The organism is Pseudoalteromonas amylolytica, from assembly GCF_001854605.1.
Classification (GTDB): domain Bacteria; phylum Pseudomonadota; class Gammaproteobacteria; order Enterobacterales; family Alteromonadaceae; genus Pseudoalteromonas; species Pseudoalteromonas amylolytica.
This window is the reverse complement of record NZ_MKJU01000025.1, coordinates 57,672-115,342: the sequence shown is the minus strand read 5'-3', so window position 1 is coordinate 115,342 and position 57,671 is coordinate 57,672. Positions and strand designations below refer to the sequence as shown.

The following is a 57,671-nucleotide window of genomic DNA, read 5'->3' as shown; positions in this document are numbered from 1 at the left end:
AATACCCAACTATGTCTCTCGTTAGAAGGTTAACTCAACTTAACATGTCTGTAATGGCCGCGAGTATGATATTGGTCTTCACCTTAACAACAATATTGCTGTGGTTTGTTGTAAGAGACCGTCACGCCGAAACGGCACAACTGAACCTCGCACAGCTCTCCCACAATATTGTACCTATGCTAGTATTTGACGATGTGGACACCGCTGAACGTGAGTTGGCTCTTGTTGGCGCACAAAAAGACGTGCTTTTTATTGCATTGCGTAAGAACAACAAAAGTGTTTTTAGCGAATACAGTGCTCCCAGCTTCATTCCGCCCGCGGAAATTTATCAACAGAACATAGAACAGCCGAATATCGTGTATTCGGGTGTAAAAATGATGCTATATCACCCTGTTACCTTCAAAGGTCAGGTAGAAGGTGACCTCATCATGGTCATTGATCTGACCAATATGCTGTATTGGTTCGTCAGGCTGATTTTAATGTTGGCAATACTCATTGGTGTTTTGTTCACAGTCTCCGCCCTACTGCTATCTCAGGTACAACGAACTGCGCTTAGACCATTATTATCTTTATCTGAGCTAGCTCAGAAAGTATCAAAAGAACATGATTTCCAATTACGTGCAAAGGTGGTTCGCAACGATGAAATTGGCATTCTCACTCGTAGCTTCAATGAGCTGTTAAAACGTGTTGATATTTCTCAAGCCGAATTGCGTCAACAACTGGAACAGGAACAACTGCAAGGGCTACAGCTCAAACAAATGGTCAAAACTGACCCACTTACAAACCTGCCGAACCGCTTAGCGCTTAACGCTATGCTCAAAGAGATCACTAAAGAGTCTAGTGAATCCACACCACTGAGCTGTTTGATGTTTATTGATTTAGATAACTTTAAATTTGTTAATGATAATTTTGGCCATGACGCAGGAGATGAAACGCTTATTGAGGTGGGCAACCGCATTGGTGCTATCATACGTAGTGATGACTTATTATGTCGCTTGGGTGGCGACGAGTTTGCGCTGTTACTACCAAATATTGAGTCCACTGATAACGCAGAACGACTTGCCGAACGTATTGTCACTAGTATCAACCGACCTATTGTAATAAAAGACACCATCATGCCCATCGGTATTAGTATCGGATTAGCCTATACGCCCCTCGATACCTGCTCCCCCATGGAGCTACTCAATTGCGCCGATGATGCGATGTATGAGGCCAAGCGTGCCGGAAAAAATAATTTTCAGGTGTACAACAAAAAGGCGTCAGCATGAATAATGCTCTGTTTGTTTTATTATTTATCTGGTGCTCTACTTGCACAGCACAAAACACAGATGCGCCCCCTGATGCACCTGACACGCCTAAGAGTGAGGCAAGCAGTGAAGCACTGCCTGAATTAGAAGATTTACTACATCAGCAATTGCGCCACTTACCTACCAATACTGAAATATCAGCAGCCTCTCGCGTTACGCGTTCCAGCAGCGATAGTATGGCAGTCACACATGTCATTAACGATAAAGATATTAAACAGTTTAACTTACGCTCCGTTGCCGACATTTTAGCCCAATTTGTAGGAATAACGACCCGAGAAGATAGTTCTTTTACTTACATAGGTGCAAGAGGTATTGGTCGTCCAGGGGACTTTAACTCGCGATTTTTATTTTTGTTGGACGGCACGCGTATTAATGAAAGCTTGTTGGATGCAGGGCTAGTTGGACATGAGTTTTTCGTTGATGTCGAGCTTATCGAACGGGTTGAGTACACACCTGGCGCTTCTGCTGCACTGTATGGTAACAATGCTTTGCTCGGTGTTATTAATATCGTAACCAAAACGTCCTCAAAATTGCGTGGCATAAACACTTCAGTGTCGATTGCCAACAACAACGCCAAACACGCAAGAATCACAGGAGGAATGCGCGCTGATTCAGGTTCTGATAGCTGGCTGTCTTTGAGTCAAACCAAGTTAGACAACATCCAATATCCGCTTGTTAATATTCCTCCCCATTTGGCAAGGTGGCAACACTTAAATGAGGAGAAAAGCACTCGGCTGATGTTTAATCATCAACACGGGGCTTTGAAAATTCAGGCTGCAGGTTCTAAGCGTAAACGGCACTATCCTGATCTGTTTGCGTTTGACCCCAATATCCCACCTCTTAATGCTGAAGTAGACAATGAAGCATATTTGGTGAGTGTCGCCTATGATGATCGAATATCTGATGACATTGAGCTGTATCTACATGCATCAACTCACGGTAACGATTTTACTCGTCGACTTCCCGTTGTGTTACAAAATGGTGAGCTGTCACATGAGCAACGACTTAATTCTGGTCGCTGGAGTAACTTCGACAGTCGCCTCATTTTTCTCGGCTTATCAGATCACGAATTTATGCTTGGCTTTGATTATCAGCGGGACCATAGGCAAAAATTCATGGCTCAGTACCTCATTCCTGAGCCCATTAAGCGAAAATTTCTCGGTGATGAATCACGTTACGGTCTGTATATTCAAGATCTCTGGCGATTGAGCGACAAGCTGCAACTACAATGGGCACTACGTTATGATGACTCAGATTCCAGTACAGCACGTTGGTCACCAAGCTATACGGTGAAGTACAACTGGTCACCTCAACATAAACTCTTGCTGCGTCATAGCCGAGCATTCAAAGTTGCCAACTTTCTAGAGCATTTTACAAATACATCGTTTGGTTTCCCAACGCCTGAGAATGAATCTACCCATTACAACGAAATCAGTCTTTTGCAAAATTGGTCGCCTTCATTATCTACATTTGTCATTGCATATCAGGCCACTGTAGAGAATTTGATTAGTCAGGCGCTCATTGCGCCTATATACGCCAATACTATTCCACTGAAAAGTAAAGGGCTGGAAATTGGTGTTGATAAACGTTGGCAAAACGGAATTTCTCTAGTAGCAAGCACAGCCTTTCAAAAGTCTGAGTTCAGTGGCGGCATTAAAGTGGCAAACTCTCCACAGTTTATTGGTCAACTTCGCTTTAGCGCGCCTATTGGCTCTTCTGGCGTGCTATTTAGCATGAATTCACATGTGGTTAGTGAACGCAGGGTGCTTTTTAAAACCCTACCTAGTTTCGCAAGTCATGATGTAAATATTAGCTGGCAACCTTGGGACAACGCCTCAATTGCTCTAGGAGTACGCAACATCACAGATAAAGAAATTGTTGAGATCGTTGATGATAGCCTAATTCCCTATGTACAGCAGCGGCGACAAGTTCATCTGTCCATCAACTGGAGTTGGGGACAATGATCAAAATCTGTTTATGTTTATTGTTGTTTTTATCTATGTTTCAAACCCACGGGCAAAGCCTTAGTGAGAACGAACTCAAAGCTGCCTTTTTATACCGTTTTAGCCAGTTTAGTAAATGGCCACCGCCTCCTCCTAATGCGCTACGCTTTTGCGTAGTGGGCAACCATGAGCTATTCAAAGCAGTCTCTGCACTATTACATACGCAAAACCTGCAACAAACTAGTACCGCCATAGAGATTCCAAATCATGACCAAGTAACACAATGTGATGTGTTGTTTTTAAGCCAACAAAACCGTCAGCAAACAAAGTTTTGGCTAAGCCAAATAGAACAATCACCAGTGCTGATTGTCGCCGACACCAGTGAAGGGTTTCGTCAAGGGGCTATGATTGGAATAATTGCCGATGCCAATAACTTGAGCTTTAGAGTTAATTTAACTGACGCCAAACGACGAGGATTGAGCTTTAGTGCTCACTTGTTAAAACTGGCTTCAGAAGTAAGGTAAAGATTGCTATATATGAAAATAAAAAAGGCGCCAATCAGCGCCTTTTTTATTTTCACAATTGAAGGTTAATTTTCTTCTGTGACGTTGATTTTAGGACGTTTCACTTCAGCTTGTGCCTCTAGTGCACTAACAAATGCATTGTAGTTTTGATTGATTTGCGCCATCGAAATACTTTGCTTTTGCTGTGCGTCAATATCATCACTAACTTCAGGTGTTGTCACTGAGTTAAGCTTAAGCAATGCCGCATCACCATTGTTTAACTCAACCATAGCGAACTGAGGCTGACCTTCAACTGGATGTGGTAGCTGGAATGCTTTGCTAACAATGGCAGGAGAAAGGCTATACGACTGACGGTTTAAAGCCTTATCTGATTGTACTTCCAACTCTTCACCCGCAGCGATTTCCTCAAGTGACTTACCATCTTGTAACTGAGCGAATAAAGCTTGTGTGTGCTCTTTTATAAGTGAAGACGCTTTATCATTTACAAGCTTGGTTTTGATCTGGGCACTCACTTCTTCTAACGGCTTCGGCGCGGCGGCTTGATAATCTTGCACTCTAACAACCACAATATGCTCATTACCTACCTCAAGCACTCCCGAGTTTACACGGTCTTCTAGCACTTCAGGTGTAAAAATGGCACTGCTAACAGCTGGTGTGTTTAAAGGTGCTGGTAACGCATTGCGCGCTAGTAACTCAGTAGACTTCAATTCAACACCCGCCGCAATCGCCGCATCTTCTAAACTATCTGCAATTTCAAAAGCAAGCTCTGTTACTTCAGTCTGCTTCTGATAGAAAGCATCAACTTTTTCAGCTCTTTCAAGCTCAGCGCGAAGCTCATCTTTAACATCGTCATATTCTTTAACTTGCTGACGTTGAATATCTGTTAATTTGATAACATGAAGGCCGAATTCTGATGCAACTACATCAGTAATATCACCCACGTTTTCAAGTGCAAATGCTGCAGCCTCAAATTCTGGGTCCATCATGTCACGCTCAATCCAGTCTAGATCACCACCGATTTCAGCACTTACTACATCATCAGACTTTTCTTGCGCTAGCTCAGCAAAGTCAGCACCGCCTTTTAGTTCTTCTAAAATAGCTTGTGCCTTTTGCTGTACTTCAGCATCTTCGGCGCTGCCTTCCACTAAAATGTGCGCTACTCGACGTTTCTCAGGCTCGGTGTACTGATTTTTACTTTCTTCGTAATAAGCCAGTACATCGTCCTCAGAAATCTCTTTTGTAGGCGTAACATCGCTTGCTTTTAATTCTAGGTACTGAACAGCTACACGCTCAGGAGATTGGAACTGGCTTTGGTTAAGCTGGTAATAATCTTTTATTTCCTGCTCTGAAACCTCAACTTGGTCAGCAAGCTTGCCTTTATTTAGTACTAAGTAGTCTAGGTCACGTGTTTGCTGTTGTAGAGCAATCGCACTTTTCAGTTCAGATGGCAGCATGAAATCTGACCCAGCCACTGCGGTCACTAATTGATTTCTCGTCATCTCTTCACGTAAGTACTCACGGAAAGTATCTGGTTGGAAGTTCATTTGGCGAATCAGCTGTAAATAACGATCGTTGCTAAACTGACCACCAAGTTGAAAATACGGCATTTCTAAAATCGCATTTTTAACTTGCTCATCACTTACACGAAGCCCTAACTCTAGAGCCAACTGATTTTGTAATTCTTGCTGTACCAGCCTGTCCACCACACCTTCGCGAATGCGCGCCATGTATGCAGGATCTGCTGAAATTTGTGCGAAGTACTCACCAAATTGTTGCTCTAATCTTGCTCTTTCATTTTGGTATGCACGCGCAAACTCAGTTTGGCTAATTTTTGCTCCATTGACCTCTGCTACAGGTTGCTCTGTGGTTTGACCTAGGTAACCACCAATCCCTGCTAACGCAAAAGACAAGATGACTACGCCAAGTATAATTTTGGCTGCTGGGCCTTGAGACCCTTCTCTGATCTTTTCAAGCATTTGTTCTTCTCTTATCTAAGCCAAAGCACATGCTGCGCTTTGAAATTAATCGCTAATGTAAAAAAAGCGTATCTTATCAGATACGCTTTTTTTCTTGAAGCTGTTCACGGCTTTTACAATTTAAAAGTTGTGAAGCAACGTAAAGCCGCGTTTGCAATAGCGAGGCGGAATTAGTTAACAGCGTCTTTTAATGCTTTACCCGCTTTAAAAGATGGGATATTAGCTGCAGCAATCTGAATTGTCTCGCCAGTTTGTGGGTTACGGCCTGAACGAGCAGCACGCTCACGTACTGAAAATGTACCAAAGCCAACAAGTGCCACTGAATCGCCGTCTTTTAGTGCGCCAGTTACTGACTCGATGAATGAATCTAGAGCACGACCAGCAGCCGCTTTAGAAATATCAGCATCAGCTGCGATTTGATCGATTAATTGAGATTTATTCACAATATCATCCTCTTACATTGTTATTATCAAAAATGGTCTGACTATATAAAAGAATACCACTTTTGCTGTTAATTTAGAGACATCACAGCGACTCTCTAATTCGGAAATCTTTATCAAGCCTAGGCTACATAAGGGCTAGGCTTGAAACTAGTGCTTAAGTTAACATACCTTTTCGATTTGAAAAGCCCTTTCATGCACTTTTTTAGACTTTTTCTTCATTTTTGCTACTTTGAACAGCAAAACTCTCGATCGGATTCGCCAAAGCCAGTGATAATACTTCGTCAATCCAAGTAACAGGGTGAATTTCCAAACCTTCCAATACGTTCTGTGGTATCTCTTTTAAGTCCCTTTCATTAATTTTTGGGATCACGACCGTTTTAATGCCACCACGGTGCGCAGCAAGAAGCTTCTCTTTAAGTCCACCAATGGGTAGTACTTCACCTCTTAACGTGATTTCGCCCGTCATCGCTACATCTGAACGAACAGGGTTGCCCGTCAGGCTCGATACTAAGCCCGTCACCATCGCGATACCTGCGCTTGGTCCATCTTTTGGTGTAGCACCTTCTGGTACGTGAACGTGTATATCACGTTTCTCGTAGAAGTCACTATTAATTCGCAACTTATCGGCACGATTTCGTACGACGGTCATCGCAGCTTGAATTGACTCTTGCATTACATCGCCAAGTGAACCTGTATGCGTCAGCTTGCCCTTTCCTGGCACTGCTGCGCATTCAATTGTTAGCAAATCACCACCGACTTCAGTCCATGCAAGGCCTGTCACCTGGCCGATTCGATCACCATCTTCTGCTTTACCATAGTCAAAGCGCTGCACACCTAAGAATGATTCAAGGTTGTCCTGGTTGATCACAACCTGTTTGATGCCTTTATCTAACAAAATATTCTTGACAGCTTTACGGCACAGTTTAGAAATTTCACGCTCTAGATTACGTACCCCGGCCTCGCGTGTGTAGTAGCGAATAATGCCAATAATAGCACTATCTTCAATCACTACTTCTTCTTCTTTCAACCCATTGCGCTTAATTTGTTTAGGGATCAAATGCTGTTTAGAGATATTCAGCTTTTCATCTTCCGTGTATCCAGAAAGACGTATTACTTCCATACGATCAAGTAAAGGACCTGGGATATTGAAACTGTTAGAAGTCGCTACGAACATCACATCCGACAAATCATAGTCCACTTCTAGGTAATGGTCCGCAAACGTACTATTTTGCTCTGGATCAAGTACCTCTAATAGGGCTGACGCTGGATCTCCACGCATATCCGATGACATCTTATCAATCTCATCTAACAAGAATAATGGGTTTTTCACTCCCACCTTGCTCATGCTTTGAATTAACTTACCTGGCATTGAACCGATATAAGTACGTCTGTGACCACGGATTTCTGCTTCATCACGCACACCACCTAAGGCCATGCGAACATACTTTCGGCCCGTAGAGCGCGCAATTGATTGACCCAAGCTTGTTTTACCTACCCCTGGCGGTCCAACTAGGCAAAGAATCGGCCCTTTAAGTTTATTTGTACGCTGTTGAACGGCTAGATATTCGATAATCCTATCTTTAACCTTTTCTAGGCCATAGTGATCAGCATCCAATATCTTTTGTGCGCCGGCTAAATCTTTTTTCACTTTAGAGCGTTTCTTCCATGGCACACCTATCATCGTATCTATATACGAACGAACCACGGTAGCTTCTGCCGACATAGGCGACATCATTTTTAACTTGTTAAGTTCTGACAGCGCTTTTTCTTCAGCTTCTTTTGGCATGTGTGCTTCACTAATGCGCTTTTTCAAAGCTTCAAATTCATCTGGCACGTCATCCAGCTCACCGAGTTCTTTTTGAATGGCTTTCATCTGCTCATTCAAGTAGTACTCACGCTGAGATTTTTCCATTTGCTTCTTTACACGCGAACGGATTTTCTTTTCAACTTGTAGCAGGTCAATCTCACCTTCCATAAGCGCCATTAAATACTCTAAACGCTCAGTTACACTACTTAGTTCAAGTACTTTTTGTTTTTCAGGTACTTTGATAGGCATGTGTGCAGCCATCGTATCAGCAAGACGAGATGCCTCATCAATGCCAGATACTGAGGTTAACACCTCTGGTGGGATTTTTTTATTCAGCTTTACGTAGCCTTCAAACTGACTCACCGCGCTGCGAATAAATATATCTTGCTCTTGTTCTTCAATATCTTGAGATTCAAGGAACTGTGCTTGTGCTAAGAAATAATCATCTGTGACCAAGAACTCCTCAATTTTCGCACGCTGGGTTCCCTCAACGAGTACTTTAACTGTGCCATCAGGCAGCTTGAGCAACTGTAATACCGTTGCAATTGTGCCTACATCGTATATTTCATCAGTTTTAGGGTCATCAATCGTTGCGTCTTTTTGCGCAACTAAAAAGATTTGCTTGTCATTTTCCATCGCCGCTTCTAGGCATTTTATCGATTTTTCTCGACCTACAAAAAGCGGGATCACCATGTGTGGGTACACAACTACATCGCGCAGTGCCAACACAGGAATTTCAACTCGATCCGTTCTCTCAAGCGCCATTATATTCTCTTCACACTTCGTTAATTTTTATTTATATCGGACTATATGGGGATAGTGATTTAAAAGTTCAACTCATTTATAAAAAAAGGAGCCCTTGGCTCCTTTTTACACTATTCACATGCTCACTCAGATACCGCTTTGTCCTGAGGGCTATTTTCGTAAATTAGAATAGGATCAGACTCGCCTTTGATAACAGTTTCATCCACAACTACTTTACTAACGTTATCAATAGAAGGTAACTCGTACATTGTATCAAGTAACACTCCCTCTACAATTGAACGAAGACCACGCGCACCCGTTTTTCTTTCCATCGCTTTACGGGCGATTGCTTTTAATGCATCTTCGCGGAACTCTAGTTCAACATCTTCCATCTTAAACAATGCAGCAAATTGTTTAGTTAGCGCATTCTTTGGCTCATTTAAGATTTGGATCAATGCATCTTCATCAAGCTCAGTTAACGTCGCCACCACTGGTAAGCGGCCGATAAACTCAGGAATCAAGCCGTATTTTACTAAATCTTCTGGCTCAACATCTTTAAAAGTTTCACTCAAAGAACGCGAAGCATCTGATGACTTAACATTTGCTCCAAACCCGATACCTGTATTTTTATGGCTGCGTTGCTCAATTACTTTATCTAAACCTGCAAATGCACCACCACAGATAAACAAGATTTTTGATGTATCAACTTGCAAAAACTCTTGCTGAGGGTGCTTGCGACCACCTTGTGGTGGGACTGAAGCGACTGTACCTTCAATCAATTTAAGTAACGCTTGCTGTACCCCTTCACCAGATACATCACGGGTAATAGATGGGTTATCTGATTTACGAGAAATCTTATCGATTTCATCAATGTATACAATACCACGCTGGGCTTTTTCTACATCGTAATCACATTTTTGCAGCAGCTTTTGAATGATATTTTCAACATCTTCGCCAACGTAGCCTGCCTCGGTCAACGTTGTTGCATCAGCCATAGTAAATGGCACATCCAGTAATCTTGCTAAGGTTTCTGCAAGTAATGTTTTACCACTACCTGTAGGACCTATTAGCAAAATGTTACTCTTGCTTAGCTCAACATCGTTCTTTGAACCTTGGCTACGTAGCCTTTTGTAATGATTGTATACCGCTACAGACAACACCTTCTTAGCATGTTCCTGACCGATAACATAATCGTCCAAGTGATTTCTAATCTCTTTTGGAACAGGAAGTTTGTCACCCGTATCATGTTTGGGTGCAATGTCCTTTATCTCTTCCCTAATGATGTCGTTACACAGTTCGACGCATTCATCGCAAATATATACCGAAGGGCCGGCAATCAACTTGCGTACTTCGTGCTGACTCTTACCACAGAAAGAGCAGTACAAGAGCTTGTTACTTTTGTCGCCGTCTGTTGGAGTATCTGACATTCAGCTACCTCTTATTTTCGTTGTTACCTAAGAATATGGTAACCATATACATGATTTTAACTATACCAAATAAAGTTCACTTTAGCATAGTTGCAGGATGAGGTTTCTTACCTCACCTGTAAGATTTACTTGATTTCTCTGCGTGTATGAACAGCATCAACAAGTCCATATTCAACCGCTTCGTGAGCACTCATGAAGTTATCTCTATCGGTGTCACGAGATACAACATCAAATGGCTGACCGGTATGCTCCGCCATTAAGCGGTTAAGCTTCTCCTTGATCGACAAGATTTCTTTCGCATGGATCTCGAAATCTGATGCTTGACCTTGAAACCCGCCCAGAGGCTGATGGATCATCACTCTTGAGTTCGGTAAACAATAACGCTTACCTTTGGCACCACCAGATAATAAAAATGCGCCCATACTTGCAGCTTGACCCACACACACGGTACTCACGTCTGGTTTGATAAAGTTCATTGTGTCATAGATAGACATACCAGCTGTTACCGAGCCACCCGGAGAATTAATATAAAGGAAAATATCTTTCTCAGGGCTTTCTGATTCTAAAAACAGCATTTGTGCTACGATCAAATTTGCCATTTGGTCTTCAACTTGACCGGTAAGAAAAATAATACGCTCTTTTAAAAGACGCGAATAGATATCGTAAGAGCGCTCACCTTTAGCTGTTTGTTCAACAACCATAGGTACTAATGCATTTAGAGGATCGATCATACCGTCATTCATATTTTTTATTCCTTAATCCGCAGCTTTCTAAACGGCTGCGTCTAGTTGGTATTTTGTGCCTACAAACAAAAATGGCTCGGATAGACTACAAACCATTGTAGAACATCTCGAGCCATTAAATCGTTAGCTTAGCTTTAAGTCAATGACTTATTAAGCACCTTGCTGCGGATTCATGATTTCATCAAATGCTTTAGCAACGTCTGAAACGCTTGCTGCTGCTAGAATTGCTTCAACTGCTTGCTCTTCCATCGCAACATTGCGCATTTGCTGCATCATTTGTTCGTTGCTCTTATAGTAAGCAACAACTTCTGTTGGATCTTCGTAAGCAGATGCTACAGTTTCGATTAGCTCGTCAACTTTCGCTTCATCAACTTTGATGTCGTTTGCTTTGATCACTTCACCAAGTAGTAGGCCCGTCTTAACGCGTGTTACTGCTTGCTCGTGGAATAACTCAGCTGGAAGCTCAGGCATGTTTTGCGCATTGCCACCAAAACGTTGTGCCGCCTGTTGACGTAATGCATCGATTTCTTGATCGATTAACGCTTTAGGAACTTCAGTTTCGTTGTGCTCTAGAAGACCTTTGATAGCTTGATCTTTAACGTTTGCTTTAACTGCTTGAGTAAGCTCACGTGTCATGTTCTTTTTAACTTCTTCTTTAAGGCCTTCAACACCGCCTTCAGCAACACCGAATTTAGTTGCGAATTCGTCGCTTAGCTCTGGAAGCTCTTGAACTTCAACTTTCTTCACTGTGATTGTGAATTGTGCAGGTTTACCTTTTAGGTTCTCTGCGTGGTATTCTTCAGGGAAAGTTACATCAGCAACAACTTCTTCACCTGCTTTTTTGCCTACGATACCCTCTTCAAAACCTGGGATCATGCGGCCTTGGCCTAGCTCAAGAGGGAAGTCTTCTGCTTTGCCGCCTTCAAACTCTTCACCGTCAACAGTACCTACGAAATCGATAGTAACTCTATCTTTCTCGCCTGCTGCTGCGTCACTTTCTACCCAAGTAGCGTGCTGCTTGCGAAGCGTTTCTAGCATGTTTGCTAAATCTTCATCAGTTACTTCTACAACTGGCTTTTCAACAGTGATTTTATCAAGGTCTTTTAATTCAACTTCTGGATATACTTCAAAAGTTGCATCGAATTCTAAATCTTTACCTGCTTCTAAAGATTTTGGTGCAAAAGAAGGCGCACCTGCAGGGTTGATTTTCTCAGCTACGATCGCCTCGATGTAGTTACGTTGCATTAATTCGCCCGCCACTTCTTGACGAACAGCTGCACCGAAACGCTTTGCGATAACAGACACTGGCACTTTACCAACACGGAAACCATCTATACGCTGAGTTTTAGACAGTTGTTGTAAGCGTTTTTTAACTTCAGTCTCAACGTTCTCTGCAGGAACGGTGATAGTCAGACGGCGCTCAAGGCCTTGAGTCGTCTCAACAGAAACTTGCATGATTTACCTCAATCTTCAATTTTGGCGACAACGCGCCTTCCTTACAAACAAGTTGCACATCATGCCGTAATCAGCCTAACAACGGAAGCCCGTTTTGAGCACTAATTGCATGTGTTGTTCTTGTTGCCTGCCCTTCATGGGCGCTATGTTAAACAATAGACGCGGCATTATAACCTATAAAACCGTTTAGTCGAGCTATCAGGATAAATTTATGAAGATTTAAGGCTTGAATGGTTAAAAGTTGGTTAATTAAATTAAGAAAAGGAGTACTAATGATTTCAAGAAAGTGGTCGGCGATGCAGGATTTGAACCTGCGACCCCTTGGACCCAAACCAAGTGCGCTACCAAACTGCGCTAATCGCCGATGCAGATAAAATGTATTCTTTTTGAAGAAGTGGTCGGCGATGCAGGATTTGAACCTGCGACCCCTTGGACCCAAACCAAGTGCGCTACCAAACTGCGCTAATCGCCGATGCAGATAAAATGTATTCTTTTTGAAGAAGTGGTCGGCGATGCAGGATTTGAACCTGCGACCCCTTGGACCCAAACCAAGTGCGCTACCAAACTGCGCTAATCGCCGACGGAGTATGTAGATGGGGCGACTGATGGGACTTGAACCCACGACAACCGGAATCACAATCCAGGGCTCTACCAACTGAGCTACAGCCGCCACTACATAGGGACTAAAATAAGAATGGCGCACCCTGAAGGATTCGAACCTTCGACCGACGCCTTAGAAGGGCGTTGCTCTATCCAGCTGAGCTAAGGGCGCATACGAACATCTTCATGTTGCTATTCTTATTTTAAAGTGGTCGGCGATGCAGGATTTGAACCTGCGACCCCTTGGACCCAAACCAAGTGCGCTACCAAACTGCGCTAATCGCCGATACCATTGTGTTGTTTTCGAGTGACCTCGTTGACAACGGGGTGCATAATAGTGATTTGGCCGAACTAGGTCAAACACTTTTTCAAAAAATCGTTTCAACTGACTACTTTTACTACAAAATGCTCAAGAAGTAGATCACTTTGCTGAAAATTAAACAATTTTGCTGTTCAAAGTGTCGCTGACAAGCATATATTATTAGCTAAAACGGCATATCAGCTTGGCGCTTGCACTGTTTTCTGAGAAAATAGCAAAATGATGCTACCTAACATTGTGAAGTAGCAATTTGAGCATAACCCCTATACGCTCACTATCGTTCAAGTTTTTAATCCCAAGAAAGGTCACCCATGACGGCAAACATCATAGATGGTAAGGCAATCGCCAAACAAGTACGCACAACAGTAACTAAACGTGTTGCCGAGCGCGTTGAGCAAGGTCTTCGCGCCCCAGGACTCGCAGTAGTATTAGTAGGACAAGATCCCGCTAGTCAAGTTTATGTCGGTTCAAAACGTAAAGCATGTGAAGAAGTCGGGTTTGTTTCAAAATCTTTTGACCTCCCAGGGGACACTAGCGAGCAGCAATTACTGGAGTTAGTTGATACTTTAAATAACGACTCTGAAGTAGACGGCATTTTGGTTCAATTACCCCTACCTAAAGGGTTAGATGCTGAAAAAATACTTGAGCGCATTCATCCGCATAAAGATGTCGATGGTTTTCACCCATATAATATAGGTCGCCTTGCTCAGAGAATGCCAGCGCTTAGACCCTGTACACCTAAAGGTATTATGACGTTACTTGATTCAACCGGTGTGCGTTATAAAGGAATGCACGCTGTTGTTGTGGGCGCTTCTAATATTGTGGGTCGTCCTATGTCGTTAGAACTTTTATTGGCAGGTTGTACAACGACCGTATGCCATAAGTTTACTCAAGATTTAGAAGCACATGTTAGACGAGCAGATTTATTAGTTGTTGCGGTTGGTAAGCCTGAATTCATTCCAGGTGATTGGGTTAAAGAGGGTGCTATCGTAATTGATGTTGGTATTAACCGCTTGGACTCAGGCAAGCTAGTCGGTGATGTGCAATACAGCGTTGCCGAACAAAACGCTAGCTTTATCACTCCCGTACCTGGCGGAGTTGGCCCGATGACAGTCGCGAGCTTAATTGAAAATACATTAGAGGCTTGTGAGAAATACCATAGCTAAACGCCCTTTCTCACTTGTACAAAACAAAAAGCCACACATTGTGTGGCTTTTTGTTTTCAATAGTAGCCCATCAGACTTGTGGAAATGGATACATATTGATGTAGTGCACAATTCTTGGCAGTTCAGCTAGATTGGGGCGACTACCATGCGGTAAAAACTGATGCCAAATAACCATGTCTCCTGCATTGGCACCGATAGCCTTAGAACCAAATTGATGGAAGTCTATCTCGTTCTGTTTGCCTTTATATTCTTCAACTTGCTTGGCTAACTGATGGTGAAAACCTGGCACAACTGTTAACGCTCCCTGCTCTGGTGCAGTATCGGTTAAATACACTATACCTTGTGTGCCAAACTTAAGCGGTTTGGAGAAGTTTAAATCCCAATGCAGGTCTGGGCCTGAAAATGGGTGGACTGGGGTTTGTGGCGGATTGAAGCCACATCTATCCGAAGACACAATCAGGTCTTCGGTATTCCATAATTGGCTATAGGCTTTATGAATTCGTTTTATGTTACGCGCTTGTGTTAGCGCAGGATGTTGAATCAAATCAACCATGATACCCGCACTCACCTTTAACTCGTACCACTGAGACGCCTGACTAAGATCTGCATTTAAGAAACCAGCAATCGCTTTGATAACGGCATCGCACTGCTTTAGATCCAATGCCTGCTTTACTACTACGTAGCCCTCTTCCTGCCATTGTTGTAGATCTTGTTCAGTTAATACATCAGGCATCGCAGCTATTTCGTCAAACAACTGCCGTATTGCTGCAGGCTGAGGCTCTCCCGTCAGATAAGCATTCACACGCTCCAAATTCAATTCTGTTGTGCAGTTGAACTGGGCTATGTGAGCTAGGAAACCTTCGAATGATGTTGTATTTGCATATACTGCGGATATGCCCTGATGTTGGCTAACACCCAGTAAATCAAATACGGCACGGTCAACTTCACTATCTAACGTACGCTCTGGGGCTGTTGCATTGAGCAACTGGGTATGCTGCCACCAAGTATTTTCTAGAGCCGATGTCAGGCCAAGCCGCTGCAAGGTGTTTTCCAATGATGTCATTAATATTCCTTCATGTTCGCGGTAATGCACAAAAGCCACTTAGAAGAGCGCTAGTCGCTTGAAATTTTGCTTATTATCAATCGCTGCTGGGTGATGAAGTCAAACTATGATAGAACAGTTTAGTCACCCTTTGTTGAGGCAACCAATCTGAATAGCTCAGCTCTAACTCAGCTAATGGCTCTGCCGCTATCACAGCATCTAAGCTTTGGTGCTTGTCTATCGCAACAAGCATAATGCCTTTAGCCCGTTCAAGAAGCGCTTTATATTCCAACAAACCGCTTTTATTCGTTACTGGACCGTGGCCTGGAATGACGGTGGTATTGTCATCAATATGCTCAAGTATATCCGCAACCGCTGCGATAACGCCGTCCAATGAACCACCGCTGTTCACATCCACATACGGCAAACTGTTCAGATTGAAGAAAATATCGCCCGTGTGTACCACATTTGCACGCTCATAAAAAATCACCGCGTCACCATCTGTATGGGCATTTTCATAATGCCAAATTTTGGCATTCTCACCATTAAAATGCAGCGTCATATCTTGACCAAAACTGATCACGGGCAAAAATTTCGAGCCCTCACCATGTTTATCTTTTAATCGGCGGTATACATTATTGTGTGCAATCACATGGCTACCCGCCTTGGCAAAATTCTCATTCCCGCCGGTGTGGTCACCATGGTAGTGCGTATTGATCACAAACTCTGGCACGCCCGGCTTCAGCTTACTCACTTGTGCCCTGATTTCTTCACTCAATTTTGCAAATTGATCATCCACAAGATAGATCCCGTCTTCACCAACGCTAATGGCTATATTTCCTCCTTGACCATAGAGTACGTGAAGATCCGGTGATAGCTGTCGCAATTTAAACTCTACAGTCGCATTTGCCGGGTGTGTGACACTCAATATCAACGGTAAAAAAAGTGTTTGCAAGATACGCTTCATAATCAAATCCATAACAAATATATTGGAAGGCGATTTATTTCAACCTGTTGATTAATAAGGTAGCTTATTTTTATATTGGAGGAAAGACTTCCCCTAATTCAGGGACTCTTAGAGTGGCTATGTTAACGATAGTAACTGGTTTTCATCGTTCGATAGAGCATGAAAACCAGTTACTAGGCGGGTTATTCTCTACTGGCTTTGATAGGGCCATGCGTTAGCTGCACATCAGGGTTTTGGCCTCGCTGGCGCAGCAAGTGATCCATCAAAGTAATCGCCATCATCGCCTCTGCGATAGGTATAGCGCGAATTCCCACACATGGGTCGTGACGTCCTTTGGTGATCATCTCTACCGCTTCATTTGCAGTGTTAATACTTTGTCCGGGGATGGTAATACTAGATGTCGGCTTGAGCGCAATTGAGGCAATAATGTCTTGCCCTGTTGAAATGCCCGCCAAAACTCCGCCTGCATGATTGCTGGTAAAGCCCTCAGGTGTTAACTCATCACGATGCTCTGAGCCTTTTTGCTCAACAACCGCAAATCCGTCCCCTATCTCAACCCCTTTTACCGCATTAATACTCATTAATGAATGGGCTATTTCTGCGTCTAAACGATCGAAAACTGGCTCACCTAAACCGACGGGTACGTTTTTAGCCACTACCATGACTTTTGCACCGACCGAATCGCCTGACTTTTTAAGCGCTCTCATATACTCATCAAGTTCATCTAACTTACGCTCATCAGGGAAGAAAAATGGATTTTGTTCAACAAGCTGCCAGTTAAACTGCTCAGCCTTGATTGGCCCTAATTGCGACAAACAAGCAGTGATCTCAATACCGTGTACTTGGCGGAGATACTTCTTTGCGATACCACCTGCCGCTACCCTAATTGCGGTTTCTCTAGCAGAAGAACGACCGCCGCCACGATAATCACGATGGCCGTATTTATGCCAATAAGTGTAATCACCATGGCCTGGGCGAAACACATCCGCTATCTTGCTGTAATCCTGAGAGCGCTGATCTGTATTTTCAATCAGTAAGCCAATGCTAGTGCCTGTTGTCTTACCTTCAAATACGCCAGAAAGAATCTTTATCTCATCCCCTTCTCTGCGCTGCGTAGTGTAGCGGCTTTGTCCGGGCTTTCGTCTGTCTAAATCAATTTGTAAATCAGCTTCACAAAGCTCAAGCCCTGCCGGTACACCGTCAACCACACCGCCTAAGGCAGGGCCGTGACTTTCTCCGAAGGTACTCACTTTAAAAAGTTGACCTATGCTATTACCTGCCATTATTTATCCTCATTCCAAATGACACCCTAAACTACTGAGTTGACTTATAAAGCATCCAACTCAGTCATTAAAATATTCGATTAATTGCTGTTTTGAAACCACGAACACTCCAAGACCACCATGCTCAAATTCAACCCATTCAAACGGTGCCCCCGGATACAGTGCTTCCATATGTACCATAGAGTTGCCTACTTCTACAAATAACCACCCATCGTCAGTTAAGTGTTCAGCTGCCTGCTGTAAAATTGCACGTGTTACATCTAAACCATCGTCACCTGAGGCCAAACCAAGTTCAGGCTCATGATGAAACTCATGAGGTAAGTCCGCCATATCTTCAGCATCAACATAAGGTGGGTTAGCCACGATTAAGTCATACTTTTGACCTTCAATACCGCTAAATACATCTGACTGAATCGCAAACACCTGATCTTGAAGCATGTAATCATCAATATTGATGTTTGCCACCTCTAACGCATCATATGAGATGTCAACTGCATCTACCTGTGCATCAGCAAAGGCTTGCGCGAGTGCTATCGCAATACAACCTGAGCCAGTACACATATCTAAGATGCGCGTAATAGGCTGTTCTTCTTTCAACCAAGGTGCAAACTTTTTATTGATGAGTTCCGCAAAGGGTGAGCGAGGCACCAATACTCTTTCATCTACATAAAAAGGCATCCCAGCAAACCATGCTTGATTCGTTAAATAAGCAACAGGAGTACGCTCTACAATGCGAGTTTCGATATAACTCAACAAACGTAATTTTTCGGTGTGAGTCAGCCGTGAGTTCATCAACTCTGCGGGTGTATCCAAAGGCAGGTTTAAAATAGGTAACACAAGGCTTACCGCTTCATCCCACGCATTATCAGTGCCATGGCCAAAAAATAGCCCTTCACTTGCAAACTGGCTGGTAGTCCAACGTAGCCAATCTCTGATTGTTAGTAAATCACTTACTGTTTCTTGCGTTAACGCTTCTGTTACCTGAAATTCGCTCATGTATTTATCTCAGTCATCATAATGTAATTGTTGCTATTGTAGCGGTTTTTAAGCTGGGTTTTTATGCTTTTTTTATTTAGAATGGCCCAATGAAAAAAGAACGCCCTAAATCCCACATGATAGATGATGCTGATCTAGATTTATTCCGCCAGTCCATCGCTGGTGCAACTAAGTATAAACAAGATACAGTGCGCTTTGAGAAGGCCCCTAGCAAGCCCAAACTAAATGAGCTTGCCAGTCAAAAAAAGCAGCATCAATCTGAGTTTTATTTTTCCGACGAATATATCCCTGACATTGATACCCATGGCACTGTCAATTATGTCAGACCCGGCGCTGACAGATACCTTGCGAAACAATTGCGCAGAGGGGATATTGCACCAGAGTTGATCCTCGACTTACATGGTCTAAACAAAGATCGTGTGAAGGAAGAATTGGCTGCGTTAATCCATGCCTGCAAAAAGCAACACTACTACTGTGCCTGTGTGGTACACGGAATTGGTGAGCACATATTAAAGCACAAAGTGCCGCAATATCTTGTTCAACACCCAGATATACTCGCGATGCATCAGGCTCCTTTAGAGTATGGTGGTAAGGGCGCGGTGCTTATTTTAGTTGACCTTCCTCAATCAAATGAATTTAGACGCTAAATTTAATTAACCTATGTTGTGGATAAGGGTTTTGATAAAACAAGAAGTTAATCCCTTACAGTTTTCGCATCCAGTGATGATATTTCGCTCAACATCAAAGCATTTTTGCGAAGTAATAGCGCGCTACTACAAGTAAAAATAACGACCAGAGTGTACAAAATAGCTTTATTTGGCCAATTCACTTATGCGCAGCTGAGGTTAATTAACTGGCTCATAGGCGCGCCATTGGTTAATATGCTTGATATCAAATATCGATAACGCATACATTAACAGGGTTCTTATGAACGAATTACTAAGTGCTGATCTTGCTATCATGCTTATTGAGCCATCTCCAACGCAACGAAAAATAATTACCAAAGAGCTGCAAGGCGAAGGAATCTTACACATTGATTTTGCCGACTCTATCGCTGATGCCAAAGCTCAACTACAAAGCAATATTCCTGATCTGATAATTTCCTGCCTTCACCTGCCCGATGGCAACGCGGTAGATATCCAGCATTACATCAATCACGACCTTAGCGAATATTCCATTCCATTTATGCTAATTTCCAGCGAAACACGAAAAGAGCAACTTGAGATATTCAAACAATCTGGCGTAATTGCCATTTTGCCCAAACCTTTTAACAAGCTGCATTTAGGCAAAGCTATCAACGCAACACTAGACATTTTATCTCCACAGGAGTTAGAACTGGACTTGTACGATATTCAAGATTTACGTGTGCTTGTTGTGGATGACTCTAAGCTGGCACGACAGTACATACTTAGGGTATTGACGAACTTAGGGGCAACCCGATTCACCGAGGCTGAAGATGGCGCTCAAGCGCTGGAAATACTACAAACACAGATGTTTGATTTAATCGTGACCGATTACAATATGCCACAAGTCAACGGCCAAGAGCTCACAGAGTCAATCCGTAACAGTGACAAGCATGCTCACATTCCCGTGCTTATGGTAACCTCAGAGGCTAATGATGCACATTTATCCAACATTATGCAGTCTGGCGTGAATGCATTATGTGACAAACCATTTGAGCCCGATACAGTGAAAAAGTTGATTTATCAGCTGCTTGAACAAGAAAGCTAAAATATCGTCTTTTTAACCACTTCGAGTGGTCAATTTAGCACTAGGTGATTTTGTTGACCACGACCAAAAACTTAAAATTCATTTAAAAACAATAATTTAAAATATTTTTATAATATGGCACAACCCTTGTAATAGTTATCACGACTAACAATGCAAAGGAGCAATATTATGAAAACTTTAACTAAACTAACTGCTGTCGTATTAATTGGTTGTGCAAGTGCAACGAGCTATGCGAACCCACTACAATCTGACACTACCGCCGAATTATCTAATGTGATCAGCAATGCCATCACTACAAGCATCAACCACAGCATTGAAGAACTAAAAGCTTCAACGCTTAAAGCGGTCGCGCATTCTCTAGATAATGCGTCCGAACAAGAAGCCACCGTTGCTAAATCAGAATCGACTCAAGTCAAAGAGGAAAGCTCACTATGAATTCTGAACTAATGTTATTGAGCTTACTTTCTCTACCAGTAATAAGCACATTTGTAGCATACGTGGGAGTTGAGCTGCTCCGCTTTGTAGGACAAAGACTGAGCATGGGGTAACACTATGGTAGTATCTAGATTAAACGAGGCGTGCAGGCAAATAAAAACCCGCCAAGCGGCGGGTTTTATAAAACGAAAGATGCCTTATTATAGCGCGCCTTCGTTTTCAGATAAGAACTTAGCAACACCTTCAGGACTTGCGTCCATACCAGATTTACCTTCAGTCCAACCTGCTGGACATACTTCACCGTGCTCGCTGTGGAACGCCAGTGCATCAACCATACGTAGCATTTCGTCGATGTTACGACCTAAAGGAAGATCGTTAACCACTTGGTGACGTACATTACCTTCTTCGTCGATTAGGAATGAACCACGGAATGCAACACCTGCTTCTGGATGCTCAACGTCATATGCTTTACAGATTTCATGTTTTACGTCTGCAACAAGTGCGTACTTAACTGGACCAATACCACCTTCGTTTACTGGTGTATTACGCCATGCGTTGTGTGAGAATTGTGAGTCAATTGAAACACCGATAACTTCAACGCCACGCTTCTGGAACTCTTCAAAACGCTTGTCAAATGCAATCAACTCAGAAGGACAAACAAAAGTGAAGTCTAGTGGGTAAAAGAACACTACTGCTTTTTTACCTTTGATGTTTTCATGTAGATTGTAGCTATCTACGATTTCGCCATTACCTAGTACCGCTGCTGCTGTAAAGTCTGGTGCCTGACGGCCAACTAATACACCCATTGTTTTCTCCAAATAGTTAGGTTTTTGTCCAATTATATCTAGCACATATCCATGCGCTAAAACTGTACTGACTATATTGAGGCTGTTTTAAAAAAAACAACCTCAAAAAAAATTTGGCCTCAGTTTATTCCTCATCACTGTAAAATAACAATCGAATAAAGCGATAACCACCATCTGTTTTTTTGATTAGTACTGAGTCTCCTATACAAAAAACGCCTCATTTTAGAGGCGTTGTTTGTTAGGCTGTTAGTCCATAATATTGTCTGGCATCTCACCACGGAGTTGTTGCCAAATCTCACCTGTTTTATGACCATACTTACGCATAAGTGAAATGGCACCATCGTGATTTTGCTCTTGGGCAAGCGATGTAAGATCTTTATAAAACTGTCTTGCAAGCTCCCGTGTACGTGCATCTGAAAAATAATGGCCACCGATTTTCGAGTATAAGCCCTTAAAGCCGTTGAGTACTAACACGTAAATGCGATTATTGCCTGCAATCGCTAACTGGTGGTGAACACGATAGTCATATTCAGCAAAAGCTTCTGCGGTATCTTCCAGCTCATCACTTTTAGATAAAATTTCAATCACTGACTGGGGATTAAACTTGATTGCGGCACGAGTATAAATTGCACTAATGTTCGTGCGCGCAGACAATAGCTGATCCGTGAGTTCAGGCATTTTGTCTTCATCCAAACGCGCTAAGGTCTCAAGGATGTTTAGACCCGACGTTTCCCAAAAGTTATTGACTCGCGTTGGTTTGCCATGTTGGATTGTTAGCCAGCCATCTCTAGCTAAGCGCTGCAATACCTCACGTAGAGTGGTTCTAGTAACGCCAATTAATTCAGACAGCTCTCGCTCGGCAGGTAAGATAGAACCTGGTGGAAACTCTCCGTTCCAAATAGATTCAACAATATACTCCTCAGCAAACCCTGCTGGACTCTTGGCTTTGAAAATTCTCATTTAGCACCACTTCTTTTAAAAATGACCGCACATTATGCAATCCACTGATTGTACCAGATGATTTTCAAGTAACAAGCAAAGAAAGCGATTAGCGCTCAGCATGCACTATAGCGAGATTAGTTGCAGCAAAAAGCGTTTATGACTCATAATAGCGACAAAAATAATACTCAGGAGTAGGTATGAACTGGTTAAGTGCACTGTCCTCATCTAAAAAGGCTTGGGCGTTGCTAGCGATAAGTGCAGGATTATTCGAAGTCACCGCATTGTATTTTCAATATGTAATGGGGCTAGAGCCTTGCATCATGTGTATTTATCAACGTACCGCTATGCTGGGTTTATTCGCAGCAGGCGTTGTGGGTTATTTATCTCCAACCAACTGGCAAGTAAAAGGAACTGGGTTCGCCATTTGGGGCATTAGTAGTATTTGGGGTTGGATGATTGCCCGAGAGCACATCAATATGCAAACGACCACAGACCCATTCGCTTTTACTTGTGACATTGTCCCTAACTTCCCAAGTTTTATGCCTTTGCATGAATGGTTCCCTGCATTTTTTGCTGCAACAGGTGACTGCGGAAACATCGACTGGTCTTTCCTATCACTCAGTATGCCAGGGTGGATGGAAATTATATTCGCGTTTTATAGTTTAAGCTTCATTGCTGTGTTGGCAGCAAGTATTTTGGTTCGTTCAAAATGATTATTCGCCTTAGCCAGATAAAATCTCTCGAGCGCTACAAGCTACGTGACAAACAACGTATCTTGGCAATCGCATTAGACGAAATGCCAGCCATGCGTAAAGTAGCACTACGCATTGCTAAGCTCACGGTATTAATACCTTTTTTTATCGCTTTGGCGTACGTGGAAGGATGGAGCTTGTTGCCTATTTTGCTGCTCGCCGGACTGAGCTACCCTCTACTCACCAGCCCTATTGAAATACAGTTTGCCAAACCATGGCTTAGCAACGCAGTTGACAAGTTTGAATCACAACAAGACTAAAAAGGGCCCTACGGCCCTTTAATCAATAATTAAAAACGAATCTTACCTTCTAATTTGGCAGCAATACGACTACCAATACCTTTGACTTGCTGTAACCCATCAAGGTCGACAAAGCGACCGTTTGTTTGACGGTAATCAATAATAGCTTGCGCTTTCTTTTGGCCAACCCCCGGCAGTTTTGCCAGCTCTTCAAGTGAGGCAGAGTTAACATCGACTAAGTGACCGCTGGAGTCAACAACTTTAACGCTAGTAGATTTGTTGAGCTGCTGAGCTGCTACATTATAGTTAAGCCCAAAGCCAATAATTAACGTTACGACGAGTATAATAGATTGCATCATAGTAGTTCCTTACTAGTTATGTTCCTTAATTAAGTCCTTTGTGTAAGTACTCATACAGCTAAGCTACTTACTATCAAGGAATATTAAATAAAGGAAATGTACCCTAATTTGTCAAGATGTATACCCATGAAAAATTCGTAGATCGTTTTCGTGTAATAAAGTAACGTTAAGCTGGCTAAGATAGATGGCAACGGTGAATAAAGCCTTGCATAATCCACCAGAAAGATTTACTGTATAAAAAAACAGTGTTTAGCAGGAGTGATCATGGCTGTTATTGTTAAGTATGTGGTTGAAAGAAACGGAGTCGAGCGCATGACCTTTACCAGTAAAAAAGAGGCTGATGCATACGACAAAATGTTAGACGTTGCAGAGTCGTTGGAGCAGATGCTGAGCAAAGTTGACGTCCCTCTTAGCGAACAACAAGTTGAATCGCTAGCACTTGAGATAGCAAAGCAAAAAGACGATTTTTTAGCTGTGCTTAAGGGCGGTAAGCCCGTTGCGACAAAAAAAGCTAAGCCCTCAGCCAAAACAAATACTGAGAATGTAACGCCGTTAAAAGAAGCGTAGCTCAAATTGATAATAAAAAAGCCGCTATTGCGGCTTATTTATTTGCGAGTCGCTTGTTACTTCAATACGTCAGCAACAGCATCCGCAAAGTAATTGATGTTTGCTTGGCTGATACCAGCTACGTTTACTCGGCTTGAGCCAACGATATAGATACCATACCCTTTTTGTAAACGGTCAATTTGTTCTTTGTTGATACCTAAGAACGAGAACATACCATTTTGCTTATCAATGAACGAGAAGTCTTGAGCAACGCCCTTAGCCGCTAAGCTATCTTTGATTAGCGTACGTAGCCCATTAATACGTGTTCGCATTTCGTCTAGCTCTTCATGCCACATTTGAGTAAGTTCTGAGCTGCTTAGAATGATGTTTACAATATCAGCACCATGCGCTGGCGGCATTGAATAGATACTACGTACAACACTTAACAACACCGAGTTTGAAATATCGGCCACAGCAGCATCTTTTGAGATAAGGGTACATGCACCTACACGCTCACGATATAAACCAAAGTTCTTAGAACATGAAGAGCAAATGATCAGTTCTTCAACCGTATCAGCAAGTAAACGCAAACCGTAAGCGTCTTGATCTAAGCTTGCACCAAAGCCTTGGTACGCAATATCAATCAATGGCGTGAAGCCGACTTCTTTTGCAAGGTCTGCAACAACCTGCCATTGCTCTGCATTCAGATCCATACCGCTTGGGTTGTGACAACATGCATGAAGTAGCACGATATCGCCTTTTGGCACTTGCTTAAGCGCAGCGATCATTTCATCAAACAGTAGACCTTTATTCTCGTAGTCGTAGTACGGGTATTCTTTAACCTGTAGACCAGCAGCCTCGAATAAACTGATGTGGTTTGCCCATGTTGGCGTGGTAACCCACACTGTCGCATTAGTATTACAACGTTTGATAAATTCTGCCGCTACACGTAACGCTCCCGTACCACCTGGAGTTTGAGCTGTGCGAACTCGATTAGCCAATAATGCGCTGTGCTCACCAAGAAGCAACGACTCCATTTTATGGCAAAAATCTAAGTTCCCAGCTAACCCAATGTAAGACTTTGTTTTTTCATTTTCTAGTCGAAATGCTTCCGCCTTTTTAACGGCACGTAGCACAGGTGTATCGCCCTGTTCGTCTTTATAAACCCCAACGCCTAAATCAATTTTGTTTGGGTTTGTATCTTGCTTGTAAGCTGCCATCAATCCTAGGATTGGATCTGTTGGTAGTGGTTTTAATTCACTGAACATGGGTCATCTCTTATTTTACGTTATATCAGCGAGCAATATCTGCACTGCACGGGCGCTAAGCATCGCTGAACACTAGGGTTTAAACTGGGCTCATATTAACATAAATATTGGTCAAAACGAGTCATATCACTCAGGTAGATACTGAGGAATTTTAATACACACAGCAATTAGTAAAGCTAGTACACTCGGTGTAAAAAAATCTTTGCTAAACGCTTCAGCATCAATAATACCAATACAGTTGTTTGCATTATCAAACAATGGTAAACACGCTTCCGCCTGTACTTTTGGGTCACACGTATAATACTCGCCGCCGTTATCAACATATGCCGCAACATCGTTGATAACTCGAGCATGGCCGCTGATCACCACCTGCACATTATTACTGGTGGCAGCAAATTGCTCATTAACAGGAAACAATGGCCTGCTCGGTGCGCCGTGGTATGCAAGTTTCAATAACTGCGCACCTTGTGATGTCTCACGAGTTTGATATATACCAAACCAGTCCACATTCGTTTGTCTTTGTACAAAAGCCACAATGGACTGTAACTTAGCTAACGCTTGTGAGGTTTGCTCGTCTTGTGGCAGTAATGAATTGAGTTCAAAAGGCTCATCCTGAAGGTAGCCAAATAAACTACATGCACCGCCTTCGCCAAGCTCAGGAATACGATAGGCCCACACCGCATCCTGCCAGTTACTTTGGTCCTGCAAAAATTCATCTAATTGAGATAGAGCCAATTCAACATCGGCGGGCTCTACATTAAGAGCCGATTGAGTTAGGTAAGAAGAAACCATCTAGCCATCCAAACATCTAAAAACAACGATAGACTAGCACGCTAATAAAGCTTTGCAAATAGAAATTATTGCAAAGAATAAACTATTTTTACTTCATTTCCTTGCACATTAAATTGAATGTCACATGACATTTCCTGAAGTAAGCGCAACCCTCGGCCGTACTCCAATTGCAGGTTGTCGTCTTTGCTGTCCTTAATCCTAAACCCGCTACCTGAGTCAGAGATTATAAATTCCAACAAGCTATCTTTGGGCACGTACTTAACGTGAATACTGATCAAAGCGTTTTCTAGTTGAGTAAGCGCTTTTTCTCTTAATTGATAGTATTCTATAAAGCCATCTTCTCTATTTTTAATGTCTGAATCTAAACCAAGCACGCCATGGTCAACAGCATTGTTATATGCCTCTGAAAGCAGTAGAAAGATGTTTGACCTGTGTTCACTCACACCTTCGATTTTACTCAGTACGTCAACCAACTCTAATATTGGATCTGTACTCACAATACATTGCGCATCAATTTGCACACCGAATTCAAAAGGGATTTTCGAGTATACAATAGGAGCTTGTTGGGCTTTTTCGCTTGCTAAACAATTGATAATCGCAATGCTCAGATCATCTTGCTGCGCGCTATGTTCTGAAAAGCTATGGACGAGTTGTATAACTTGCTCAGTCGAAATATTGTGACGGCTTCGTAATGCCTCTTTTAATCGACTTTCACCAAACATTTCACCTTGCTTATTTTCTGTTTCGATTATGCCATCGGTCGCCATTACCAATCGCTGGTTTGCTTTGACTTCTAGATGAATCGTCGTACGTTCAAATTCATCATCGCTCAAGATCCCCAAAGCCATATGCTGCGATTCTAATGTTTGAACGACATCGCCCTGCTCATCAATCAAATACAAATCTGGCATACCGCCTAACCAAGCAGATACACTTTTCCCCGACTCACTCAGCTCCACGATTGCTGCGGCGCAAAACATGTTGCTTGGTAGCAATGTGTTCAGCACACCATTTAACTCAAATGCAATGTCATTTACCGCCATTCCCTTGCTAACCATTGCATAAAAAATACGTGACGCAGGCAATGCACCGACCGCCGCGGCTAAGCCGTGCCCTGTAAAATCACCGAGCAGGCAATAAAATCCACCCATAGGACTCTTTGCCATCAAGAACATATCACCATTGAACATAGAAGCAGGTGAAAGGTGATAGTCACAATACTTATGAAATTTTGATGATTGGTCGAGTGCATTACTGAAAATGTGCTCAACTATTTCATGTTCTCGCTCAATTTGATTGTAGTGATACTCTAGCTGCTTTTTCTGTTGGTTTGCCTCTTGGCTTAACCTTCGAGTTCGGGCATGAGCACGGATCTTGGCCGATAAGATCACTCTGTCGAAAGGTTTATGAATAAAATCATCGCCACCTACAGCCAAACACTTTTCAAAACTTTCATGATCTTCAAGGGTGGTGATAAAAATGACGGGTAAATATACATCCCCTGCCAACTCTTTAATTTTCGGTGCAGCTTCAAAACCGTTCATTACTGGCATAAGAACATCAAGCAGCACCACATCAACTTTACACTGCTTCATCAACTCAATTGCCTGAGCCCCATCATTGGCTACAACAACGTCATACTCTTGTTGCTCTAACATGGTTTTTAGCAAGATACAGTTTAACGGCTGATCATCAACGACCAATACACGCACAGTTACGGCTCCTGATTAAAGGTGTGTCAGTCAATATCAAACTTTTTATCAAACCTTGATATTTGCAATATTTTCTTTAGCTGCGGACGACAATTGGTAATTTGAATGGTATCGATGGAATCTGCGAGCGTTTTTTTCATGTTTAGCAGCATACCCAACGCAGAACTATCCATGTAATCGGTTTCTCTCAAGTCAACCACTACTTTCTCAGTTTGTTCACCAACATCGGCATACGCCTGACGAAATGACTGTACTAGGTTGAAGTCAAACTTCCCTCTAATTTGTATTGTTAATATCTTACCGTCTGCCGAAGAATTCTTGCTCAAACTCATGTTAAGCTCCTAATATATTGAGAATTTACTATCCAATGCACTGACTTAAATATAAACGCTTTATTCAGTTTAGCCACAAATAAGTCACTATGAGCAAATTAACGCACTTTTTTCGCTTCTTGATTCCACCAGCCTAAAAACTACAGCTATGAAATAGATTAGTGTTATGATCTGAGCATTATTCTTTTTAAGCTGTGAGAGAAAAATGTCTGATAGTCGTTTAGTTTATTCAACAGAAACGGGCCGTATTGATACCAAGGAACCAAAAAAGGAAGTGGAGTCAAAAGTATTCAAAGATGGATTCGTAAGAATTGAGAGACAAACAAAAGGGAGAAAAGGCAAAGGCGTTATGTTGGTTGTGGGTATTGATGCGCAGCAACACGACCTAAAAAAGCTGGCCAAAACACTCAAGAGTAAAATGGGCCAAGGTGGCGCTTTGAAAGATGGTGTGATTGAAATTCAAGGTGACGACAGAGAAAAGCTCAAACAAATATTAGAAACGCTTAAGTTCAAAGTAAAAATTGCTGGCGGTTAAATCGGCGCTATTTACCCATACCAGAGGGGTGGGTCGAACTCCTCTGCTAACCTCCAAATAACTACACATTCCCCTGTTACAAAATTATACCTGTACGCGATACTTATGTAATATCGCATGAGCCATAGTCACACCAAGTCTTTAACCAAGGACAAAAAGATAAATTCAGCTAAGAGCTCTTAACCTTTTGATTAATTAAGCTTTGTTTATTTCTCATCACGGTGAGTAGAAATTGAATGAGCTTTTTAACGTTAGGCAAAGACTGTTTATTTGGGTGAGTTAATACCCACAAGTCAGCAAATGAGTCTGAACTGGGCGCAAATTCAACTAACTGCGGAAAATGCTGTGCGATGTAATGCGCTCCCCTGATCATACCCAATCCATTTTCGGCTGCTTGATGGCGCAAAACTAAGTCTTCAATAACTAAATTGACCGAAGCATTTGGAAATGGTGTTTCAGCCAACCAAGCAGGGCGAGATTGACTGTGTGCAACTATCCAAGTGATATCTTTCTCACTGCGATTGTTCAGATAATCTCGGTGCATAAAGTAACCAAGCGAAATGGGACACAAACGATGCCCGACCAAGTAATCATCGAGCTGTTCTGATGCACGAACGACCACATCTGCCTCGCTACTATCTAAGTCACTTAACGCATAGGTGGTGTTAATATTGAGCAGAATGTCAGGGTACAGCGCTTGAAACTCACTCAACACGTCCATTAGCACAAACTGTAAGATTGCAGGAGGTAAAGACAGGTTAACCTGTTGCTTAGCCTGCTTAATAGTGGATTGGATCGCTGGTAGCTGGCTTTGTAACTGAGCTTGCATCGCTTTTGCTGTGGTAAGTAGCTGCTCCCCAAGCTCACTAAAAACCAGTTTGTTTTGTGTTGTTGTACATACAGCAATGGGATAACGCTGGTTGAGACTATGCAGTCTGCGCGCGACGGTTGTATGGTTTATCCCCAACAGCTTGGCCGCCCCGCGCAGGGTGTGTGCGCTGTTTAATGCCAGTAGTAATTGAAAGTCATCCCAGCTTTGCATACATCATAACATCGTTCGTTTTGGTGTTATTAAATTAAAGTGTTTTTTGCATTGTGTATAGCAAATGCCGAAATTTTCCATTGTCCATCAATTAAATAGACATAGTAACTGGCCCCTACTTTATTATGTAAGGTTCCTGTTTTGGTATAGCGCTCGGCAATGTTGCTCACCAGCGCAATGTTGTCATCCAGTTGATGAATTGACACCTTGCCCCATTTAACATAGCTCACACCATCAGCTTTTAGACTTGATAAGAAAACCTGCACTTGCTGGTTCATTTGCGCGAGTGTGATCACACTCGGCTTGGAGCGTGATGACATCAACATAACCGTGTCAGTGTATAGCTCAGGTGTATTTGGCAAGACACCATGCTCTAAAAAGTGGTTATATTTGGCCATATAGCCTTCAAATAATGTGTTGATTTGTGCTTTGGCGGTGCCTCCAGCTAAAACACTACTGCTTAACAATAGTAATATCAATGCGGTACAAAATCTCATACTTGCTTTCTCCTTTTTTAGTTTTCATTATCCTAGCAAGTACAACTGTGTGGGTCGCGGATTAAAATAGTTACTAGTCGCTGCGTTTTAGCACCAGCCTAATACTTATACAACCTGCCTAATCACTTCGGATCTGGTTATATATTTTAACCAAGCGGGTGCTAGATTGAGCGCAGAGGCTAAGAAGATAAATTTAATTAACTATCAATCATTTACCAAAAAATCTAACAGAAATCATAAGAACCTCAAGCTTCCAAAGCGCAACTTGTGTAAGGTTAAAACATGTAAGCCAAAAATTGATGGATAACGTTTAGCAGGAATGAATCATGAAACATAATATTTATCTTTTACACCTATTGACGTTGTTTTTACTAACAAACACCAATGCTTTTGCAATGAGTGAACGCCCAACACTAAAAGGCCCCTATCTTGGCCAAACACCACCTGGCATGATCCCAAAAGTATTTGCCCCAGGTTACGTCAGCACTCGACACCGAGACCACACTCCATCCTTCACACCTGACTTGCAAGAGCTTTATTTTTCCAGAAAGGATGCAGATACAGATAAATGGTGGCTAATCCGATTCAAACAAATAGACAACGTATGGCATGAATCTGTGATCGGTCCAAGAGTGGGGCGGCCTTCGCTCGCACCAAATGGCAAAGTTATGCACTTAGGCAATAAATATATGCAACGTACACAAAGCGGCTGGTCCGAGGTAAAATCTCTTGGCCCCATGTTTGATAGATCTGACTGGGGAATTATGCGCTTATCAGCTTCAGCGGATGGTACTTACATCTTTGATGATTATAAAAATAATGATGTGTTGCGTATTTCTGAGGTAAAAGATGGCAAACGCCAAACGCCGGTATTGCTTGGCCCACATATCAATGCTGGCAAATGGACCGCCCACCCCTTCATCGCCCAAGATGCTTCGTACATCATCTGGGACAGTGAAAAAGATGATGGCTATGGAAATAAAGACTTATATATTAGCTTTCGCCTACCCAACGGAGATTGGGGCAGAGCAAAAAACTTAGGTGACTCTATTAATACCGCTGGAATGGAAGCAGGAGCTTATGTTTCTCCTGATGGTAAATATCTATTCTTTAATAGACACGTTCTAAAAGACGGCGAAACGCAATCTTCCACAGATGGTGATATCTATTGGGTAGATGCCGCAGTGATTGAGAGACTGAGGCCTAAGTCACCAGATAGCAAACTGTCAACCGTAGACTAAAAAACAGGCTGAGTGATATGTTGCCACACCTCTCAGCCCCATATGTTAGTACTCGAAGTTAACCTGTACAGGATAGTGATCCGATAACTCGTTGTAATAGCCATCATGGTAGTAGCGACCATCGCTGAGGTTCCAATACCCTTTCAGGTAGCTCCAGTACCAGCTATTTGGTGCTTTTGGATATCGAACACTCATGCTAGGCGCATTGCTAGGCTGTTTGTGATCGCGATGCCAGAATACGTAATCCAAGGTGTCGTTGTAATCTAGGCTGTAATCAAAATAGTAGGCGTTTGCCTTGGTAAACCAGTTGTATTTTGCTGGGAATGAGCCAATAAGCGGCGTTTGAAAATTCAACTCTGCCCGTAAAGTCGCAAGCATATCAGCCACTTCATGCTGTTTACTCCATTCAACATTCATGTCGCCGCCGATAATAACCGGTTCACTGGCTGGAATATTTTCAGCGTCAATAAATGCTTGGATCTCACTTAACTGCCCCAAACGAACATGGTGCTCTTGTTGGGTATCATCGTCGTGAGTTGCTTGTAGGTGCGTGCCAATAAGGTGGTAACGCTTGGCGTCTTTTTCTATTTCTACATAAGCAAAGCCTTTGTTTGCCATGTAATCCCAACTACCACTTAAGCTGTTGTTAAACACGTGTGCTTTTTGCGAAATGATGGGATATTTTGACAAAATAACCACGCCACCACGAATAACAAACGGGCTGTTTGAGCAATTACCAGTTAGCGCGTCCCAACCACTGCCGCTACAGTCCTGACCAACGTTTGGCGTTTGATAGGGATATTGCGCCGACAACTGTGCAAGCGCTTGTTCAGCCTCACTGTTAAATGCCTCGCTGATGAGAATGACATCTGGACTGTCACTTAATGACTTTAATACCGCAGGTAAGCGTTCAGCTCGGTTTGCCTGATCCCAATCCTGTACATTTAATTGCATGATGTTGTAAGCCATGACTTTGAGTGAGTCGGCCATGCTGTGTGTGCTCAACAACGCAAGCGCGCACAGCAAAACATGCTTTATTTTCATTTTACTCTCCAATCTTTCATTTTTTTTAATCGTCATTAAGATGTTCACCCGATATTTTGCTGACTAGATTTTGTCTACGGTGTGAAATTTCGGGGCAGAAATTAACCAATATAGGTGTCAGTTTGATTGCGCTAAGTTGCTTTTTTTATGAAATTTTTCTGTAAGTTATACGACTTTTTAAGACTTTGATTGAGCCGCTGCTGTGGAAGTACGCAAGGTTAGCGGATTGAATAGAAATAGCTCAGTAAAATGAAAAGGAGGCAATACATGCCTCCTTTTCGCTTGCTTTTGTAATCATTGGAAAGTGCAGTGGCGGCCTGACGCTTGCCAGCTCTACATACCCGCCAATTATGAGTGGTAACTCAAGGTCATAGCGCAACTTTCACAAACTTAAGGGTCATACGGTCAGACTCTCCAATTTGTGTGTATACCTCTTTGTCTTTTTCTTTAAGCGCAAGACTTGGCGGCAACGTCCAAACACCCTTCTCATAGTTTTTGGTATCTTTAGGGTTAGCGTTAACTTCTGAGCTTGCTGCAAGCTTAAAACCATAAGACTCAACCACATTAATTAAGTCCGACTGCTTCCAGCGGCCACGTTTAGATGACGCATCTCTGTCGCCTGCAAAGTTTTCATCCTCTCGGTGTTGAATAATAGCCAATACCCCACCGCCTTTGAGTATTAGTCTGGATTGTTTCAACCCATCTTCTAGTCGCCCTTGGTTTTGCCAGTTGTGCATAGTGCGAGCAATAAAGACAACGTCTAATGACCCCTCTTTCACAGGCAACCCCTCAGAGGCTGGCAACCATGTGCCAATCGCATTACTGCCGTATAAATCAGGAGCGCTTTTGATTGTATCTGGGTAGGCAGCAAGCTTTTTGGCCCAATCTGGCCACTTTCCATAAAAGGCAGGGTTATGTTGCAAGCCCACATAACGGCCTTTTTCTTTTAACAAAGGCGCAAGTATATGAGTATACCAACCTCCGCCTGGGGCAACCTCACCTACCGCAGAGGCTTCATCTATACCAAAAAAGCGTAGCACTTGTTCAGGGTTGCGATACACATCGCGTTTAGCCTCTTGCTCAGTGCGGTGAGGATTGTTATTCACAGCTTGCCAGATTGCATCTTTATCACTTGATTGCGCAAATACATTGGTGGTACCAATTGAAATTAACACAGATGTTATGCCTGCGAGCAATTTGGTATGTTTCATTTGTACTTCCTTTTTATTGGAGCTTGAGGATGTTTTTGTCAGGTACTCTCACTCGTACTTGGTTAGTTTTTGTGTTTATATTTAAAGCCCGTACGAATACCCACGATTGACTCTACAGCACTTCAGCATCTACCTAAACTAGTTTTTTAGCGCGTCTTTAATCACTTACCGACCTGAACCGAGAAAGTACGCGAAGCAAAAGAGAGGGTACGACACTTAGAGTAAGTTCAGTTCAAGATTCTATATTTACCCATTAAAGATATGTTATACTATAACAGTTCGGTGTTATTTGCCGTGAGCTCACTAAGCGACTAACCCATCAAAAAGGAAAAGTAGAATGAGAACTGCCCAGCGCGTAACAGACAAATTTGCAGTTGGTTTATCCGTCATGTGCAGCATTCACTGCTTGCTACTGCCCATACTTTTATCCTTGTTGCCCAGCCTAACGGCACTCCCCCTTGGCAACGAGGCGTTTCATATTTGGATGATAGTAGCCGTGCTGCCAAGTAGTCTATTTGCGCTCACACTTGGGTGTAAACAGCATCAAGATTACCGGCTATTACTCATCGGCGGTATGGGCTTAATGATGCTAGTGGCAGCACTTTTTTCAAATAACATCCATTTAGGTGAGGTAGGCGAGAAGGTGCTAACCTTACTAGGTTCAATATTAGTCGCAACAGCGCACTTGCGTAATTACCGACTATGTCACGCAAGTAAAAGCCATGATTGCCCATGCCCTGATACACAGAAAGTGAGTGAGTAATAGCTATAAAGTATTTGATTTTGCTATAAAGTACCTTCGCAAGTTAAGATACTAAATAATCCAAGCTACAAGGATATGGCTTATATGAGATTCATGTTATTCCCACTACTTTTTTGCACGACACTTAATATCAATGCTCAGCAAATAAAACCAGCGCACTCAGATGGACTCTCTACTCAGCAGTCAAGCTTAGCGCGCTTTAATCTAGATAATGTGCAAAAAAACATGTTACAAGCGATTATCGAGCAAGCCGAATTCGACAAAAAGGTAGATATTAAATATCACAACGGCTTGCAGGGTACATTTGGAGATTTAAGCCGACGCGTTACCTACACTGGTAACGAAACACTCTATCTGAGTATAAAAAGTCGCAAAACAGGCGATGAGCATTTTTCCCTAAAACCTACTCATATATCCTATGGCCACGATCAAAAGCTTAGATCTATCGAGTTTAACTCGAATACTAAAGGTGCAAGCGTTAAGCTTTATACAAACTTGATTGATGACCCAACTCATTCCCCAACACAGACTCATTCTGAATTAGTCATTTTTTCGCGCAGCAGACAAGTCATTATTAAACTGTCAACTGAGTGGCATACTTTGCAAACCCAAGAGACACACTCAGCAGGCAAACTTAGTCACTACCCCACTGGTGAAACCTTACCTTTGTAAACTTGCAAGCTTTTGAATAGATGAACAGCCACACCCAAGTTTGAATTGAGTATGTGATGCTACGTGTAGATATGCGCCTACATTATGACAGCCATAAATAAGATAAAATGAATAAAATAATAAACACCTAAATATAAATAATAATATCTCAAACAGCATCTCACCACCCAAATAAAAAAAACACAACAACTAAAAAAACATAATTATTAACCACCTATAAAAAACAATAAAATAATATTAAGTTTACCTTTGCCACATCATAAATCATATTCTAAGGTTAAATGGCTCAAACGGATATGAGCCTTTAAAAATGGACTTTTCCTTTCCCGCAACCTTACTGTAGGTAAGTTCATTGTCTCATTTTCAATTTGAGCTTTTACTAATTTATTTATATTAAGAAGGAAATTAATATGCAAAATGAAATGTATGAAGTTGAAGAGCTGGAAGCTCGCTTTGAGATGGAAAGTGTTGTACCAACAGATGGTACGGTTGAGCCTAATGGTTGGTACTGCCGATGTGGTTGGGAGCCCAACTAAGTAGCAATACAGGTGGAGGAGGAAGCACCGCTGCTTTCTCCACCTATCAAGGTAAACCAACAATGGATACATTTTTCAAATATGTCAGGAGTATTAAAACATGGATTGTTCGATACCCAAAATAAGGGAAGATATAGAAATATCCTTATTCGACAAAGTCAAAGAAAAGAATCGGTATTTAGTTTCTATCGACTCAAAAAACTACTTGGTCTCTGAGGAGGTTATTGGCTTAATTAATAGGGCTAAAAGTTATCAACTTAACAATGAAAAAACAAACGAAAACAGAGACGGTGAAAACTTAAAAGAAAAACTAGAGAAAAACCTACCTAATTGCTTTTTTGAAAACCAACCTATAGACAAGCCTAGACCGCCCTTTATTATTAGCGTTGAGTTAATTTCTCAAAACAGCCTGCAAAAGATCACTGACTTACTAAAAGGACTGGTCAATAAGCGATTAGCCATATTAATACTGACAGTGTTCTGCTTACTACACCCAATGGTTCTCTACTCCACACCACAATTAGAGTATAGCCTAACATCTTGGTATGCATGGCTCATATTTATTCCACTTTTTATATTGAGTTTTGTTATTCATGAATTAGGCCACGCCTCATCATGTGCAAAGTTCGGGCAAAAACCCGGCGGCATCGGTTTTGGGCTGTACCTTATATTTCCTGCTTTTTATACTGACGTGACCAACGCATGGAAGCTAAACAAAAAACACAGAGCAATTGTTGATATATCTGGATTATACTTTCAATCTCTATACCTTATAATAATAGACATATTAATATTATCCTCCCCTTCTGCTACTTTAATAACGTTATCTCACTTAATTTCGATTACCATGCTACATACAATAAATCCATTTTTTAAGTTTGATGGCTATTGGTTTATGAGCGATCTAAGTGGCACTGTTAACTTACATAAAAAAGTAAAACAAACGATTCAATACTATTCAACAATCACATTTAAAAAGAACTTAAAAAAGCCAGACACTAGCTTTTTAATAATAACCTACTCCATTTGCATGCTGCTTTTCACTTGTTTTATGATCTACTTGCTAGGTCAGCTAGTTAGCGCTTATCAAGTATCTATTCCTACAAGCTACATTGCTTTCGTTAAAGAGTTTTCACTCAGTGAGAGTATATTAACCAAACTTGAGATATTACTTTCGTTTATTGGTTCTTTGTTATTTCCCATGCTTATTTTATGTGGGCTACTTTTCTACTGCTTCAAAATGTATAGCTGTTTTTTCATTTGCCCAGAGAATAAAGACGGAGATAAATAGATGATTAGCTTAAAGTCACTAGAAACCAAGCTTGATGCATGTCAGTCACATATAAAGTTAGTGTTCATTCCTACTAAAGTTTTTACCACTTCATTTGTAACGCTGCTTTCTAATCGCAAAGAGCAAATATTGATACTAAAAAACACACATTTACAAGAATATGCAGCTCATAATATCACCACTTGCTCAACCACTGAAGTAATTAAACAACTTAACGCTCAAGATACTTCTCCTAAAATTATTGTGGTCACACCCGAGTTGCTACCGCACACGGTCTCGTCATGCAGAACAATGGTTTACAAAGAGCAAAGGTTTATTATTCCAGCCTTTATTGAGCTGCTATTGACTAATAAGCAGGCTGATTTGGTTATTCCTTTCTACACCCCTAATACAGTCCACTTTTTCATTGCACCAACGGCCAACATGCCGTTGCAAACAGTTATGCAGGAATACCTGTCTCTGTTAAGTGCAGTCGGTGACCACAACGCTTTAAGGCAACTCTCATTTCTGTTTACATTACAGGTTGAGATTCATCGTCTTCTAACACTACAACATTATATAAACGCTCAAGAAAAGGCGAATAGAAACCGTTATTCAGCGATACTACTTAAAGCTGAAAATCAAAAAAGAAGAATGTTTGAGCTGCTAGAAGGAGAAAGCAAATGATCACTTTTATAAAGCAGTCTCAGCTTTATATTACCTCACTATACGATATATTTAAAAATCGAACCGTGTCTAACAGCGTATTTGATAACTGTAAATTTATCGGTTTTTCTCGCAAAAAGTCCATTGCAAAAGTTTTTCAGTACTTCCTGTCAAAGCGCACAACTCAGGCCCTGTATCGTTCAATCTTAAAAGGTTCATATGACCTTGAACAGTACCTTGATCGGCAAGTTAGCTTTAGTAATGAAGAATACTGGAAAGCCTGCAAAGCGCACTCGGGTCCAATCATATTTGTTACTCCACATTACGGCCCTTTTGCAATTGGCTGCATGAAAATTTGCAAGGAACTAAATGGCCTTAAAAATGTACACGCATTCTATGATCCACCCGAAAAAAATAGCTCTACAAAGTCGTACAAAGCTATTATCGGGGCACTTGGTTATAACTTTGCGCCTATTTTCAATAACAACCGAGGGGTTATTAAAGCCCTTAGAGCACTCAAGCAAAACCAAGCTTTGACCATGATGCCTGACGTTTTTGAGATAAACGGCCAAACCATATACGTGCCATTCTTTTCACATCTCTCTTGCGCAATGACTGGCACCGCTTATTTAGCCAGAAAATCATCAGCATTAATTGTGCATGCCTATGTAAAAAATTCGACTTTTGGACGCGTTGTTATTGATATTGAAAAACCGTTCAAATTAAAAGCCTCTGAAAACCCTGAGCATGACCTTTACGTTCAAACATGTCACTCTATGAGTTCGTTAGAAGAAAAGCTGAAAAAATCGCCAGAACATTGGGTTTATCTGCCCGATTTATCTAGTCGATTAACGACCAAAAAGCTTGAGGCCTCAAAAGAAGTTGAACAATTAATGGACTCACTCATAACCAGTTTAAATCTATCCAAGGAACTATAAAATGGCCAAAAGTAACGTATTAAATAATGTCCTTATTGCTCTTTTGTGCGCGCTCGTTTGTTCATGTTCAACCATTCACATTACCGAAGATAACTTCCTGCGAGACAAGCAACAAGAAGTTTTGTATCACCTTGTGACGCACGAGCGTAGCTCTATTGCCAAGCTCGCCAACAGTGCATCCTACTCCCAGTCTCAGCTCACGGCAACGCTGAAAAAACTGGTAGAACAAGGTTTGGTGCACAGCGAAGATGACCTCTGGAGCGTAACAGAAAAATACAAAACACAACAAAGCGAACGATTCAACGAGATATCTAAATTTGATTTGATGAAATTGCAAAGCCAACTAACTTCACACCAGCTAAATATCACCTCGCTTCAAGAGTCAAATGTTCAAGTTGCATCACTGTTGACTCACTCAGCAAATGAATCGTTACTCATATTTCCAGGCAATGGCTTTCATCTAGCGCCTGATCTCAATGAACTTATAAAATTGCTCTCACCGAAGAGAAACCTGTTTGTTATAGAGTACCCAGGAATGGGTAACAATAATGGCCCTTTAACCGTTGAGTCACTCAAAAAAGCAGCTAACGAATTTTACCTTTTCGTTGCAGGCCATCCAAGTACACAAAATACTACACTTAATGTATACGGCTTTTCATTAGGCGGCTTTGTGGCATCAGAGGTTGCGGCATCACATCCGGTTGATTCTTTAATACTCGACTCAACCGCCCCTGATATACAAAGCTGGATAGATGCCAACGTGCCAACTTATGCCAAGTTAATGGTTAATGTACAAGCAAGCCCTGCATTAAAAGCAATAAGTAACACCCGCTCCATCGAGAATCTTACTTGCCCCATTTTATTTATATCCGGTTCAGATGACCAAGTGACGCCACCTCAATTGATGAAAACCATATACCAATCCGCGACCCACGCCTCATACAAGAAACTAGTTTTACTACAAGGCGCAGATCACGGAGACAGTTTAGATCACACCCAATTTAGTCCAACGATAGAGGCATTTTTCAATCATGTAACAAAAATAAAAACATCAGGCATGACTAAAAGAGCGCTGCGTTAGAGCAAAGAAGGCTAATGCAAAAGCTAAACTTTAGGGGGTGTAAAAACCAAACTCCCCTGAATTATCTGTTTTAACTTGCGCAAGAACTTTGACTAACACGGTAACTAAACCAATTAGTGCTGAAGAGTTTTAGTAGATTAGTATAAGAAGTGCTATTGATCTAATGAACTGAGAATGAGTTTTTAATAGGATTTATAAAGGAATTAGTGTGTTTTAGTATAGTTTTAAGTGCTATTAATAACTAAGTAAATTTATAGTGACAAGTGTACTAAATATAAAATACACACTTAAAACAATAATATATGGTAGTAAAAAATTAGTATCAAAAAAGGGAGAATACTTACATAACGGTGCAACTGTATTAAGCATTTTGACGTGCTTTGTGCCTGAAGCGGATCTTCAACGCTCGATTAACAGGTAAAAAACTGTGGGCAAAAATTGAGCGAAGCGAATAGCCCGTAAGTTTTTTATCCCCGTTGAATTGCTTGTTAGAAATTTATTGTCTCAATACTAGCAATTTCCCAACCCGAGAACTCAATTCCATCTTCAACCAATAAGTCTTTAGGTTCAAACTCCATTGGGTTTACACCTGACATGATAAGTTTTTCTATTTTACCTTTCTGCTCATTGGTTAAAGTACCCCACCACAAAGGGGAAGTGAAAGTATTTTCTGCAACACCGAAAAAAAACCTAATTAGTGCGCTGAACATTTTATTCTTATCTATAGCTAAAAGGGAATTTATAAAATCTAATACTTTCTGTGATTCTTTTGCCCAACTAAAAACTACATATCCTTTACCGTCACTAGAGAACGCATTAAAAACGAGTTGTTGGGCATCAACACTTAGGTCTCCTAAATCCTGGATTAAATTGCCTGCAAAATCACTTATTGGTGAGACAATTGATGAAACAGCTACTGGCACAGGTTTGGATGATTTAATAATTAAGTGAGTCAAATTTCCTGAACATTTGCCTAAAAGTTGCTTGTCAAGCTTACTTTTGAGTTCCGAAAGCTCTTTAATAGCCGCATTGATACCTAATTGCTGATCTGCCGCAAACTGCTGCATAAACATTTGCTCGAGTGTCGAGCGACCTTTGTCAGCACCTTTAAGGAATTCAGAAGTATTAAGCATACCCTCTTTAGCATAAAGTTCTTTTGCAACTGAACGATACATTAAGGCTAAACATTGCTCTTCATCGCCAACAAACTCTCTATCCTCAATACAAGCGAAAAGAGCCTTATCATGAGTAGAGCAGAATCCTTTAAAAGTTGAAGCCTGATTAATTCCAATTTTCTCTGGAATTAATTTCCCTTTATTTTTTATTATATTTGGTAAACTAATTTTCAAACCTAAGACATGATTACTTTCATCTGCAATTTCTTTTAAGCTACCGCTCTTTGAGATGGTATGAGCATTAATAATTTTATTACTGCACTCATGTTTTAAATCAGCTGAAACATAGCATAGCTTTCTTGAAGAGTTTTTCTTTGTATGTCCAATAGCTTCGCCTTTACTGACAGGCTGCTCAGTTTCACGACCATAATGACAATGTTTAAACTTTTTCCCTGAATTACACCAACACTTCTCATTTCGTCCTATTTTCATGTGTTCCTACTTCTTTATTTTATGATGCAAAAACTGCGATGATTGCACTAAATTCATAACAATTTAATAGCGAGCAATTCGATCGTTTTTCTGCCTTAAACCGCCTCGATTTTCTACTAACAAGATTTTTAGCATATCGGATAACTTATTGCTACAATTGGCTTTCTGGATTTAAAGCTAAAATTGCTTAAGGATCAAAACACCCCAATTGCTCATTTTCCTGACTATACGAGAAACTTGTAAATGGACAGCCGAAAATATATAAGAAGATCTGCTTTTCGCTCTTTCACGTCATTTCTATCTATTTTGAAGCCTGTTCACTATCCACCTATAACTACATGGCTTGAGCTCAACTAAATTAGCCTCACGCCTTTCAGAGTTAAGCCTATCAAGTTGCTCAAGAAACTGGTCATAAACCTTTTGATACCTCACCACCGTATGCGTGCGCAGGTATTCATTGATCACGTCATCAATGAGGTCATGTACTTCTTGAGGTAGTTGCTTGGTTCGGTTGCCTTTGGCTTTATGCTTTGGCATCAGTCCGTGTTTATCCCAGCCGCTTTCCACAAAGGTTTTGTTCCAATAGGCTAGCGTTCGCCATGACGGTGGGCTGCTGTCTTTTATCTCCGCCGCCTTATGGGTAATATACGGGGTTAACCACTTCTCGGTATAGGCTGGAACGCTTTGCTCAATTGCGCCTTGCACGTACTTATAACGTCGCTCCATTTCTTTTTTGGACGCAACATCTTCCGTAGTTTCAGCTTTAGGCTTTTTAACGTTACTGAGAGGCTTAAAGGTTAACTTGGTTGGTAACTCACGCCGCGCGATGGTTCTGAGCTGGCCGTTTGACACCAGTTGTTCAAGCTTTGGCTTCGCAAAATTAAACCGCCCACCGCTTTCAATATCCGTCAACACCACATCACTCCCCGCAATGCTTTCAACCGCAAAGTAGGAGCATGAATGCTCCGATAGGCGTTTTACTAAAATCAGGTCGGGGTTTTGCAAGTCCATTGTGATGGCGTTTCCTAAAACGACGGCAAAGCATAAATTCAAATAGCGTATACCCTAATTGAACATCACCAAAACAGGCTAAAAGTGTTCATTTAGGGTGGTTTAAGGCGTTAGTACGCACTATGTTCATTTAGTCTAGATGCTAAATGAACAATTGCCATGAGTAAGATTGGATATGCGCGAGTTTCCACCACAGATCAGTCTTTAGATTTACAAGTAGCCAAACTTGAGGAAATTGGTTGTGACAAGGTGTTTACCGATATGGCTTCAGCGTCGAATACCAAACGCAATGGGTTTCAAGCCCTACTTAGCTACCTTCGTGCTGGTGACACGTTAATCGTGACTCGAGTCGACCGTATCGCTCGTTCCGTACTCGACTTACAAACCTTAGTAAACCACCTAAAATTCAACGATATTCAGCTGCAAGCGCTAGAACAACCCATCTCAACCGATTCAGCTTCAGGCAAAGCCTTTTTAGATATGCTTGCCGTGTTCGCCGAGTTTGAACTTAATATCAGAAAAGAGCGACAGCTCGAGGGCATTGCAGCCGCTAAGAAAGCGGGTAAATACAAAGGCCGCAAGCCTATTTCCGAAAATGTAAAACTTGATATCCACCGCTTAAACAAGAAAAATCAACCTATTACAGCAATCGCTAGAGAGTTAAATATCTCTAGAAATACGGTTTATAAAGTATTAAAAAGATGAGTTTGGCTTTAAGTTATAAGTTTGCTTTTGAGCAACGCCTTTATTTTTCAGTCTTTGGTAGTATTTTTGTTGGTGTTCTAACTTTGCTTTATCCTTTACGATGGTTTCATCTAAAATATTTTTCAAGTTTTCTGTAGTGGTAACCATAATTATCTACTCCTAATCATATTCTGTTTATTACAAGCAATATCCTAGCCATATTACGTGCCACTTTTATTAGACGCTACATATTTTCCAGTGTGAAACAAGTGGTCTAATCTTCGACTCTGAACACAGTCCAACATTAAGTCACTGTACTTCCTGATCACACTCTTTAGCTCATCATTATCAGTATAATCTTCTATTCTCAATCGTAAGTCATTCGTCAGCGTTTTAATACCTATCATACGTCCATGGGAATGCCATTTATTATGGTTACTCAGTGCGTGAGCTATTTCCTCCGCTCTTTGACTTTTTTCATCATCTGTAACCTTGTCACCTGAACTTGAGTGCTCATTCCAATCCTTAAACTTGTATTTTACTAACCAATCTTTGAGCAAAGAGATTGATAAGTCTCTAGCTTGTTCGTATCTTCTTAAGGTCGCCAAATCTTGATTTTGTAATATCGCAAACTCCGCGTCTGTTAATGTTCCAGCTGCGGACTTCTCGATCATTCTATCCACATGATCTAAATACCCAAGTGCAGGGACCAATTGGCCATCCCCATTTGGTATCTGAGGATCTATAGGCCCAAGTGCAGACGAATAATCCATGTATATTTTGTCCCCTGACATACAGAGTATCGTACCCGCTGACATCGCCATATCAGGTACCACAAACCACACTTCTTGATAATGCTGACGAATTATATCAACCATTTTTTCTACAACTTCTGCGACTCCACCAGGTGTATGAATAAAAAACGCTAAGTTGTCTGCCTTAGCAGGTTGACCAGCTAAGTTCTCCATATGTGCTCTAAATATTGACAGGTACTCGGGGCGTATGCCTCCAATGAAAGAAAACACATCTGCTTCAAATTGCGCAGCTGTTTCTTTAGAGTAGTGAGCTAACGCTAGTTCAATAGTTTCATTTAAAACAGCCATATATGATCCCTTAAGTAATATCGACTATGATTCACGCAACGTCGACAAACTGACCTTTGCTTATATGTCAACAATCACATTCAATGATAGCAGTCATTAAAATCATTGCTATCAAGCACCATTAATTTAGTTTATTACGAGGCTGTTCTTCAAAATCCCACGACCTTCTTCAACCCATTCACATATCCACGCCTATAGATCTCATTCCCATCAGCGTCTTTGACTTGCCCTGTGGGCATAACTTCCCAGCCTTGTTTATTGAAAAACGCATCAGAAATTGCTGCTTTTATTGCTTCAATTTCCAGCGGTACCAATTGTTTGTTTTCAAGTGTGGTGTTGGTTTTATCGCCTTTGGTTCTGTCTATAAACAGGTCTGAGTTGGCTTTTAGCGTATTGAGTTGGTCGCGGTATTTGTTACGCTCGGCAATCAATGACCCTACTACGGCTCTAATCACTGGGTCGTCGATGGCATCGAGAATATGTTGGTCGTTGCTGTTCAATAGCTGTTTTTGGCGCACTGAGAGCGGCTTTTTACACGTTGTGCCTGCATAGGCAGCCCAAGCCTCAATTAATTGCTGAAAGTGCTTGCCTGTGCGATTACGGATGGTTTGTGTTGATGGACCGCCTTGATTAGCCGTGTACGTTTAGTTAATGAGCAAGAAAAATCAATCGAGCTAAGAATGTATTATAACTATTTGAAATAAAAGGGATGAATATAGATTTTAACGGTGGAAAATAAAAATTTGGGTGGTAGTCTTACCAGCCACATCCCGGCACACAAGTCACAAGCTGTGGCTGCTCCCTTCCGGGCCTGACCAGATTCACCTGCTATTGTTGCGAGAGGACCAATAAGACTACCATTGAGGGCCTTGTTTGGCGCGGGAGGGATTATCTCTAGTTTCGGGTGTAGTTTCAAGGGAAAACTGGGTTAAATAAGCCAACTGCTTAAACATCCAGCAGTTGGCTGTTGGGATTGCTACTTATTGAGCGACTTTTGTAGGGCTTCTAGGCGCTGTTTTACTTTTTTCATGTTCTCTGGGCCCATGCGTAAAAACTGCTTTTGCGCCTCAGATAGTTGCTCCCACTCTGGGTAAGCATAACGATACGTTACCGAGTCTTTGATAAGCGGAATGTTACTCTTTGGAATTGGTGTGTTTAAAAGCTCGGTAATGGCTTTATCTAGCGTCAGGTTAAAATCTTCTCCATCATAGCCAATTTCTTCATAGGCTTGTGAGATAAGCGGCTTAAACCTGTCAAATAAGCGTACAATTTGCGCCGTGCTCATGCTCGATAAAAGATCAACATACGGTGTATAGCGTTCAAAACTATTTGGGTCAGTCACCACTATGTCGCCCTCAAGGGCCATAAACGGTTCTTGTGGTTTTTTCACGGGCATGTGTTTTTCAGCGATTTTACCTTTGGCAAGGTTGTCTACAAATACCACGCCACGGCGTACCATATCGTCACTCACCAACAGTGCTAACGCCTTTTCACTCATCAGCTGCGCTACACTTTGTTTTACTACTTCGTCGCTGTTATCCAGCGCTGGCAGCTCTGGAGCCTCAGGCGTTGCTGTATCTACCTCCAATGGCGCTTCATCACGCTGAACTTGTGGGGGTTGTTCAACGGGCTCAGGAGCACTTTCTGGTTCAGCATCTTGTTGTTGTGACTGTGCGGTATTTAGCTGTTGCGAGGGTTGTTGCTGCTCGACTACATCTTGAGAGAACTTGGTATTTTCTTGCTTGTGCTCATTTTGTTTTGATAATACAAAAACCACTACCACCACTAATGCAACCAATACGCTGGCTGCCAGCAACAATTGACTGCGTGACGGACCCTTTTTGTGAGTACGCTCCGAACTGGGCTCTGACATAACCGCTCCATAAAATTAGCTTGAAAAACAATATTCTTTTGAATATTTAAAAATTAAAACATAAAGTAAAAGTGAAAGCACTTATACTGCGATGATAGCAAGACTATTATCTACTGATGAGCAATATAGTCAAAAGTTCATTATTTTTCGAGGATATATGAATTTAAAACAACGCAAAGCTAATCGTCCAAAGGTCGCCTTATTGCTTACCGGTGGTGGCGCTCGAGCCGCCTATCAGGTAGGTGTGCTCAAAGCATTAGCGCTGAGCATGCCACGCACTGCACCACTGCCGTTTCAAATCATCAATGGCACCTCCGCAGGCGCTATAAATTCAGCGGCGCTTGCTTGCTATGCCTCTTGTATGCACTTAGCTGTGCGCAAAATTGAATGGGTATGGAAGAGTTTCCACTCACACATGGTGTATCGCAGTGACTTTCTCGGGGCATTTGGCTATTTGATTGCCAATGCCATGCGTAGTTTTCAATCAAGTCACCTTAACCATCCACCAGCAAGCTTACTTGATAATTCACCGCTGCGTAGTTTGTTAAGTGAGGTATTAGATCTCAGTCGTATTGAGCGAAATATACATAAACAGTTTATTGATGCTATTTCTATCACGGTATCGAGCTACTCGACTGGCCGTTCTGTGGCCTATTACCAAGCCAAAGATGCCGAAACTTGGCAAAGAGCAAAACGTGAAGGTGTGCCTGGTCGCATTTCGTTAGATGTATTGATGGCCTCCAGCGCTATTCCTATGGTTTTTCCAAGCGTTCGGGTTAAGCATCACTACTACGGTGATGGCTCCATTCACCAATTGTCACCGCTGAGCCCTTCTATTCATTTAGGCGCAGAGAAAATATTTGTGATTGGTGTGGAGCAACCCAAAATACGCGCGCCTTTAGGATATGAGCCTCATTTTCCGGGGATGTCAGCAATTGCAGGTCACTTGCTCGACAGTGTATTTAGCGACACGCTGCAATCTGACTTGGAGCGATTACAACGCGTTAATCGCACCATTGGCCTGCTCCCATCTCGCGACAAACACAAAGAGCTAAAAGTGATTGATACTTTAGTGGTCAACCCAACCGTTAACTTTAGAGATATTGCCGAGCAATACTACGATGATATGCCGCTGGCCATTAAAGTGCTGCTACGTACCATTGGTGTTAAACGCCACTCCAGCTCAAGTTTAACCAGCTACCTGTTGTTTGAGAAAAGTTATACCCAACACTTGATAGAAATTGGCTATCAAGATGGAATGGCAAGATTAGATGAAATGCGCGCGTTTTTAGAGCTTGATAGTAACAAATGGCGCTAACCGTTCAACAGATATTGTTCGGCGCGCTCCACTCGTCTTGGCTTACCCTTGAGCACTAATACATCGTTGGCTTGCAACATCATACTTTGTACTGGTGACGACAGCTCTTCGCCATTTCTACGAAGCGCAGTAATGGCCACTTTTTGTTTGTCTAGATTTAGCTGCTCAATGGTCTTATCGACTGCAAATGCCGACTCCGGCAGTGCTAACGCATGAAGGTATTCTAGCCTGTCTACATTTGCCTCTAGCGGGTCTTGTTCATCTCCGGCAAAAAAGCCATGTAAATATTCGTAGCGATTGTGGCGCTCTTTACTCACTCGCTTAAAAATGCGGCGCATCGGCACACCCGACATATGTAACACATGCGATACCAGCATTAAGCTTGCCTCCAAGGCTTCAGGCACCACCTCGGTTACGCCCAAAGCTTTGAGTGAATCCAAATAGCTATCATCGGTGGAGCGCGCCAATATTTTAACCTCAGGCGCGACACGCTTTATCGCGTCGATCACCTCTTGGCTTTGGTTAAAGTCCGAGCAAGTGATGATCACCAATCGCGCCTTATCGACATTGGCTGACTTTAATAGTGCTTGCGACCCTGAATAACCAAACATCACCGGCTCCCCTGCGGTTTGGGCTTCTTGGACCAACATTGGGTTGCGCTCAATTGCCACGTAGGGAATCGCTTCAGGCTTTAAAAACCGCGCAATCGTTTGCCCCACTCGCCCATAGCCTAAAATCACCACATGGTCGCTCAAGCTCTCGGTATTAATATTATGGTTATAGTCGTTTTTATATCGCTCACCATTGATATTAAGCGTTCGCAATATGACAGAGGTTCTATCAATCATGTAGGGAGTAATCGCCATAGATAGCACCCCAAGTGCCACCAAAAAGGATGCGCTGTTTAAATCCAGTAGATTGTGTTTGCTTGCCAGCGCCACAAGCACAAAGCCAAACTCCCCCATTTGCCACAGTAAAATCCCCGCGGCCACCGCATCTTTCTTCCGCTCCCCCATGAGCTGTGCAAGTAACGCGATGATCAATACCTTAAGTAGTAGCAATGCGCCTAAAGCCAAAATGATGTAGGCAATTTTATCCGCCACATAAGGCACATTGAGTTGCATCCCTACCGTGACAAAAAACAGCCCCATTAAAATATCTCGAAATGGCCTGATCTCGGCTTCAAGCTGATGCCTATATTGGCTCTCACCAAGCATCATCCCCGCCAAAAAAGCGCCCAGTGCCATTGATAGACCAAACAAATAAGTCAGCCCTCCCGCACACAAGGCCACTACCAAGGTGGTCAGCACAAACAGCTCATCGGTACGTACCGAGGCTACTTCATTAAATATTTTGGGTAAGCACCATTTACCAATAGCCCAAAGTAATAAACATACAAATGCGCCTTTTGCCAAAGCAAAAGTCAAAGCCCCGATGAGTACTTGATTGTTTGATTGAGCAATCAGCGGAAAAGCAATCAATAAGGGCACAACGGCAATATCCTGAAACAACAACATACCAATCGCCAACTGCCCCCGACGTAAGTTGAGTTTGCCGCTTTCTTTGAGTATTTTAACAACCACAGCGGTTGACGACAGCGCCATTAAACTGGCTATCACAAACGCACTGAGCCAATCATAATTAAGTGCTTTAACAACAAACATGCCCACTATGGTGGTTATTAGCACCTGCAAACTGCCAAGGCCAAACACCAGATTGCGCATTGCCATAAGCTTTGGGACAGAAAACTCCAAGCCAAGACTAAACAACAAAAACACAATGCCAAGCTCTGCTATAAAGTGCATTTCATAACTGATGCTCATCCAGCCAATGCCGTGACTGCCAGCTAGCACACCTGTAACTAGATACGCCAAAATGGCCGGCAAGCCAACACGCTTAAATAGCCACACCAAAACCACAGCGGCAAGCAAAAGGGCAAAAACCTCGGCAAAAATGTTCTGCAAATGGCCTCCAAGGCGTCAAAAATCTGGAAAATAGAGAAAGTGTTTGTCAATTAAATATAGCAAGCAACTGTTTTTCAGCCAGTTTAAATTGTTGGCACAATTTTCGCTTAAAGTAAGACAATAGTAGTATATTAGGGGAATATTGAATGGAAAATGTCCATATTTTGGCTCAACGCGTGTCAACACGCGGCGATTATTTGCCGTTCAACACCGAGCAATATATCAACCGTGAGGCAGATCCCATCTATAAACTGATAGAAGAGTTGCAAACAACGCTTCATATCGACGAGTTATTAACCGTGTTTGCTGAACACGTACAGCGCATTATCAAACTCTCAGGTCTACAATTTCACTCATCGTTGGGTGTAGCGCAAATGTACAACAGTGACAATCAGCATACGCCATACAAGTTTGATCTTGAGCTCAACGAAGAGCATCTAGGCCAGCTTGTTTACTTCTGTCAGTATCAGCTAAGCGATGCGATAAAGGAAAAGTTATGCCGTTTGCACAGTACATTGCTTTATCCAATGCGTAATGCTTTGACGTATAACAGAGTACTAAAGCTTGCCACTAAAGATTCGTTAACAGGCCTTTATAATCGCAGTCAATTTAGCGACAACTTAGCGCAGCGTATCGAGCGTGGCCGCCGCCTACAAAATAATTTCAGTTTGATGTTGCTAGATTTAGACAATTTCAAGCAAGTTAATGACCGTCACGGCCACAGCGCAGGTGATGAAGTATTGATTAAATTTGCAGATATCTTAAAGCAATCGGTGCGTACCACAGACACGGTATATCGTTTTGGTGGCGATGAGTTTGCTATCATCATTGACGACCCGCAATTTACCACCAATAAGGTCATTGCTGAGCGCGTTATGCATGCAGTACGCCAGTGCCATTTGCTGTCTAAGTTTGCTGTCACAACCAGTATCGGCTACACACTGTCTAACATAAAAGACTGTGAGACGAGTATTTTTGCCCGTACAGACAAAGGCTTGTACAAAGCCAAAGCAGATGGTCGTAACTGCGCAAGAAATAGCTAGTAATTCTTTGGCAGGCTCTGCCTCCCTAAGTGGAGCCTGCAATTTTTAATGCTCGACGGCATCTCTTAGAAACACTACCCGATAAATGATCAGCGCTAAGGCGAACCCAAAAAAGTAGCCATTTATTACCCAAGCCAGCGCCACAAAGTTACTCAACTCACTGACTATGATCAGCATTAATGGCATCAACAGTGCGAAAATAAAAAAGCTTCCACCTTTTTCATGCCAGTACAGCAGCAGAAAGGTAGTGCTTATAGCGCCAAACAGCAATGAAAACAAAAGGTTAGACAACAGTGGTGCACCATCAACCACACCTAACAGCGCAAACAAAGCGATATTGAACAGCAACGCCCAAGGTGCTTTGCTAGCCAACGATTTTCCGATTTCTTGATTATTCACTTTTTGTTACTTCCCATTGTATACCTTGCTGCGCATCGAACAGCGTATGTTCCAAATAAAACCCAACAACTTGTACTAACTGTTCGTTATAAAAAATAAGCGGAACATGGTCACGTTGCCAGCTCGGCACGCCCGCTTCTTTTAGCCAATGTCTTACTGTGTTGCGACCAGGCTTATTCAACGGTCTGATTCTCTCATTCATGCGGCCAAACTGTACCGACACTTGCTCATCACCCTTTGGTAAGCGGACTCCCCGACCAAGGTGAGGCGTAATTATGTTGCTATCATCTATTTTTACGCAACGCGAATGGGTAATGATCTGTGATGTTGGTATTATTTGTGGCGTGACGACATACAAATGCTGTCGATATCGTTTAATTTCAGCATGTCCCAAAGAAATACTCAATTGCGCATCTTGTTTGCTGGTAAAAGCCTGATGCAACAGCTGTGACAACACCACCTTAGCAGGCATTTTCAGGTTGTGGCTTTGTAGCCAAGCTCGCACCACATTGGCCTGCCGAGCTTGGCTAAGCTTTGCCAACGCAACCAAATCTAATGTGCGCTCTGCGGTTTGACACAGTTGTAAATCTTGCACAGTGATCTCTTCAATCAACAACTGCTGTTGCTGTAGTAATTCAATACTGCGCAAGGCGCTATTAACAAACCCCTTGAAGCGTGACTTAAGCAACGGTAAAACCTGATTGCGCAAAAAGTTACGGTCGAACCGATCGTCTCGATTGGAGTGATCTTCAATGTGAGAAATGGCAAAAGTTTTTGCAAATGCTTCAATATCTTGGCGACTTACGTTGAGTAAAGGCCTGATACACTGACGCCCTGACTCAAGTAAAATGCTCGGTCGCATTGCCGCCAAACCGGTTAGCCCTGAACCACGCTTCAACCTTAGAAAGAATGTTTCTAGTTGATCATCAGCATGTTGCCCTAAAACTAACACGCCACCTGTAGCTGCAAGTTTATCAAGCGCAGCGTAGCGTGCCTCGCGCGCTTGGGATTCTAAGCTATGGCGTGCCTTTTGCTCGACCAACACTGAGGTGGCTTTAAATTCAATATGTAAAGACTGACAAAGACGTTGGCAAAACTGCTGCCACATAGGTGAGTCAGCCGACAGGCCATGATCGATATAAATAGCCTCTACCATACACTCAGGTTGCTCTGTGCGTAACATATGGCACAGATGCAGTAGCACTACAGAATCAACGCCTCCCGACAAGGCTACACTCATAGGCCTGCGATTTGGGTTTAACGCATCAACTGCTGATAAAAACTGTTTGTATAGCGTGGTATCTTTCATAATTCACAACGTAAAAAAGCCGCTCATAGCGGCTCTTTTATTGTATCACTGGATCAGTGCATAAACACAACTGACTTTTAGCAATAACCAAAAGACATCAGTCTTTGATAGCGCTGCTCTAGCATCTTATCAGTGCCCAATTCTTCTAGTTCAGCTAAATCACGCTTTAGCTGCACTTTGAGGTTTTTAGCCATACTATCGTAATCACGATGTGCACCGCCTAGTGGCTCTTCAATGATGTTGTTGATCAGGTCCAACTCTTTTACGCGTTGCGCAGATACACCCATAGCTTCAGCAGCAAGTGGCGCTTTTTCTGCACTTTTCCAAAGAATTGAAGCACAGCCTTCTGGCGAAATAACTGAGTATGTGCTGTATTGCAACATGTTTACACGGTCGCCCACGCCAATTGCCAACGCACCACCTGAGCCACCTTCACCAATAACCGTACAAATGGTTGGCACTTTCAATGCGGCCATAACTTTTAAGTTACGTGCAATGGCTTCACTTTGACCACGCTCTTCAGCACCTACGCCTGGATAAGCTCCAGGGGTGTCGATAAACGTGATAATTGGCATTTTAAAACGCTCAGCCATTTCCATCAGGCGTAACGCTTTGCGATAACCTTCAGGTTTTGGCATGCCGAAATTGCGTTTAATTTTTTCAGCCGTGTCACGCCCTTTTTGCTGACCGATCACCATAACAGGTTGACCATCAAGACGCGCAACGCCCCCTAAAATAGCCGGATCATTGGCAAATGTACGATCCCCTGCAAATTCATCAAACTCCGTAAAAATACGGTTGATGTAATCGCGAGTGTACGGACGAAGTGGATGACGAGCCAATTGAGAAACCTGCCAAGCACCTAAGCCTGAAAAGACCTTTTTGGTTAACTCAACGTTTTTCTCTTTTAAACGCGTAATCTCTTCTTCAAGGCTCAGATCTAAACTGCCTGAACGGCTAACATTTTGTAACTCTTTTATTTTTACTTCCAATTCTGCAATGGGAAGCTCAAAATCAAGATAATTGAGGCTCATGCTCTAAACTACCTAATTAGTTAAATTCTAGTTCTATTTCTTGCGCCGCCATTTGTGATAATCGAGTCAATAGATCATCAGTAGGCGTCACACACCATTGGGTTCCCAGCGTTAACTCAGCTAACGCGTCTGGACGTTGATACGTTATCTTTATCGGACACGTACCAAATTTATAAGGTTCCAGTACTTTTCGTAAATTTTCGAAGAAGTTTGCTTCAATTTGCACCATATTTAGCGTCATTTTTATCGCACGAATACGTTTCTCTCGTGCTTGCGCTATAGTGCAGACGTCTCTGGCGGTCATTGTAATGCCCCCAGAGAAGTTATCAAAGCTGACCTGTCCTGTTATTACCAAGATTTGGTTAATTTGCAGCAATTCTTGGTACATTTCAAACTGTTCTGGGAATAAGCGTACATCAATACGGGCACTCTTGTCATCTAAAGTTATCAAGCCCCAGCGATTCCCTTTCTTATTTATCAAGGTTCTAGCATTAATCACTAAGCCTGCAGCGGTAGACTGTACATCGCGGTTAGTCGGCTGCAAATCGATTAGCCGACCCGACGTGTAGTGCTTTAACTCTTTTCTGTATTGATTGATAGGGTGACCCGTTAAGTACAAACCTAACGTTTCTTTCTCACCATCTAACCACTGATTATCGGTGAGCGGCAACGCGCTGGTAAAGGCTTGTTCTACCTGCTCAGGCTCTACCGCCAATAACCCAAATAAATCAGACTGGCCAAGCGACTCGGCCTTGTGGTGTTGCTCGGCTGATTTCATCGCCCCTGTTAGGCTAGCAAGTAATGTCGCCCGCCCAGGCTGGGTTTTCTCCGGTCCAAGTTTGTCCAAAGCACCCGCATAGATAAGCTTTTCAACCACACGTTTATTTAAGCGTTTGAGGTCAACTCGCGCACAAAAATCAAAGAGATCTTTAAACTCGCCGCCTTGTTCTCTCGCTTCTAAAATAGCTTCTACCGGTCCCTCACCTACGCCTTTGATAGCACCAATACCGTAAACAATTTCACCCTGACGATTTACGGTAAACTTATAAACACCTGCATTCACATCGGGTGGCAATAAGGTGAGCTTCATGTTCTCACATTCATCAACCAGAGTAACGATTTTGTCGGTGTTATCCATATCCGCAGACATTACCGCCGCCATAAATTCAGCTGGGTAATGAGTTTTCATCCACAGTGTTTGATAAGACACCAAAGCATAGGCGGCAGAGTGTGATTTGTTAAAGCCATATCCCGCGAACTTTTCTACCAAGTCGAAGATTTTCATTGCAAGTTCACCATCAACTCCGTTGGCAATTGCACCTTCTTCAAAGGTTGAACGCTGCTTGGCCATCTCCTCCGGTTTTTTCTTACCCATGGCACGACGTAGCATGTCTGCGCCACCTAGCGTATAGCCCGCCAGTACCTGAGCAATCTGCATAACCTGCTCCTGATATAGGATGATACCGTAGGTGGGTTCAAGAATTGGGATTAGACTTTCGTGTTGCCATTGCGCGTCTGGGTAAGAGAGTTCCTCTCTACCGTGCTTACGGTCGATAAAGTTATCTACCATGCCCGACTGCAGTGGCCCAGGTCTGAACAGGGCTACTAATGCAATCATATCTTCAAAGCAGTCAGGCTTTAGGCGACGGATCAAGTCCTTCATACCACGGGATTCTAGCTGGAACACCGCCGTTGTCTCTGCGCGTAGAAGCAGCTCGATACTTGCTCTATCATCCAAAGGAATAGCGTTAATATCAACCGGCTTTTTGCCTTCGCGAGCTAGTCGCTCGTTGGTCATGTCTAACGCCCACTGTAAAATAGTGAGCGTTCTAAGTCCCAAGAAGTCAAACTTTACGAGACCCGCGGTTTCAACGTCGTTTTTATCAAACTGGGTAACTGGAAACTTCCCTTCTTCATCGCAATATAAAGCGGCAAAGTCAGTAATGGTTGTTGGCGAGATAACCACACCACCGGCGTGTTTACCGGCGTTTCGCGTACAGCCTTCCAAAATACGACACATGTCGATGAGATCTTTAACTTCTTCATCACCGTCATAAGCCTCTGGCAATCTTGGCTCAACATCAAAAGCTTTTGCCAAGGTCATGCCTGGGTCGCCTGGGACGAGTTTAGAAATGCGATCAACGAAGCCATAAGGGTGACCAAGCACTCGACCCACATCTCGAATTACCGCTTTTGCTGCCATGGTACCAAATGTGATGATCTGTGATACCGCATCACGGCCATACAACATGGCTACGTGGTCAATTACCTCATCTCGACGGTCCATACAAAAGTCAACGTCGAAGTCGGGCATCGAAATACGTTCAGGGTTTAGGAATCGCTCAAATAGTAAGTCAAATTCCAAAGGGTCAAGGTCGGTAATTTTTAGCGCATATGCCACAAGAGAACCTGCACCCGAACCACGCCCAGGGCCTACCGGTATATTGTTATCTTTACTCCACTGAATGAACTCCATTACTATCAAGAAGTAGCCCGGAAACCCCATTTGGTTGATAACGTCTAGCTCTATTTGTAAACGCTCATCGTATTCACCGCGTTTTTCTGCACGTTCCTGTTCATCAGGGAATAAAAATTGTAAGCGCTCTTCCAATCCATCTCTGGATACCTTAACCAGAAAGTCCTCAATTTTTAAATCCCCTGTCGGATAATCTGGTAAGAAGTATGTGCCCAGCTGTACCGTGACGTTACAGCGCTTGGCAATTTCAACGCTATTCTCAAGCGCTTCTGGAATATCACTGAACAACTCCAGCATCTGCTCGGGCGTTTTTAGGTATTGCTCTTTTGAGAAACGTTTTGGACGGCGTTTGTCTTCAAGTGTGTAGCCATCATGGATTGCCACTCTAATTTCATGGGCTTCGAAGTCGTGCTCATGCAAAAATACCACTTCGTTAGTGGCCACTACCGGCAAGTCTCGCTCGCTGGCCAACGCTACAGCCGCATGTAAATACTCTTCTTCTTGTGCGCGACCAGTACGTGTGAGTTCTAAGAAAAAGTGATCTTTAAAATGTTGTTCATAAAACGCTAAGGTATCGAGCACCAGCTGTGGGTTGCCTTTAAGCAATGCTTTACCTACATCGCCATCTTTAGCACCTGAGAGCAGAATAAGCCCTGCTTTATGTTCTGCTAACCATTGCTTATCAACTACGGGACGATGAAATACATGACCACGTTGATAGGCTTTGGAAATGAGTAAGGTAAGATTTTTATAACCTTCGTTGTCTTTGGCCAGCAGTACCAAGCGACTGGGTTCATCTGGAAATTCGTCGCTCTTAAGCCAAATATCTGCACCCACAATAGGCTTGATCCCTGCCCCATGAGCCGCGCCATAAAAACGCACCAAACCACATAAATTCATCTGATCGGTTATGGCAAATGCAGGGAGTGTGAGTTCTTCGGCTCTGGCGACAATAGGCTTAGTTTTGGCGAGCCCATCCACCATAGAAAAATCACTGTGAACACGTAAATGAACAAACTCTGGGGCAGCCATATCTATAGCTCCTTCAAGGCTAATATACGCTGCACTGGTTTAAAACTTTTTCTATGGTGTGGTGTAATACCATGCTCTTCTAACGCAGCAAAATGAGCTTTTGTAGGATAACCCTTATGTCCTGCAAAGCCAAATTCAGGGTACTGAGCATCTAGCGCCAACATTTCTTGGTCTCGTGCGACTTTAGCAATGATGGACGCGGCACTGATCTCTGGCACTAAACTATCGCCCTTTACAACACTTTGTGCTGGCATCATGAGCTTGGGTAGGCGATTGCCATCAACAAATACAAAATCAGGACCGATGCTAAGCCCTTCAACCGCTCGGCTCATGGCGAGCATAGTAGCCTGTAAAATATTAAGCTCGTCAATTTCTGCAACCGATGCTCGACCTATGCTGTAACTGAGTGCTTTTTGTTTTATTTCTTCAGCGAGTAGCTCACGCTTTTTTTCAGTCAGCTTTTTTGAATCATTCAATCCAGTGATAGGGTTATTTGGGTCTAAAATAACCGCGGCAGTCACTACATCACCTACCAAGGGGCCACGGCCAACTTCATCCACACCAGCGATGTACCGTACGTCAGGGCGCTCAATCTGCATTAATTAACTCCTCTACTGCATTTGCCGCTTGCTTGCTGGCATCAAGACGAATGTTATGGTGAATTTC

The 57,671-nt window shown here is 42.5% G+C and carries 55 protein-coding genes, 6 tRNA genes, 1 other RNA gene and 1 pseudogene (2 of these 63 cut by a window edge); 22 read left to right on the top strand and 41 right to left on the bottom strand.

Translation table 11 applies throughout. The features are described from left to right. The 3 genes in view from BET10_RS06960 to BET10_RS06950 are tightly spaced (each overlapping or abutting the next) and all read left to right on the top strand, a layout consistent with a single transcriptional unit that may run on beyond the window. Positions 1-1,268: the 3' portion of a sensor domain-containing diguanylate cyclase gene (locus BET10_RS06960; protein WP_139158547.1), read on the top strand. It extends 10 nt beyond the left edge of the window; the window shows 1,268 of its 1,278 coding nt (coding positions 11-1,278); its start codon lies beyond the left edge, outside the window; its stop codon occupies positions 1,266-1,268. Beyond that, entirely contained in the window at positions 1,265-3,271 is a 2,007-nt protein-coding gene (locus BET10_RS06955) for a TonB-dependent receptor plug domain-containing protein (protein ID WP_070984355.1), read from the top strand. Before BET10_RS06960 ends, BET10_RS06955 begins: the two co-directional genes overlap by 4 nt. Further along, entirely contained in the window at positions 3,268-3,774 is a 507-nt protein-coding gene (locus tag BET10_RS06950) for a YfiR family protein (RefSeq protein ID WP_070984353.1), read from the top strand. Before BET10_RS06955 ends, BET10_RS06950 begins: the two co-directional genes overlap by 4 nt. Positions 3,775-3,839: 65 nt before the next feature. Here the strand turns inward: BET10_RS06950 and ppiD are convergent, their stop codons facing one another. The 12 genes from ppiD to BET10_RS06890 all read right to left on the bottom strand — a co-directional run bounded on the left by ppiD (position 3,840) and on the right by BET10_RS06890 (position 13,255). After that, positions 3,840-5,750 carry a peptidylprolyl isomerase gene (gene ppiD, locus BET10_RS06945; RefSeq protein ID WP_070984350.1) on the bottom strand — a complete coding sequence of 637 codons (1,911 nt, stop codon included), beginning with the start codon at positions 5,748-5,750 and terminating at the stop codon, positions 3,840-3,842. A 170-nt stretch (positions 5,751-5,920) separates the two neighbouring features. Continuing rightward, positions 5,921-6,193: a nucleoid-associated protein HU-beta gene (gene hupB, locus BET10_RS06940; RefSeq protein WP_010371157.1), complete on the bottom strand. Its 273-nt coding sequence runs from the start codon at positions 6,191-6,193 to the stop codon at positions 5,921-5,923. A 202-nt stretch (positions 6,194-6,395) separates the two neighbouring features. Beyond that, positions 6,396-8,765, bottom strand: a complete 2,370-nt coding sequence (gene lon / locus BET10_RS06935; RefSeq protein ID WP_070984348.1) for an endopeptidase La — start codon at positions 8,763-8,765, stop codon at positions 6,396-6,398. A 122-nt stretch (positions 8,766-8,887) separates the two neighbouring features. Then, on the bottom strand, positions 8,888-10,171 hold the full coding sequence (gene clpX, locus BET10_RS06930; protein ID WP_070984346.1) for an ATP-dependent protease ATP-binding subunit ClpX: 1,284 nt from the start codon (positions 10,169-10,171) through the stop codon (positions 8,888-8,890). Positions 10,172-10,296: 125 nt separating this feature from the next. Continuing rightward, positions 10,297-10,914: an ATP-dependent Clp endopeptidase proteolytic subunit ClpP gene (gene clpP, locus BET10_RS06925; RefSeq protein WP_070984343.1), complete on the bottom strand. Its 618-nt coding sequence runs from the start codon at positions 10,912-10,914 to the stop codon at positions 10,297-10,299. 150 nt (positions 10,915-11,064) lie between these two features. After that, a complete protein-coding gene (gene tig / locus BET10_RS06920; RefSeq protein ID WP_070984341.1) occupies positions 11,065-12,369 on the bottom strand; it encodes a trigger factor in 1,305 nt (434 codons plus the stop codon). 287 nt (positions 12,370-12,656) lie between these two features. Next, positions 12,657-12,733: transfer RNA gene (locus BET10_RS06915), tRNA-Pro, on the bottom strand. Between the two features lie 31 nt (positions 12,734-12,764). After that, a tRNA-Pro gene (locus tag BET10_RS06910) sits at positions 12,765-12,841 on the bottom strand. A gap of 31 nt (positions 12,842-12,872) precedes the next feature. Beyond that, positions 12,873-12,949 (bottom strand) — tRNA-Pro (locus BET10_RS06905). 14 nt (positions 12,950-12,963) lie between these two features. After that, a tRNA-His gene (locus BET10_RS06900) sits at positions 12,964-13,039 on the bottom strand. 25 nt (positions 13,040-13,064) lie between these two features. Continuing rightward, a tRNA-Arg gene (locus BET10_RS06895) sits at positions 13,065-13,141 on the bottom strand. 37 nt (positions 13,142-13,178) lie between these two features. Next, positions 13,179-13,255, bottom strand: a tRNA-Pro gene (locus BET10_RS06890). A 344-nt stretch (positions 13,256-13,599) separates the two neighbouring features. Between BET10_RS06890 and folD the strand changes: the two genes are divergently transcribed. After that, positions 13,600-14,454, top strand: coding sequence for a bifunctional methylenetetrahydrofolate dehydrogenase/methenyltetrahydrofolate cyclohydrolase FolD (folD, locus tag BET10_RS06885; protein ID WP_070984338.1), 855 nt, complete (start codon positions 13,600-13,602; stop codon positions 14,452-14,454). Positions 14,455-14,524: 70 nt separating this feature from the next. On the opposite strand, the gene BET10_RS06880 is transcribed toward folD, so the two are convergent. From BET10_RS06880 to prmB, 4 genes are all read right to left on the bottom strand, one after another. Beyond that, the gene (locus tag BET10_RS06880; protein WP_070984335.1) at positions 14,525-15,517 is read right to left on the bottom strand and encodes a phytanoyl-CoA dioxygenase family protein; all 993 of its coding nucleotides are present in this window, start codon (positions 15,515-15,517) and stop codon (positions 14,525-14,527) included. Between the two features lie 76 nt (positions 15,518-15,593). Next, positions 15,594-16,463 (bottom strand): MBL fold metallo-hydrolase, encoded by an 870-nt coding sequence (locus BET10_RS06875; protein WP_070984333.1) that lies wholly within the window; start codon positions 16,461-16,463, stop codon positions 15,594-15,596. Between the two features lie 182 nt (positions 16,464-16,645). Next, entirely contained in the window at positions 16,646-17,746 is a 1,101-nt protein-coding gene (gene aroC / locus BET10_RS06870; RefSeq protein WP_070984331.1) for a chorismate synthase, read from the bottom strand. Positions 17,747-17,806: 60 nt separating this feature from the next. Further along, the gene (prmB, locus tag BET10_RS06865; RefSeq protein WP_070984329.1) at positions 17,807-18,742 is read right to left on the bottom strand and encodes a 50S ribosomal protein L3 N(5)-glutamine methyltransferase; all 936 of its coding nucleotides are present in this window, start codon (positions 18,740-18,742) and stop codon (positions 17,807-17,809) included. 89 nt (positions 18,743-18,831) lie between these two features. Between prmB and smrB the strand changes: the two genes are divergently transcribed. The 3 genes from smrB to BET10_RS06850 all read left to right on the top strand — a co-directional run bounded on the left by smrB (position 18,832) and on the right by BET10_RS06850 (position 20,908). Continuing rightward, positions 18,832-19,389: an endonuclease SmrB gene (smrB, locus tag BET10_RS06860; RefSeq protein WP_070984327.1), complete on the top strand. Its 558-nt coding sequence runs from the start codon at positions 18,832-18,834 to the stop codon at positions 19,387-19,389. 280 nt (positions 19,390-19,669) lie between these two features. Continuing rightward, positions 19,670-20,473 carry a response regulator gene (locus tag BET10_RS06855; RefSeq protein WP_070984325.1) on the top strand — a complete coding sequence of 268 codons (804 nt, stop codon included), beginning with the start codon at positions 19,670-19,672 and terminating at the stop codon, positions 20,471-20,473. A gap of 168 nt (positions 20,474-20,641) precedes the next feature. After that, entirely contained in the window at positions 20,642-20,908 is a 267-nt protein-coding gene (locus BET10_RS06850) for a hypothetical protein (protein ID WP_070984323.1), read from the top strand. Positions 20,909-21,108: 200 nt separating this feature from the next. On the opposite strand, the gene BET10_RS06845 is transcribed toward BET10_RS06850, so the two are convergent. Both BET10_RS06845 and fadR read right to left on the bottom strand, forming a co-directional pair. Next, positions 21,109-21,714 (bottom strand): peroxiredoxin C, encoded by a 606-nt coding sequence (locus BET10_RS06845; protein WP_070984321.1) that lies wholly within the window; start codon positions 21,712-21,714, stop codon positions 21,109-21,111. 246 nt (positions 21,715-21,960) lie between these two features. Next, positions 21,961-22,674, bottom strand: coding sequence for a fatty acid metabolism transcriptional regulator FadR (gene fadR, locus BET10_RS06840; RefSeq protein WP_070984319.1), 714 nt, complete (start codon positions 22,672-22,674; stop codon positions 21,961-21,963). A 179-nt stretch (positions 22,675-22,853) separates the two neighbouring features. Here fadR and dsbB point away from each other — a divergent pair, with 179 nt between their 5' ends. Both dsbB and BET10_RS06830 read left to right on the top strand, forming a co-directional pair. Continuing rightward, the gene (gene dsbB, locus BET10_RS06835) at positions 22,854-23,369 is read left to right on the top strand and encodes a disulfide bond formation protein DsbB (RefSeq protein WP_070984317.1); all 516 of its coding nucleotides are present in this window, start codon (positions 22,854-22,856) and stop codon (positions 23,367-23,369) included. Next, positions 23,366-23,668 carry a hypothetical protein gene (locus BET10_RS06830; protein WP_070984316.1) on the top strand — a complete coding sequence of 101 codons (303 nt, stop codon included), beginning with the start codon at positions 23,366-23,368 and terminating at the stop codon, positions 23,666-23,668. The genes dsbB and BET10_RS06830 overlap by 4 nt, the downstream gene beginning before the upstream one ends. A gap of 29 nt (positions 23,669-23,697) precedes the next feature. On the opposite strand, the gene BET10_RS06825 is transcribed toward BET10_RS06830, so the two are convergent. Beyond that, on the bottom strand, positions 23,698-24,006 hold the full coding sequence (locus BET10_RS06825; protein WP_083330461.1) for a ComEA family DNA-binding protein: 309 nt from the start codon (positions 24,004-24,006) through the stop codon (positions 23,698-23,700). Positions 24,007-24,270: 264 nt separating this feature from the next. Here BET10_RS06825 and BET10_RS06820 point away from each other — a divergent pair, with 264 nt between their 5' ends. Continuing rightward, positions 24,271-24,573, top strand: a complete 303-nt coding sequence (locus BET10_RS06820; protein WP_070984315.1) for a YebG family protein — start codon at positions 24,271-24,273, stop codon at positions 24,571-24,573. A gap of 56 nt (positions 24,574-24,629) precedes the next feature. Here BET10_RS06820 and BET10_RS06815 read toward each other — a convergent pair whose 3' ends face one another. From BET10_RS06815 to BET10_RS06800, 4 genes are all read right to left on the bottom strand, one after another. Next, positions 24,630-25,820 carry an amino acid aminotransferase gene (locus tag BET10_RS06815; protein WP_070984314.1) on the bottom strand — a complete coding sequence of 397 codons (1,191 nt, stop codon included), beginning with the start codon at positions 25,818-25,820 and terminating at the stop codon, positions 24,630-24,632. 126 nt (positions 25,821-25,946) lie between these two features. Next, positions 25,947-26,612: a GAF domain-containing protein gene (locus BET10_RS06810; RefSeq protein WP_070984313.1), complete on the bottom strand. Its 666-nt coding sequence runs from the start codon at positions 26,610-26,612 to the stop codon at positions 25,947-25,949. Between the two features lie 65 nt (positions 26,613-26,677). Next, positions 26,678-28,324 (bottom strand): fused response regulator/phosphatase, encoded by a 1,647-nt coding sequence (locus BET10_RS06805; protein ID WP_070984312.1) that lies wholly within the window; start codon positions 28,322-28,324, stop codon positions 26,678-26,680. A 26-nt stretch (positions 28,325-28,350) separates the two neighbouring features. Continuing rightward, positions 28,351-28,656: an STAS domain-containing protein gene (locus BET10_RS06800; RefSeq protein WP_070984311.1), complete on the bottom strand. Its 306-nt coding sequence runs from the start codon at positions 28,654-28,656 to the stop codon at positions 28,351-28,353. 205 nt (positions 28,657-28,861) lie between these two features. Here BET10_RS06800 and BET10_RS06795 point away from each other — a divergent pair, with 205 nt between their 5' ends. Then, complete coding sequence (locus BET10_RS06795; protein ID WP_070984309.1) at positions 28,862-29,191, top strand: SUI1 family translation initiation factor; 330 nt, start codon at positions 28,862-28,864, stop codon at positions 29,189-29,191. Between the two features lie 169 nt (positions 29,192-29,360). Here BET10_RS06795 and BET10_RS06790 read toward each other — a convergent pair whose 3' ends face one another. Continuing rightward, entirely contained in the window at positions 29,361-30,233 is an 873-nt protein-coding gene (locus BET10_RS06790) for a LysR family transcriptional regulator (RefSeq protein WP_070984307.1), read from the bottom strand. Positions 30,234-30,262: 29 nt separating this feature from the next. Next, positions 30,263-30,730 carry a hypothetical protein gene (locus tag BET10_RS06785; protein WP_070984306.1) on the bottom strand — a complete coding sequence of 156 codons (468 nt, stop codon included), beginning with the start codon at positions 30,728-30,730 and terminating at the stop codon, positions 30,263-30,265. 326 nt (positions 30,731-31,056) lie between these two features. Between BET10_RS06785 and BET10_RS06780 the strand changes: the two genes are divergently transcribed. Beyond that, positions 31,057-31,971, top strand: a complete 915-nt coding sequence (locus BET10_RS06780; protein WP_070984305.1) for a TolB-like translocation protein — start codon at positions 31,057-31,059, stop codon at positions 31,969-31,971. Positions 31,972-32,016: 45 nt separating this feature from the next. Here the strand turns inward: BET10_RS06780 and BET10_RS06775 are convergent, their stop codons facing one another. Next, the gene (locus BET10_RS06775; protein WP_070984302.1) at positions 32,017-33,015 is read right to left on the bottom strand and encodes a sphingomyelin phosphodiesterase; all 999 of its coding nucleotides are present in this window, start codon (positions 33,013-33,015) and stop codon (positions 32,017-32,019) included. Positions 33,016-33,383: 368 nt separating this feature from the next. Next, positions 33,384-34,226, bottom strand: coding sequence for a class I SAM-dependent methyltransferase (locus BET10_RS06770; RefSeq protein WP_070984300.1), 843 nt, complete (start codon positions 34,224-34,226; stop codon positions 33,384-33,386). Between the two features lie 337 nt (positions 34,227-34,563). Here BET10_RS06770 and BET10_RS06765 point away from each other — a divergent pair, with 337 nt between their 5' ends. The 7 genes from BET10_RS06765 (at position 34,564) to BET10_RS06740 (ending at position 40,152) form a co-directional block, all read left to right on the top strand. Continuing rightward, complete coding sequence (locus BET10_RS06765) at positions 34,564-34,989, top strand: MerC domain-containing protein (RefSeq protein ID WP_070984298.1); 426 nt, start codon at positions 34,564-34,566, stop codon at positions 34,987-34,989. 84 nt (positions 34,990-35,073) lie between these two features. Next, on the top strand, positions 35,074-35,661 hold the full coding sequence (locus BET10_RS06760) for a hypothetical protein (RefSeq protein ID WP_070984297.1): 588 nt from the start codon (positions 35,074-35,076) through the stop codon (positions 35,659-35,661). Positions 35,662-36,071: 410 nt separating this feature from the next. Continuing rightward, the gene (locus BET10_RS21970) at positions 36,072-36,197 is read left to right on the top strand and encodes a hypothetical protein (RefSeq protein WP_275423235.1); all 126 of its coding nucleotides are present in this window, start codon (positions 36,072-36,074) and stop codon (positions 36,195-36,197) included. 100 nt (positions 36,198-36,297) lie between these two features. Continuing rightward, complete coding sequence (locus BET10_RS06755; RefSeq protein WP_070984295.1) at positions 36,298-37,488, top strand: hypothetical protein; 1,191 nt, start codon at positions 36,298-36,300, stop codon at positions 37,486-37,488. Continuing rightward, positions 37,489-38,154 (top strand): hypothetical protein, encoded by a 666-nt coding sequence (locus BET10_RS06750; RefSeq protein ID WP_070984293.1) that lies wholly within the window; start codon positions 37,489-37,491, stop codon positions 38,152-38,154. After that, positions 38,151-39,071 (top strand): lysophospholipid acyltransferase family protein, encoded by a 921-nt coding sequence (locus tag BET10_RS06745; protein ID WP_070984291.1) that lies wholly within the window; start codon positions 38,151-38,153, stop codon positions 39,069-39,071. The genes BET10_RS06750 and BET10_RS06745 overlap by 4 nt, the downstream gene beginning before the upstream one ends. A 1-nt stretch (position 39,072) precedes the next feature. After that, positions 39,073-40,152 carry an alpha/beta fold hydrolase gene (locus tag BET10_RS06740; protein WP_070984289.1) on the top strand — a complete coding sequence of 360 codons (1,080 nt, stop codon included), beginning with the start codon at positions 39,073-39,075 and terminating at the stop codon, positions 40,150-40,152. A 488-nt stretch (positions 40,153-40,640) separates the two neighbouring features. Here BET10_RS06740 and BET10_RS06735 read toward each other — a convergent pair whose 3' ends face one another. Both BET10_RS06735 and BET10_RS06730 read right to left on the bottom strand, forming a co-directional pair. Then, on the bottom strand, positions 40,641-41,759 hold the full coding sequence (locus BET10_RS06735; RefSeq protein ID WP_070984287.1) for an SEC-C domain-containing protein: 1,119 nt from the start codon (positions 41,757-41,759) through the stop codon (positions 40,641-40,643). Positions 41,760-42,056: 297 nt separating this feature from the next. After that, positions 42,057-42,770, bottom strand: a complete 714-nt coding sequence (locus BET10_RS06730; protein ID WP_070984285.1) for a hypothetical protein — start codon at positions 42,768-42,770, stop codon at positions 42,057-42,059. 159 nt (positions 42,771-42,929) lie between these two features. Between BET10_RS06730 and BET10_RS06725 the strand changes: the two genes are divergently transcribed. Further along, positions 42,930-43,475, top strand: coding sequence for a recombinase family protein (locus tag BET10_RS06725; protein WP_070984283.1), 546 nt, complete (start codon positions 42,930-42,932; stop codon positions 43,473-43,475). Here BET10_RS06725 and BET10_RS21455 read toward each other — a convergent pair. The 5 genes and pseudogenes from BET10_RS21455 to BET10_RS06705 all read right to left on the bottom strand — a co-directional run bounded on the left by BET10_RS21455 (position 43,464) and on the right by BET10_RS06705 (position 46,430). Next, the gene (locus BET10_RS21455; RefSeq protein ID WP_170829120.1) at positions 43,464-43,622 is read right to left on the bottom strand and encodes a hypothetical protein; all 159 of its coding nucleotides are present in this window, start codon (positions 43,620-43,622) and stop codon (positions 43,464-43,466) included. The genes BET10_RS06725 and BET10_RS21455 overlap by 12 nt on opposite strands. A gap of 53 nt (positions 43,623-43,675) precedes the next feature. Next, positions 43,676-44,557 carry an SDH family Clp fold serine proteinase gene (locus tag BET10_RS06720; protein WP_070984281.1) on the bottom strand — a complete coding sequence of 294 codons (882 nt, stop codon included), beginning with the start codon at positions 44,555-44,557 and terminating at the stop codon, positions 43,676-43,678. A gap of 149 nt (positions 44,558-44,706) precedes the next feature. Continuing rightward, positions 44,707-45,183: pseudogene (gmtX, locus tag BET10_RS06715) on the bottom strand (gamma-mobile-trio protein GmtX); the annotation flags it as partial. A gap of 128 nt (positions 45,184-45,311) precedes the next feature. Next, positions 45,312-45,408, bottom strand: an RNA gene (gene ffs / locus BET10_RS06710) — signal recognition particle sRNA small type. Positions 45,409-45,533: 125 nt separating this feature from the next. Beyond that, positions 45,534-46,430 (bottom strand): DUF3014 domain-containing protein, encoded by an 897-nt coding sequence (locus BET10_RS06705; protein ID WP_070984279.1) that lies wholly within the window; start codon positions 46,428-46,430, stop codon positions 45,534-45,536. Positions 46,431-46,587: 157 nt separating this feature from the next. Between BET10_RS06705 and BET10_RS06700 the strand changes: the two genes are divergently transcribed. After that, positions 46,588-47,748, top strand: a complete 1,161-nt coding sequence (locus BET10_RS06700) for a patatin-like phospholipase family protein (protein ID WP_070985567.1) — start codon at positions 46,588-46,590, stop codon at positions 47,746-47,748. On the opposite strand, the gene BET10_RS06695 is transcribed toward BET10_RS06700, so the two are convergent. Then, a complete protein-coding gene (locus BET10_RS06695; RefSeq protein ID WP_070984277.1) occupies positions 47,745-49,712 on the bottom strand; it encodes a monovalent cation:proton antiporter family protein in 1,968 nt (655 codons plus the stop codon). The two genes, BET10_RS06700 and BET10_RS06695, sit on opposite strands and share 4 nt — an antisense overlap. A 146-nt stretch (positions 49,713-49,858) precedes the next feature. Between BET10_RS06695 and BET10_RS06690 the strand changes: the two genes are divergently transcribed. Further along, positions 49,859-50,755 carry a GGDEF domain-containing protein gene (locus tag BET10_RS06690; RefSeq protein ID WP_070984275.1) on the top strand — a complete coding sequence of 299 codons (897 nt, stop codon included), beginning with the start codon at positions 49,859-49,861 and terminating at the stop codon, positions 50,753-50,755. Positions 50,756-50,800: 45 nt separating this feature from the next. On the opposite strand, the gene BET10_RS06685 is transcribed toward BET10_RS06690, so the two are convergent. The 6 genes from BET10_RS06685 to lpxB all read right to left on the bottom strand — a co-directional run. Next, complete coding sequence (locus BET10_RS06685; protein ID WP_070984273.1) at positions 50,801-51,154, bottom strand: hypothetical protein; 354 nt, start codon at positions 51,152-51,154, stop codon at positions 50,801-50,803. Continuing rightward, positions 51,147-52,463 (bottom strand): tRNA lysidine(34) synthetase TilS, encoded by a 1,317-nt coding sequence (gene tilS / locus BET10_RS06680; protein WP_070984270.1) that lies wholly within the window; start codon positions 52,461-52,463, stop codon positions 51,147-51,149. The genes BET10_RS06685 and tilS overlap by 8 nt, the downstream gene beginning before the upstream one ends. Positions 52,464-52,540: 77 nt before the next feature. Continuing rightward, positions 52,541-53,497 carry an acetyl-CoA carboxylase carboxyl transferase subunit alpha gene (gene accA, locus BET10_RS06675; RefSeq protein ID WP_070984268.1) on the bottom strand — a complete coding sequence of 319 codons (957 nt, stop codon included), beginning with the start codon at positions 53,495-53,497 and terminating at the stop codon, positions 52,541-52,543. A gap of 16 nt (positions 53,498-53,513) precedes the next feature. Beyond that, a complete protein-coding gene (gene dnaE, locus BET10_RS06670) occupies positions 53,514-57,005 on the bottom strand; it encodes a DNA polymerase III subunit alpha (protein ID WP_070984265.1) in 3,492 nt (1,163 codons plus the stop codon). 2 nt (positions 57,006-57,007) lie between these two features. Beyond that, positions 57,008-57,604, bottom strand: a complete 597-nt coding sequence (rnhB, locus tag BET10_RS06665; RefSeq protein WP_070984263.1) for a ribonuclease HII — start codon at positions 57,602-57,604, stop codon at positions 57,008-57,010. Then, a protein-coding gene (gene lpxB, locus BET10_RS06660) for a lipid-A-disaccharide synthase (protein WP_070984261.1) crosses the window boundary here: on the bottom strand, positions 57,594-57,671 show its 3' portion. It continues 1,077 nt past the right edge of the window; 78 of the gene's 1,155 nt are visible here — the last part of the coding sequence; the start codon falls outside the window, past its right edge; it ends in the stop codon at positions 57,594-57,596. Before lpxB ends, rnhB begins: the two co-directional genes overlap by 11 nt.

Bases quoted from the DNA above. Each gene is read 5' to 3' on its own strand.
- BET10_RS06955 (WP_070984355.1), top strand. From the start codon at position 1,265: ATGAATAATGCTCTGTTTGTTTTATTATTTATCTGGTGCTCTACTTGC.
- BET10_RS06950 (WP_070984353.1), top strand. From the start codon at position 3,268: ATGATCAAAATCTGTTTATGTTTATTGTTGTTTTTATCTATGTTTCAA.
- ppiD (WP_070984350.1), bottom strand. From the start codon at position 5,750: ATGCTTGAAAAGATCAGAGAAGGGTCTCAAGGCCCAGCAGCCAAAATT.
- lon (WP_070984348.1), bottom strand. From the start codon at position 8,765: ATGGCGCTTGAGAGAACGGATCGAGTTGAAATTCCTGTGTTGGCACTG.
- clpX (WP_070984346.1), bottom strand. From the start codon at position 10,171: ATGTCAGATACTCCAACAGACGGCGACAAAAGTAACAAGCTCTTGTAC.
- clpP (WP_070984343.1), bottom strand. From the start codon at position 10,914: ATGAATGACGGTATGATCGATCCTCTAAATGCATTAGTACCTATGGTT.
- tig (WP_070984341.1), bottom strand. From the start codon at position 12,369: ATGCAAGTTTCTGTTGAGACGACTCAAGGCCTTGAGCGCCGTCTGACT.
- folD (WP_070984338.1), top strand. From the start codon at position 13,600: ATGACGGCAAACATCATAGATGGTAAGGCAATCGCCAAACAAGTACGC.
- BET10_RS06880 (WP_070984335.1), bottom strand. From the start codon at position 15,517: ATGACATCATTGGAAAACACCTTGCAGCGGCTTGGCCTGACATCGGCT.
- BET10_RS06875 (WP_070984333.1), bottom strand. From the start codon at position 16,463: ATGAAGCGTATCTTGCAAACACTTTTTTTACCGTTGATATTGAGTGTC.
- aroC (WP_070984331.1), bottom strand. From the start codon at position 17,746: ATGGCAGGTAATAGCATAGGTCAACTTTTTAAAGTGAGTACCTTCGGA.
- prmB (WP_070984329.1), bottom strand. From the start codon at position 18,742: ATGAGCGAATTTCAGGTAACAGAAGCGTTAACGCAAGAAACAGTAAGT.
- smrB (WP_070984327.1), top strand. From the start codon at position 18,832: ATGAAAAAAGAACGCCCTAAATCCCACATGATAGATGATGCTGATCTA.
- BET10_RS06855 (WP_070984325.1), top strand. From the start codon at position 19,670: ATGAACGAATTACTAAGTGCTGATCTTGCTATCATGCTTATTGAGCCA.
- BET10_RS06850 (WP_070984323.1), top strand. From the start codon at position 20,642: ATGAAAACTTTAACTAAACTAACTGCTGTCGTATTAATTGGTTGTGCA.
- BET10_RS06845 (WP_070984321.1), bottom strand. From the start codon at position 21,714: ATGGGTGTATTAGTTGGCCGTCAGGCACCAGACTTTACAGCAGCAGCG.
- fadR (WP_070984319.1), bottom strand. From the start codon at position 22,674: ATGAGAATTTTCAAAGCCAAGAGTCCAGCAGGGTTTGCTGAGGAGTAT.
- dsbB (WP_070984317.1), top strand. From the start codon at position 22,854: ATGAACTGGTTAAGTGCACTGTCCTCATCTAAAAAGGCTTGGGCGTTG.
- BET10_RS06830 (WP_070984316.1), top strand. From the start codon at position 23,366: ATGATTATTCGCCTTAGCCAGATAAAATCTCTCGAGCGCTACAAGCTA.
- BET10_RS06825 (WP_083330461.1), bottom strand. From the start codon at position 24,006: ATGATGCAATCTATTATACTCGTCGTAACGTTAATTATTGGCTTTGGG.
- BET10_RS06820 (WP_070984315.1), top strand. From the start codon at position 24,271: ATGGCTGTTATTGTTAAGTATGTGGTTGAAAGAAACGGAGTCGAGCGC.
- BET10_RS06815 (WP_070984314.1), bottom strand. From the start codon at position 25,820: ATGTTCAGTGAATTAAAACCACTACCAACAGATCCAATCCTAGGATTG.
- BET10_RS06810 (WP_070984313.1), bottom strand. From the start codon at position 26,612: ATGGTTTCTTCTTACCTAACTCAATCGGCTCTTAATGTAGAGCCCGCC.
- BET10_RS06800 (WP_070984311.1), bottom strand. From the start codon at position 28,656: ATGAGTTTGAGCAAGAATTCTTCGGCAGACGGTAAGATATTAACAATA.
- BET10_RS06795 (WP_070984309.1), top strand. From the start codon at position 28,862: ATGTCTGATAGTCGTTTAGTTTATTCAACAGAAACGGGCCGTATTGAT.
- BET10_RS06790 (WP_070984307.1), bottom strand. From the start codon at position 30,233: ATGCAAAGCTGGGATGACTTTCAATTACTACTGGCATTAAACAGCGCA.
- BET10_RS06785 (WP_070984306.1), bottom strand. From the start codon at position 30,730: ATGAGATTTTGTACCGCATTGATATTACTATTGTTAAGCAGTAGTGTT.
- BET10_RS06780 (WP_070984305.1), top strand. From the start codon at position 31,057: ATGAAACATAATATTTATCTTTTACACCTATTGACGTTGTTTTTACTA.
- BET10_RS06775 (WP_070984302.1), bottom strand. From the start codon at position 33,015: ATGAAAATAAAGCATGTTTTGCTGTGCGCGCTTGCGTTGTTGAGCACA.
- BET10_RS06770 (WP_070984300.1), bottom strand. From the start codon at position 34,226: ATGAAACATACCAAATTGCTCGCAGGCATAACATCTGTGTTAATTTCA.
- BET10_RS06765 (WP_070984298.1), top strand. From the start codon at position 34,564: ATGAGAACTGCCCAGCGCGTAACAGACAAATTTGCAGTTGGTTTATCC.
- BET10_RS06760 (WP_070984297.1), top strand. From the start codon at position 35,074: ATGAGATTCATGTTATTCCCACTACTTTTTTGCACGACACTTAATATC.
- BET10_RS21970 (WP_275423235.1), top strand. From the start codon at position 36,072: ATGCAAAATGAAATGTATGAAGTTGAAGAGCTGGAAGCTCGCTTTGAG.
- BET10_RS06755 (WP_070984295.1), top strand. From the start codon at position 36,298: ATGGATTGTTCGATACCCAAAATAAGGGAAGATATAGAAATATCCTTA.
- BET10_RS06750 (WP_070984293.1), top strand. From the start codon at position 37,489: ATGATTAGCTTAAAGTCACTAGAAACCAAGCTTGATGCATGTCAGTCA.
- BET10_RS06745 (WP_070984291.1), top strand. From the start codon at position 38,151: ATGATCACTTTTATAAAGCAGTCTCAGCTTTATATTACCTCACTATAC.
- BET10_RS06740 (WP_070984289.1), top strand. From the start codon at position 39,073: ATGGCCAAAAGTAACGTATTAAATAATGTCCTTATTGCTCTTTTGTGC.
- BET10_RS06735 (WP_070984287.1), bottom strand. From the start codon at position 41,759: ATGAAAATAGGACGAAATGAGAAGTGTTGGTGTAATTCAGGGAAAAAG.
- BET10_RS06730 (WP_070984285.1), bottom strand. From the start codon at position 42,770: ATGGACTTGCAAAACCCCGACCTGATTTTAGTAAAACGCCTATCGGAG.
- BET10_RS06725 (WP_070984283.1), top strand. From the start codon at position 42,930: ATGAGTAAGATTGGATATGCGCGAGTTTCCACCACAGATCAGTCTTTA.
- BET10_RS21455 (WP_170829120.1), bottom strand. From the start codon at position 43,622: ATGGTTACCACTACAGAAAACTTGAAAAATATTTTAGATGAAACCATC.
- BET10_RS06720 (WP_070984281.1), bottom strand. From the start codon at position 44,557: ATGGCTGTTTTAAATGAAACTATTGAACTAGCGTTAGCTCACTACTCT.
- BET10_RS06705 (WP_070984279.1), bottom strand. From the start codon at position 46,430: ATGTCAGAGCCCAGTTCGGAGCGTACTCACAAAAAGGGTCCGTCACGC.
- BET10_RS06700 (WP_070985567.1), top strand. From the start codon at position 46,588: ATGAATTTAAAACAACGCAAAGCTAATCGTCCAAAGGTCGCCTTATTG.
- BET10_RS06690 (WP_070984275.1), top strand. From the start codon at position 49,859: ATGGAAAATGTCCATATTTTGGCTCAACGCGTGTCAACACGCGGCGAT.
- tilS (WP_070984270.1), bottom strand. From the start codon at position 52,463: ATGAAAGATACCACGCTATACAAACAGTTTTTATCAGCAGTTGATGCG.
- accA (WP_070984268.1), bottom strand. From the start codon at position 53,497: ATGAGCCTCAATTATCTTGATTTTGAGCTTCCCATTGCAGAATTGGAA.
- dnaE (WP_070984265.1), bottom strand. From the start codon at position 57,005: ATGGCTGCCCCAGAGTTTGTTCATTTACGTGTTCACAGTGATTTTTCT.
- rnhB (WP_070984263.1), bottom strand. From the start codon at position 57,604: ATGCAGATTGAGCGCCCTGACGTACGGTACATCGCTGGTGTGGATGAA.